The sequence below is a fragment of the Streptomyces sp. NBC_01446 genome, assembly GCF_026340095.1.
Lineage (GTDB): Bacteria > Actinomycetota > Actinomycetes > Streptomycetales > Streptomycetaceae > Streptomyces > Streptomyces aureus.
Genome location: NZ_JAPEPO010000002.1, coordinates 228829 through 286499, shown reverse-complemented (window position 1 = coordinate 286499; position 57671 = coordinate 228829). Strand labels below are relative to the sequence as shown.

The 57671-nt window shown below is 67.1% G+C and carries 43 protein-coding genes and 13 pseudogenes (1 of these 56 running past the window's edge); 30 read left to right on the top strand and 26 right to left on the bottom strand.

What is annotated here, in order from left to right; genetic code table 11:
- Positions 1-5 precede the first annotated feature (5 nt).
- Positions 6-1448, top strand: coding sequence for a PLP-dependent aminotransferase family protein (locus OG456_RS38745; RefSeq protein ID WP_266569789.1), 1443 nt, complete (start codon positions 6-8; stop codon positions 1446-1448).
- On the opposite strand, the gene OG456_RS38740 is transcribed toward OG456_RS38745, so the two are convergent.
- The 3 genes from OG456_RS38740 to OG456_RS38730 all read right to left on the bottom strand — a co-directional run bounded on the left by OG456_RS38740 (position 1379) and on the right by OG456_RS38730 (position 2304).
- Entirely contained in the window at positions 1379-1648 is a 270-nt protein-coding gene (locus OG456_RS38740) for a helix-turn-helix domain-containing protein (protein WP_266569788.1), read from the bottom strand. The genes OG456_RS38745 and OG456_RS38740 overlap by 70 nt on opposite strands.
- A 187-nt stretch (positions 1649-1835) precedes the next feature.
- Positions 1836-2033, bottom strand: coding sequence for a hypothetical protein (locus tag OG456_RS38735; protein ID WP_266569787.1), 198 nt, complete (start codon positions 2031-2033; stop codon positions 1836-1838).
- Positions 2034-2121: 88 nt separating this feature from the next.
- A complete protein-coding gene (locus OG456_RS38730) occupies positions 2122-2304 on the bottom strand; it encodes a hypothetical protein (RefSeq protein WP_266569786.1) in 183 nt (60 codons plus the stop codon).
- A gap of 244 nt (positions 2305-2548) precedes the next feature.
- Between OG456_RS38730 and OG456_RS38725 the strand changes: the two genes are divergently transcribed.
- Positions 2549-3934: a PLP-dependent aminotransferase family protein gene (locus OG456_RS38725; protein ID WP_266570728.1), complete on the top strand. Its 1386-nt coding sequence runs from the start codon at positions 2549-2551 to the stop codon at positions 3932-3934.
- Between the two features lie 160 nt (positions 3935-4094).
- Here the strand turns inward: OG456_RS38725 and OG456_RS38720 are convergent, their stop codons facing one another.
- From OG456_RS38720 to OG456_RS38710, 3 genes and pseudogenes are all read right to left on the bottom strand, one after another.
- Positions 4095-5309, bottom strand: coding sequence for an ISAs1 family transposase (locus OG456_RS38720; RefSeq protein ID WP_266569761.1), 1215 nt, complete (start codon positions 5307-5309; stop codon positions 4095-4097).
- Positions 5310-5431: 122 nt separating this feature from the next.
- Positions 5432-5554, bottom strand: a pseudogene (locus tag OG456_RS38715) (IS21 family transposase); the annotation flags it as partial.
- Positions 5555-6021: 467 nt separating this feature from the next.
- Entirely contained in the window at positions 6022-7263 is a 1242-nt protein-coding gene (locus OG456_RS38710; RefSeq protein WP_266569785.1) for a DNA-3-methyladenine glycosylase, read from the bottom strand.
- 460 nt (positions 7264-7723) lie between these two features.
- Between OG456_RS38710 and OG456_RS38705 the strand changes: the two genes are divergently transcribed.
- On the top strand, positions 7724-8071 hold the full coding sequence (locus OG456_RS38705; protein ID WP_266569784.1) for a GNAT family N-acetyltransferase: 348 nt from the start codon (positions 7724-7726) through the stop codon (positions 8069-8071).
- A 128-nt stretch (positions 8072-8199) separates the two neighbouring features.
- On the top strand, positions 8200-10074 hold the full coding sequence (locus OG456_RS38700) for a Na+/H+ antiporter NhaA (protein WP_266569783.1): 1875 nt from the start codon (positions 8200-8202) through the stop codon (positions 10072-10074).
- 9 nt (positions 10075-10083) lie between these two features.
- Here the strand turns inward: OG456_RS38700 and OG456_RS38695 are convergent, their stop codons facing one another.
- Positions 10084-10740: a TetR/AcrR family transcriptional regulator gene (locus OG456_RS38695; RefSeq protein WP_266569782.1), complete on the bottom strand. Its 657-nt coding sequence runs from the start codon at positions 10738-10740 to the stop codon at positions 10084-10086.
- Between the two features lie 627 nt (positions 10741-11367).
- Positions 11368-11688, bottom strand: coding sequence for a hypothetical protein (locus OG456_RS38690; protein ID WP_266569781.1), 321 nt, complete (start codon positions 11686-11688; stop codon positions 11368-11370).
- 461 nt (positions 11689-12149) lie between these two features.
- On the opposite strand from OG456_RS38690, the gene OG456_RS38685 reads away from it, so the two are divergent.
- The 11 genes and pseudogenes from OG456_RS38685 to OG456_RS38645 all read left to right on the top strand — a co-directional run.
- Positions 12150-12719, top strand: coding sequence for a GNAT family N-acetyltransferase (locus tag OG456_RS38685; RefSeq protein ID WP_266569780.1), 570 nt, complete (start codon positions 12150-12152; stop codon positions 12717-12719).
- Between the two features lie 137 nt (positions 12720-12856).
- Complete coding sequence (locus OG456_RS38680; RefSeq protein WP_266569779.1) at positions 12857-13504, top strand: glutamate-cysteine ligase family protein; 648 nt, start codon at positions 12857-12859, stop codon at positions 13502-13504.
- A gap of 197 nt (positions 13505-13701) precedes the next feature.
- Positions 13702-13899 (top strand): annotated as a pseudogene (locus OG456_RS38675) (transketolase); the annotation flags it as partial.
- 221 nt (positions 13900-14120) lie between these two features.
- Positions 14121-14462 carry a GNAT family N-acetyltransferase gene (locus tag OG456_RS38670; RefSeq protein WP_266569778.1) on the top strand — a complete coding sequence of 114 codons (342 nt, stop codon included), beginning with the start codon at positions 14121-14123 and terminating at the stop codon, positions 14460-14462.
- An 801-nt stretch (positions 14463-15263) separates the two neighbouring features.
- Complete coding sequence (locus OG456_RS38665) at positions 15264-16067, top strand: TetR/AcrR family transcriptional regulator (RefSeq protein WP_266569777.1); 804 nt, start codon at positions 15264-15266, stop codon at positions 16065-16067.
- 520 nt (positions 16068-16587) lie between these two features.
- A complete protein-coding gene (gene lpdA / locus OG456_RS38660; protein WP_266569776.1) occupies positions 16588-17997 on the top strand; it encodes a dihydrolipoyl dehydrogenase in 1410 nt (469 codons plus the stop codon).
- Between the two features lie 538 nt (positions 17998-18535).
- Entirely contained in the window at positions 18536-19066 is a 531-nt protein-coding gene (locus OG456_RS50905; protein ID WP_353963596.1) for a TraR/DksA C4-type zinc finger protein, read from the top strand.
- A gap of 5 nt (positions 19067-19071) precedes the next feature.
- Positions 19072-21417 carry an FUSC family protein gene (locus OG456_RS38655; RefSeq protein ID WP_266570727.1) on the top strand — a complete coding sequence of 782 codons (2346 nt, stop codon included), beginning with the start codon at positions 19072-19074 and terminating at the stop codon, positions 21415-21417.
- A 42-nt stretch (positions 21418-21459) separates the two neighbouring features.
- Positions 21460-21747 (top strand): annotated as a pseudogene (locus OG456_RS50900) (transposase); the annotation flags it as partial.
- A 16-nt stretch (positions 21748-21763) separates the two neighbouring features.
- Positions 21764-21922 (top strand): hypothetical protein, encoded by a 159-nt coding sequence (locus OG456_RS38650; RefSeq protein WP_266569775.1) that lies wholly within the window; start codon positions 21764-21766, stop codon positions 21920-21922.
- 134 nt (positions 21923-22056) lie between these two features.
- A pseudogene (locus OG456_RS38645) lies at positions 22057-22428 on the top strand (ISAzo13 family transposase); the annotation flags it as partial.
- 279 nt (positions 22429-22707) lie between these two features.
- Here the strand turns inward: OG456_RS38645 and OG456_RS38640 are convergent.
- The gene (locus tag OG456_RS38640) at positions 22708-24678 is read right to left on the bottom strand and encodes a SpoIIE family protein phosphatase (protein ID WP_266569774.1); all 1971 of its coding nucleotides are present in this window, start codon (positions 24676-24678) and stop codon (positions 22708-22710) included.
- Between the two features lie 104 nt (positions 24679-24782).
- On the opposite strand from OG456_RS38640, the pseudogene OG456_RS38635 reads away from it, so the two are divergent.
- From OG456_RS38635 to OG456_RS38615, 5 genes and pseudogenes are all read left to right on the top strand, one after another.
- Positions 24783-25180 (top strand): annotated as a pseudogene (locus OG456_RS38635) (transposase); the annotation flags it as partial.
- A 540-nt stretch (positions 25181-25720) separates the two neighbouring features.
- The gene (locus tag OG456_RS38630) at positions 25721-25918 is read left to right on the top strand and encodes a YlcI/YnfO family protein (protein WP_266569773.1); all 198 of its coding nucleotides are present in this window, start codon (positions 25721-25723) and stop codon (positions 25916-25918) included.
- The gene (locus OG456_RS38625; RefSeq protein ID WP_266569772.1) at positions 25915-26223 is read left to right on the top strand and encodes a hypothetical protein; all 309 of its coding nucleotides are present in this window, start codon (positions 25915-25917) and stop codon (positions 26221-26223) included. Before OG456_RS38630 ends, OG456_RS38625 begins: the two co-directional genes overlap by 4 nt.
- A 346-nt stretch (positions 26224-26569) precedes the next feature.
- The gene (gene tnpB, locus OG456_RS38620) at positions 26570-28042 is read left to right on the top strand and encodes an IS607 family element RNA-guided endonuclease TnpB (protein WP_266569771.1); all 1473 of its coding nucleotides are present in this window, start codon (positions 26570-26572) and stop codon (positions 28040-28042) included.
- 840 nt (positions 28043-28882) lie between these two features.
- On the top strand, positions 28883-29236 hold the full coding sequence (locus tag OG456_RS38615) for a hypothetical protein (RefSeq protein ID WP_266569770.1): 354 nt from the start codon (positions 28883-28885) through the stop codon (positions 29234-29236).
- A gap of 272 nt (positions 29237-29508) precedes the next feature.
- Here the strand turns inward: OG456_RS38615 and OG456_RS50600 are convergent.
- Positions 29509-29946, bottom strand: a pseudogene (locus OG456_RS50600) (alpha/beta fold hydrolase); the annotation flags it as partial.
- Between OG456_RS50600 and OG456_RS38605 the strand changes: the two are divergent.
- A protein-coding gene (locus tag OG456_RS38605; protein WP_266557049.1) for an IS3 family transposase occupies positions 29863-31049 on the top strand; the annotation gives its coding sequence in 2 pieces (ribosomal slippage) (positions 29863-30130 and positions 30130-31049; 1188 coding nt in all). The pseudogene OG456_RS50600 and the gene OG456_RS38605 overlap by 84 nt on opposite strands.
- A gap of 36 nt (positions 31050-31085) precedes the next feature.
- Here OG456_RS38605 and OG456_RS38600 read toward each other — a convergent pair.
- From OG456_RS38600 to dnaE, 3 genes and pseudogenes are all read right to left on the bottom strand, one after another.
- Positions 31086-31460: pseudogene (locus tag OG456_RS38600) on the bottom strand (alpha/beta fold hydrolase); the annotation flags it as partial.
- Between the two features lie 306 nt (positions 31461-31766).
- On the bottom strand, positions 31767-32303 hold the full coding sequence (locus OG456_RS38595) for a DUF6300 family protein (protein WP_266569769.1): 537 nt from the start codon (positions 32301-32303) through the stop codon (positions 31767-31769).
- Complete coding sequence (dnaE, locus tag OG456_RS38590; RefSeq protein WP_266569768.1) at positions 32300-35896, bottom strand: DNA polymerase III subunit alpha; 3597 nt, start codon at positions 35894-35896, stop codon at positions 32300-32302. The genes OG456_RS38595 and dnaE overlap by 4 nt, the downstream gene beginning before the upstream one ends.
- Positions 35897-36552: 656 nt before the next feature.
- Here dnaE and OG456_RS38585 point away from each other — a divergent pair.
- Positions 36553-36681 (top strand): annotated as a pseudogene (locus tag OG456_RS38585) (hypothetical protein); the annotation flags it as partial.
- A 336-nt stretch (positions 36682-37017) separates the two neighbouring features.
- Here OG456_RS38585 and OG456_RS38580 read toward each other — a convergent pair.
- The 3 genes and pseudogenes from OG456_RS38580 to OG456_RS50595 all read right to left on the bottom strand — a co-directional run.
- Positions 37018-37509, bottom strand: coding sequence for a hypothetical protein (locus OG456_RS38580; RefSeq protein WP_266569767.1), 492 nt, complete (start codon positions 37507-37509; stop codon positions 37018-37020).
- A gap of 16 nt (positions 37510-37525) precedes the next feature.
- Positions 37526-38173 carry an HAD-IA family hydrolase gene (locus tag OG456_RS38575; RefSeq protein WP_266569766.1) on the bottom strand — a complete coding sequence of 216 codons (648 nt, stop codon included), beginning with the start codon at positions 38171-38173 and terminating at the stop codon, positions 37526-37528.
- 185 nt (positions 38174-38358) lie between these two features.
- Positions 38359-38568: pseudogene (locus tag OG456_RS50595) on the bottom strand (transposase); the annotation flags it as partial.
- Between the two features lie 195 nt (positions 38569-38763).
- Between OG456_RS50595 and OG456_RS38570 the strand changes: the two are divergent.
- Positions 38764-40299 (top strand): CYTH and CHAD domain-containing protein, encoded by a 1536-nt coding sequence (locus OG456_RS38570; protein ID WP_266569765.1) that lies wholly within the window; start codon positions 38764-38766, stop codon positions 40297-40299.
- Positions 40300-40385: 86 nt separating this feature from the next.
- Here OG456_RS38570 and OG456_RS38565 read toward each other — a convergent pair whose 3' ends face one another.
- From OG456_RS38565 to OG456_RS38550, 4 genes and pseudogenes are all read right to left on the bottom strand, one after another.
- Positions 40386-40652, bottom strand: a complete 267-nt coding sequence (locus OG456_RS38565) for a hypothetical protein (protein WP_266570798.1) — start codon at positions 40650-40652, stop codon at positions 40386-40388.
- Positions 40653-40752: 100 nt separating this feature from the next.
- Positions 40753-41025 (bottom strand): annotated as a pseudogene (locus OG456_RS38560) (SDR family NAD(P)-dependent oxidoreductase); the annotation flags it as partial.
- Positions 41026-41197: 172 nt separating this feature from the next.
- Complete coding sequence (locus OG456_RS38555) at positions 41198-41848, bottom strand: nitroreductase family protein (RefSeq protein WP_266569764.1); 651 nt, start codon at positions 41846-41848, stop codon at positions 41198-41200.
- Between the two features lie 71 nt (positions 41849-41919).
- Positions 41920-42453, bottom strand: coding sequence for a carboxymuconolactone decarboxylase family protein (locus OG456_RS38550; protein ID WP_266569763.1), 534 nt, complete (start codon positions 42451-42453; stop codon positions 41920-41922).
- A gap of 135 nt (positions 42454-42588) precedes the next feature.
- On the opposite strand from OG456_RS38550, the gene OG456_RS38545 reads away from it, so the two are divergent.
- Together OG456_RS38545 and OG456_RS38540 are read left to right on the top strand one after the other, a co-directional pair.
- Positions 42589-43227, top strand: a complete 639-nt coding sequence (locus tag OG456_RS38545; protein WP_266569762.1) for a TetR/AcrR family transcriptional regulator — start codon at positions 42589-42591, stop codon at positions 43225-43227.
- Positions 43228-43560: 333 nt separating this feature from the next.
- A pseudogene (locus OG456_RS38540) lies at positions 43561-44396 on the top strand (IS1380 family transposase); the annotation flags it as partial.
- Between the two features lie 24 nt (positions 44397-44420).
- On the opposite strand, the gene OG456_RS38535 reads toward OG456_RS38540, so the two are convergent.
- Positions 44421-45635 (bottom strand): ISAs1 family transposase, encoded by a 1215-nt coding sequence (locus OG456_RS38535; protein ID WP_266569761.1) that lies wholly within the window; start codon positions 45633-45635, stop codon positions 44421-44423.
- Positions 45636-45763: 128 nt separating this feature from the next.
- Between OG456_RS38535 and OG456_RS38530 the strand changes: the two are divergent.
- Positions 45764-46291: pseudogene (locus OG456_RS38530) on the top strand (transposase); the annotation flags it as partial.
- 368 nt (positions 46292-46659) lie between these two features.
- On the opposite strand, the gene OG456_RS38525 reads toward OG456_RS38530, so the two are convergent.
- A complete protein-coding gene (locus OG456_RS38525; RefSeq protein WP_266569760.1) occupies positions 46660-47916 on the bottom strand; it encodes an MFS transporter in 1257 nt (418 codons plus the stop codon).
- A gap of 431 nt (positions 47917-48347) precedes the next feature.
- Here OG456_RS38525 and OG456_RS38520 point away from each other — a divergent pair, with 431 nt between their 5' ends.
- Both OG456_RS38520 and OG456_RS38515 read left to right on the top strand, forming a co-directional pair.
- The gene (locus OG456_RS38520; RefSeq protein WP_266569759.1) at positions 48348-48656 is read left to right on the top strand and encodes a transposase; all 309 of its coding nucleotides are present in this window, start codon (positions 48348-48350) and stop codon (positions 48654-48656) included.
- A 703-nt stretch (positions 48657-49359) separates the two neighbouring features.
- Positions 49360-51783 carry a SpoIIE family protein phosphatase gene (locus OG456_RS38515; protein ID WP_323136429.1) on the top strand — a complete coding sequence of 808 codons (2424 nt, stop codon included), beginning with the start codon at positions 49360-49362 and terminating at the stop codon, positions 51781-51783.
- A 1-nt stretch (position 51784) separates the two neighbouring features.
- Here OG456_RS38515 and OG456_RS38510 read toward each other — a convergent pair whose 3' ends face one another.
- The 3 genes and pseudogenes from OG456_RS38510 to OG456_RS38500 all read right to left on the bottom strand — a co-directional run bounded on the left by OG456_RS38510 (position 51785) and on the right by OG456_RS38500 (position 53162).
- Complete coding sequence (locus OG456_RS38510) at positions 51785-51988, bottom strand: hypothetical protein (RefSeq protein WP_266569757.1); 204 nt, start codon at positions 51986-51988, stop codon at positions 51785-51787.
- A pseudogene (locus OG456_RS38505) lies at positions 51989-52171 on the bottom strand (hypothetical protein); the annotation flags it as partial.
- Between the two features lie 116 nt (positions 52172-52287).
- Positions 52288-53162, bottom strand: a protein-coding gene (locus OG456_RS38500; protein ID WP_266569756.1) for an IS5 family transposase whose coding sequence is annotated in 2 segments (ribosomal slippage) — positions 52288-52772 and positions 52772-53162 — 876 coding nt in all. Because the reading frame shifts where the segments join, the coding sequence is not laid out codon by codon here.
- A 117-nt stretch (positions 53163-53279) separates the two neighbouring features.
- On the opposite strand from OG456_RS38500, the gene OG456_RS38495 reads away from it, so the two are divergent.
- A complete protein-coding gene (locus OG456_RS38495; RefSeq protein ID WP_266557237.1) occupies positions 53280-54860 on the top strand; it encodes an IS1182 family transposase in 1581 nt (526 codons plus the stop codon).
- 163 nt (positions 54861-55023) lie between these two features.
- Here the strand turns inward: OG456_RS38495 and OG456_RS38490 are convergent, their stop codons facing one another.
- The gene (locus tag OG456_RS38490; RefSeq protein WP_266569755.1) at positions 55024-56454 is read right to left on the bottom strand and encodes an endo-1,4-beta-xylanase; all 1431 of its coding nucleotides are present in this window, start codon (positions 56452-56454) and stop codon (positions 55024-55026) included.
- A 1083-nt stretch (positions 56455-57537) separates the two neighbouring features.
- Between OG456_RS38490 and OG456_RS38485 the strand changes: the two genes are divergently transcribed.
- Positions 57538-57671: the beginning of a non-reducing end alpha-L-arabinofuranosidase family hydrolase gene (locus tag OG456_RS38485; RefSeq protein WP_266569754.1), read on the top strand. 1291 nt of this gene lie beyond the right edge of the window; only the first 134 of its 1425 coding nucleotides appear in the window; the start codon lies at positions 57538-57540; its stop codon lies beyond the right edge, outside the window.

The following is a 57671-nucleotide window of genomic DNA, read 5'->3' as shown; positions in this document are numbered from 1 at the left end:
TTTACGTGAGAGATTCCCGGACCAATTCCGCGCCCGATCCTCCCCCCACGTTCGGTGCCGACCTCCATCTGGAGCTGCGCGGGCCCGGGCTGCGCGCAGGGCTCACGGACGCCTTGCGGGAGGCCGTGCGCACCGGGCGTCTGGTGCCCGGCTGCCGGCTGCCGGCCTCCCGCTCACTTGCCGCGGATCTCGGCGTCTCCCGCAACACCGTGGTCGAGTCCTACGCCGAGCTGATCGCCGAAGGCTGGCTAACCGCCCGGCAGGGCTCCGGGACCCGGGTGGCCACCCGGGTCGAGCCGCACAGGGCCGCGCCCGACGCTCCCCGCACGAGGCCGGACGAGCACCTTCCCGGGTACGGCCTGCTGACGGGTGTACCGGACCTCGCGAACTTTCCGCGCACGCAGTGGCTCACCGCGGCCCGCCGGGCTCTGACCGCCGGGCCGCACAGCGCCTTGGGCTACGGAGACGCCCGCGGTCGCATGGAGCTGCGTACAGCACTCGCGGACTACCTGACGCGGGCCCGCGGGGTATATGCCGGGCCGGAGCGGATCGTCATCTGTTCCGGTTTCCACCACGGCCTGGCGCTGATGGCCCAGGCGCTCAGGGTGCGGCGGGTGGGGGCGGTGGCCGTCGAGGCCTACGGTTTCGATCTGCATCGCGACCTGCTGACGAACGCCGGTCTGCACACCCAGCCCCTCTACGTCGACGAACATGGCGCACGCATCGACGACCTGGCGCGACTGCGCGGAGTGGGCGCGGTGCTGCTGACCCCGGCGCACCAGTTCCCGACGGGGGTCGCGCTCAGCCCGGAGCGGCGCGCGGCGGCCGTCGACTGGGCACGTGCCACCGGCGGCCTGATCCTGGAGGACGACTACGACGGGGAGTTCCGGTACGACCGCCAGCCGGTGGGTGCCCTGCAGGGCCTCGATCCGCAGAGGGTGGTGTACTTCGGTTCCGCAAGTAAGTCCCTGGCGCCGGGGGTACGGCTCGGATGGATGGTGCTCCCGGAGGAACTCATCCCGGAGATCGTGACGGCCAAAGGGCACGGCGACTACATGACGAGCGCCCTGGAGCAGCTGACGCTCGCGGAATTCATCGCCTCGGGCGCGTACGACCGTCATGTGCGCTCGATGCGGCTGCGCTACCGGCGCCGCCGCGAGCAGCTGGTCGCGGTCCTGCGCCAGAGGGCTCCCGGCATTCGTGTGGCCGGCATAGCGGCAGGACTGCAGACGGTCCTCGACCTCCCTCGTGGAACTGAGAGTTCGGTGGTCCAGGCCGCGGCCCGGCAAGGTCTGGCGATCAGGGGGTTGACGCAGTTCCGCTACGAAGTGGCGGACTGTGGGTGGCAGTTGCCCGAACGGGACGGCCTGGTGGTCAACTACGCGGCGCCCTCGGACAGCGCGTGGGCGGGCGCACTGGACGCACTGTGCAGGGTGATGCCTAGTTGAACCTTGGAGACCAGGGCCTGCCGACCACCCGTGGCCAACGCCCGCCGCCAGCGGTTCGCCGACATACGGGTCACCCTGAACTGCCGGGCCACCTCCCGGTCACTGGCGCCCGCCTCGATCAGATCAGCGGCCGCCAACCGGACCTGCTCACGCCGAACCCGCTCCTGAGCCGTCAGCCCTCCGCCATCGGGATACCTCATCCCTCCGGCATAGCGCAGACCACGACATCCGTCACGACCCCACATAACCCACACCCTTAAAGATCTCCTAGCGCCGTTCGCGCGGTCCGACCACGCGGGAACTCGCCCTGCCGACACGGAGACTGCTCCTTACGCGGTGCAGGCCGGGAGCAGCCTGGCCGCTCCCGGACGTTGCAGCGGTGCTCTTTCAAGGGAGCAACTTTTCTACACCGGCAGCGCCCTCTTCGTCGAGAAGGCGGCGTGCCTGTTCAAGCCTTTCCGGTGTGATGTCGTGACCAGATGCCAGTACTACATCTTCCGGGTCGGGCAACTGTTCCGTGCCGGTGTGGAGGACCGCATCTGGAGTTGGCTCTCCCCACTCATCGTCGCCAGGGCCTTCAGACATCACGTCTCCTTCGTTCGAACAGATGTGACGGGCATTGCTCCGCGCCATGCTCAGCGCGAGAGATCGGCCGTTCAAGTGCTGGCAACCTTCACTGATCGCTCGGGCTCTCGTGCTGGTTCGCAGCCCAGGCAAACGCCTCTGCCAGGTCCTTCAAGGATGCTGCGACCGCTCCATGATCCTTGTGCCCTTCCTGCTGTCGTGCTTGAGACGCGATGGCCTCGAAAAGCGCCACTTGAGCATTCTCTTGCGCCGTAGAGTTGGCATTGCTCACGATGTCCTCCGAATTCCTGTCCGGGCACAAAGTTCAGGCCCAGCCTCACGCTAGCTTTCGTTGAAACTGATGCACCTGGCAAGCGCGGGTTAGCGCAGGGCCGATCAGCACGTTGCTTCTCCGCAAATAGTATTGCAGCTTTGATCTACAGCTCATCTATAGGGGATCGACACCCTTCGTGGAGAGTTGGGCCGCTCCGCAGCGGCGCTTACACCCGCCGCCGTTCGCCAGTACTGTTCACACCATGTCGGAATTCTGGGCTGCTTCGGGTATCACCCCTGATTTGATACGAGCTGGCCGAGGTGTACGCCGTAAGCTGGCCGAAGCCGTGCGCGAAGCTGTCCGCACCGGCCACCTGGCCCCAGGGACACGGCTGCCCTCCTCCCGTCAGCTCGCCACCGACCTCGGCCTTGCCCGCAACACCGTGGCCGACGCCTATGCCGACCTCGTCGCCGAGGGATGGCTTACCGCCCGCAGAGGCTCAGGCACACTCGTGGCAGACAGGATGATCACTCGACCGATCTTGGCGCGCTCGGCCGCCGATCCATCCGGGGACTTTTGCCACGACCTGATCCCAGGTAGCCCCGACCTAGCCGCTTTTCCTCGTGCAGCCTGGCTGAGGGCCACACGCCGCGCCCTGGCCGCGGCCCCCGACGACGCGCTCGGCTATGGCGACCCACGCGGTCGGCCGGAACTACGGGCCGCACTCGCAGACCATCTCGCTCGAGCCCGGGGCGTGCACGTAAGTCCGGAGCACATACTGATCTGCGCCGGCGTCTCCCACGGCCTGCAGATCCTGAGCGGAGTCCTGGCCGGGCGGGGGGCGAGGAACGTCGCCGTCGAGTCCTACGGCCTAGACAGGTACTGGGGCCTGCTGGCGGCTGCTGGGCTGAAGACCCTCCCGCTTCCCTTGGACACCCACGGGACCGACCCGGTGCCGCCCGTCGGCACCGATGCGGTCCTACTCACACCGGCTCACCAGTTCCCCGTGGGCACGGCATTGCAGCGCGATCGCCGGACGGCCGTCGTGGAATGGGCCAGACGGACCGGCGGGCTGGTCCTGGAGGATGACTACGACGGTGAGTTCCGGTTCGACCGCCAGTCTGTCGGGGCGCTCCAAGGACTCGACCCCGACTGCGTGGTCTACCTGGGTACCGCCAGCCAGACCCTTGCTCCTGGCCTGCGGCTGGCCTGGATGGCGCTGCCTCCCACGCTCGCTGAGGAAGCCGTGGCGGCCAAGGGGCAGATCGACTCGTGCGAGGTAGTCAGCCAGCTGACGATGGCGGAATTCATCACCTCCGGCGCCTACGACCATCACGTACGTGCTGCCCGTCGGCGCTACCGCGATCGACGAGACGCTCTCGTCACAGCCCTGCTCCAGCACGCCCCAAAGGTGCGCGTCATCGGGACAGCGGCTGGCCTTCACACCGTGCTCGGTTTGCCGCCCGGGACCGAGCAGCGGGTCCTTCAGTCGGCAGCCCGGCAGGGCCTCAAAGTGGCTGGCCTGTCCCGATACCGCCATGACCGGTCCCTGAGCGCCATGGCCGATGCCCTCGTCGTTGGATACGGGGTGCCCTCCGACGCTGCGTGGCCTCAGGCACTCTCCGCACTCGTGCGGATCCTTTCCTGACGCGCCCCTGAGTAGCCGGGCACCCGGACCGACCTTTTGTGGGTACGGCGTCACCTCACGCCTGCCCGGGCTGCACCGTCAAGAAGGCAGGCGCGGATTCATGACGTGCATATTCAGCGGCACTGCTCCTGTTCTCGCCCGGTTCATAGACAGGGCTTGATCAAGTTCCGTGGGTGTCCTGGTTGTTGATGATGCCCAGGATCGGGAGTGCCCGTCGTGGTTCGTCGCGGATCGCCCGGGTGGTTTTGGCGATGTTCTCGGCGCCGAGGGTCTTCAGCACGCCGATGGCCAGGTTGCGGAAGGTGGCCATGGCTCGGGGTGCGGCCCCGGTGTGGACGGTGGAGGCGTCCTCGGCGAAGGTGACGTCTCTGATGTGGTGGCTGGAGTTTTCCACTCCCCAGTGCCCGCGAATCGCGGCGGCGAGGTCCGCGGGGCTGGTCTGGTGGGCTTCGAGGCTGGTCACGGCGTAGACGCTCTCGCGACTCTCGCGGCTGCCGGTCGGCCGGCGCCGGCGGTGGACGCGGATGGCGAGCTTCGCGTGCGGAAAGGCGATGCCACCGAGTTCGTCCGCGATGCCGCAGGTCTTGATCGAACGGGACTCGCGCCGGCCGTGCCCGACCTCGGAGTGGGTGTGCTGGACGGCGATGTCACGCCACGGCAGCGTGGCGAGCTGGCTGTGGGCGGTGGGCTGGTTGGTCTTGATCACGGCGATGTAGTGGGCCTTCTTCGTCTCGACCAGCCAGGTGATTTTCGCCTTGACCGAGTGCAGCGCATCGAAGGTGACGAGAGTGCCGGCCAGGTCCAGCGGTGCCAGCAGCGGCTTAAAGTGCGTGGTTTCGTTGGTCTTCGCGCCGACCTCGGCCTGCGCGAGTGTCACGACGGTGGTGTGGCTGACCGCCGACAGCAGGTGACGGCGGGTCACGTCCAAACGCGCTGAGCCCTTGAGCGTCTTGCCGTCCACCGCGATGGCCCGCCGGTGCGCGGTGGACACGACGGTGCGGTGCCGGTCGGTGAGGTAGGCGCCCACCGCGGCGTCCAGGGCATCGCCGTCGACGGCGATCAGCACCCGCCCGATCGTCGCCGGCGACGGTGTACGCCGCCACCGCAGTGGATGGCGGCGTACACCGAGGGCGGCCAGCAGCCCACCCGAGGCCCGGGCGCCCCATTCGGCGAGCTCGTCGATGCTCCTGGCGCCCGAGACGACCGCACAGGCACACACCATCAAGATCGCCGTCAGCGAGTACCACCGGCCCCGCCGCGAGCGCGGGTCGGGGATGGAGTCGAAGTAGGGGCGCAGATCAGCGACCTGGCCGGGTTCCAGCGGACCCAGCTTCACAAGTACGGCAGGGATCGGGGAGGATGCAACAGCAGGCACGGGACCTTCTCATGATCACGAGGCGTAGACACCCTAATGATCACGAAGCCCGTGCCTGCACCGCTACCCACCCCTCACAGCAACAACCAGCACAACCACGGAACTTGAAGCCGCCCTGGTTCATAGACCGTCCGCGAGGCCGGATCCACAGGCCGATAGGCCGGCCGCAGATCCCGGATGCGGTGCTTGAGCACGGTCAGGCCCCGGTCCCGGCCGATCGTCTCGGCGATCGCCGTCGCTGGCATCTGTTGCGACAAGCGTTAGAACCGCCAAGCGTCGCTACTGGTCCACTTTTCAGCGTGCTCTTGCGAGGAACCCCGGGGATTCACCCCCGGGAAGAATCGCATCCGGTGATGGCGATGCGGAGCATCGCCGCGGCAACACGGGCGCGGAGCGCCCGCAAATCAGACCGGGCCGGAGTACCTGGTGAAACGGTTGGTTCATCTCATCGGTTTCAGCGCGGCAAGCCTGCGCGGCCGGTGCAGTTTCACGGTCAAAAAGTGCCGGTGCTGGACTCCGGGAGGGCAAGCACACGCCGTGCTTGGTGCACTCGGCACCAGCCGACCGCGCGGGCGAGGCCTAGCAGCGATTCCACAGAAGCAGTCGAGAACTCTTGAAGCACCGCTCTGCGAGGCGCTCCTGGCGATAGCAGCGCCATCGACCGCAAAGCCGTGCCGGCCGAGGTGATTCGCTGAGCTGCAGAGGGGGCCGGTCAGTGGTCCGCAGCCCACAGGTGATTCGAGACGTATGAGCGCCATGGTGCGAGGTCCTCGCGGCCCTCTGCCAGGCTGACGCCGTGCCGCTCCGCAGACTTGACGACTCCGAGATCGGTGGCCAGCAGAATGTCGCGATCGCCCATGGCGCGCATGGCGATGTACTGCTCAGTCCACGGGCCGATGCCGTACAGGGAGAGGAGGGTGGCACGCTCCGTGCTCCGGTCCGCGGCCGGGTCGAGGGTGACACGGCCTTCCGCGCAGGCTTCCGCGAGAACGTGCAGCGACTTGGCCCGCGAGGGCGGCAGCGACAGCGCGACCGGGGCGATGGCGGCGAACTGCTCCGGTGTCGGGAAGAGACGGAGGTCGCTTCCCGGCAGGACAGATCCATGCTCCGTGACGATGCGGTTCAGCCGTCTGCGCGCCGCGGCCACTGAGATCTGCTGCCCGATGATGCCCCGCACGGCGACCTCGAACCCGTCGACCGCTCCTGGGGACCGCAGCCCCGGACGTTGGGCGACCAGCGGCGCGAGTGACGCATCGGTGCTCAGCAGGGTGTCGATGGCGACCGGGTCGACGTCGAGGTCGAGCACGCGACGCGCCCGCAGGATGACGTCGTGGAGGTCTCGCTCGTCGTCTGCCTGAATCCGGCAGCCGATGCGAGTGCTCGCCATGGACAGGGTGATCAGGGCTGACCCGTGTCCGGAGGCGAAGGCGCGGGTGTAACTGCTGGCGTCGACTCTCTCGATGGCGTTGAGTTGCCGCATGCGCAGGTACGCCAGGATCTCGTCGAAGTTCAGGGGTGCGGTGTAGGGCAGGCAGACGGTGAGTTCGATGCGGTCCGGGTGGCTTCCACCCTGCGGCTTGGCGCCGCGGCGCCCTTCAGCCCGATTCAAGGCCTCGAGCATCTCGCCGACGCCACGGAACCCGGCGAGCTGAGCGATCTGCGTCGACGGCAGGGCCGTGGCATTCAAGAGCGTTTCGGCAGTGCGTGTCCGTTCCTCCAGGACAAGCTCGGCCACACCCAGTCCAGTCGCATCCCGCACTGACTGCTCGAGCTCTTCGGGGGAGCAGCCCAGGCGGCGGGCCACCGGCGGCGTGCCGTCGAAGGCGACAGCGGCAGAACGGACGGCGGCGGCCATTCTCACCCGCCGTGGACGACGCAGCCGGTCCCGAGAGCTGCTCTGGCCCGCCGACGTGCCCGGGCTGGTCTTCAGTTCCGGCACGGGGGGAGTGGCCATTGTGGCTCCTACGGGTGTGGCGGCGCGCTTGCGGCAGGGAGGGTCGACTTTGACTTAACCACAAGTGGACCTAATGGTCCACTTGATCGGAAGTGTCGATGCTTCGGGCCTGCATGCGCCAAATGGCTGCCGGGCCGGCCCGGCAGCACCTCGCACCGGGCGCGGAAGGGCGTGTGGACGGGCTCGACCGGGGTCGGGCGGGCCATAGCCGGAGCGACATGCCTGCTAGCGAGCGGTGTGGGAGGTGGTCTGGCGCGGACCTCAGGGGTCGCGTACGTCAGGCGGGGTAGTGCGTGAGCGGCTGTTACTGGACTAATTCGTCCAGTCAAACTAGGGTGACCAATGCGAACGCCTGCCTTCCGGCGATCGGTTCGGAGGCTGCACCCCGCCAGAGTGGCCGCCGAGCACCTTTTGGCCAGCTTTCCCGCAACGAGGCTCGCAGCACGCCGGAGGGTGTGAGATGTCTGACGTACTGTTTTCGGATACAGAATCGGCTGTGACGGTCAGCGACAACACGGAAGAGCGCCGCTACGAGATTTCCGTGGCGGGCCAGGCGGCCGGACATATGGGCTACCGAGTGATCGGAAATCGGCGCGTCCTCATGCACACCGTCATCTACGAAGCGTTCCGAGGGCAAGGTTTGTCCAAAGTCTTCATTCGGAACATCTTGGACTCTCTGTGCATCCACGGAAATACGGCTTCAAATTACTGCCCGGCCGTCGACAAGTTCATCCACGAGCATCCCGAATACATCAACCTGGTCGACGTGAAGCACCCAGGCATCTGGGTGGCTGACACCTCGAGCTGATCCGACGGCTACCGCATCTCATGAATCCTCCTCGCCATCGCGATCATCACGCCCACCGCAGCCGGACAGTGGAGAGGACGTCGGCCGCGCTGCCGCACGGGACGGCCCGAACAGTCCGCAGTGTCGGCATGCACACGCCGCTCCGCGATTTCCTGCGTACGGAGACCGGGAGCGCATCCGTGCTCCTCGCGGCCGCCGTCGCGGCGCTGGCCTGGGCGAACGCAGCGCGCAGCAGCTACGAAGGCTTCTGGCACACCGAGCTCGCCATGAGCTTCGGCGCTCACGGACTGTCTCTCGATCTGCGGGAATGGGTGAACAGCGGCCTGATGACGCTGTTCTTCTTCGTCGTGGGCCTCGAGGCACGCCGGGAATTCGACATGGGCGAGCTGCGCGAGCGCAGGCGAGCCACCCTCCCCGCGGTCGTCGGCCTCGCCGGCATGGCTGTCCCCGTCCTGGTCTATGTGGCCTGCAACGCCGGGCACGCGTCGGCGCATGGATGGGGCGTTGCCATGTCGACCGACACCGCGTTCGCCCTCGGCATGCTGGCGCTTATCGGGAAACGGCTGCCGGCAGGCCTGAGAATCTTCATCTTGACCATCTCCGTAGTCGACGACTTCGTCGCCCTCGCTGTCATCGCCGTGGTCTACAGCGGACACATCGAGCAGTCCTACCTGTGGCCCGCCCTCGCCTGCTTCACCGGCATGCTCGCCCTGCACCGCACCGGCGCCAAGCGTCCGGTCTTCGTTGCAGTAGCCGCAGCCGCGTGGCTCATGCTGCGCAAATCCGGCGTCGAACCCGTCATTGTGGGGCTCGCCTTGGGGCTCCTCACGTCCGCCTACCCGGCGAATCGGGACGACCTGGAGCGGGCCAGCGGGCTCTTCCAGGCCTTCCGTGAGCAGCCCACGCCCGAGCTCGCACGCGATGCGCGCATCGGCGTCGCGTCGGCTATCTCGCCGAACGCCCGGTTGCAGCGCCTGTATCACCCGTGGACCAGCTACGGGATCGTCCCACTGTTCGCCCTGGCCAACTCAGGCCTGATCATCAGCACGGACGAAGTGAGCACAGCGTTCACCTCGCCCATCACACTGGGCATCATCGCCGCCTATGTCCTGGGCAAACCGGCGGGCGTGATCGGGACGTCCTGGCTCATGTCCCGGCTCCGCGGCGGGAGCCTGCGCCTCGCTGTCGGGTGGGGCGCCCTCGCGGCGGGCGGGGCGATCACCGGGGTCGGTTTCACGGTCTCGCTCCTGATCTCGACCCTCGCCTTCTCCGGGCGGGACCTCACTCAGGCGAAGATCGGCGTTCTCAGCGCGGTCGTCCTCTCCGTCGTCACGACGTGGCTGATCGCCTGGACCCTGGACCTCCTCCCGGAACAGGCCCGCATCCGGTCTCTGCTGGGAAGCGCGGAATCCATCGTGGACCTGGTTCCCCCGGTCGACGACCGGCGCGACCATGTCCGCGGTCCCGTTGACGCTCCCGTCACCGTGGTCGAGTTCGGCGACTTCGAGTGCCCCTACTGCGGTCGGGCAGAGCCGGTGATGAGAGATCTTCTCGCCCACGCAGGCGACGTCCGCTACGTCTGGCGGCATCTCCCACTCACCGATGTGCACCCCCATGCCCAGCTCGCCGCCGAGGCCGCGCAGGCCGCCGGCGATCAGGGAGCGTTCTGGGGGATGCACGACGCCCTGCTCGCTCACCAAGGCGCCCTGGCGATCGACGACGTTATCCGGCACGCCGAGGAGATCGGTCTCGACATAGACCGCTTCCACACCGGCCTGAGCAGCCCGGCCGGCGCGGCACGCATCGCGGAGGACGTGGAGTCCGCGGACCGAAGCGGCGTATCGGGAACGCCGGCCTTCTTCATCAACGGACGGCGGCACGAGGGCGCATACGACATCGAGAGCCTGACTGCCGCCGTCAAGACGGCGCGGCTTCGAGTCAGCCTGCAGCAGACAGCCCGCAGGCGGCTCTTCACCGCCGTGCGCGGCGGTGAACCGGGCTGAGGGCCCGGTTCAGTCCACGACGTACGAACGCACGTGGTCCAGGGCCATCTGCATGGAGACGCGCATCGGTTCGACGTCCTGAGCGGTCTGGGCCAGCAGATAGCCACCCTGGAGGGCGGCCATGACGGCGGTGGCGAGCTGGTCAGGGTCTGCTTCCTCGCGCAACGTCCCGTTTTCCTGCATGCGCCGCAGGCCCGCCGAAATGAACTGCTCCCACTCCGCGAACGTCTCCGCCAACTTGCCCCTCGACGTGGGATCCTGCGCGGCTCGCGCGCTGACGAGTGAGCCGAGCGCGCACCCGTAGGCCCCGTTCTGCAGGGAGTTGAGGTGGATAATCGTGTCGGCCCATCGCTCAAGCGCACGAATGGAATTCATCCGTTCCAGCAGTTGGCGATCACGATTCAGGATTTGATCGGCTCGCAGATCGATGACGCCGTGGACGAGCTGGTCTTTGTCCGCAAAGTGACGGTAAAGCTGGGATTTGCTCGTCCCGCTTGTCGCTCGCACATCGTCGAGCGTGACCGAGTTGACGCCCCGCACATAGAAGAGTTCGGCAGCGGCCTGAACAATGCGGTTTCGGGTGACGGCACCGCGCGCAGTCAGGCGTCGCTCCTGTGAAAGGGCAGCATCTACGGACATGTGGTCGATATTACTACGGTCGATCACCGCGTTCCTGGAGGAGCTGGAGGGGGCGGCATGGACGGCCGGCGCGCTCCCGGACGCGTCAGCGGAAGGCTTCCCGCCCGTCGGTAGATCGGACCCGCGGGGCCTGTTCTCGGCTGGTGCACGTGTTTCATCTGCCATCGTGGACCATCTCCGCTTCTCGCTGGATACGACGCCGCAGCAGGTGACGCCCTACTCCAGCCCGGCTTCCCGTCACGCTGACGTCTGCATAGCTGTCCTGCCAGGATGCAACGGTCCGCTGTGGGCACGATCGAGTCCAGTCGCTGACGACGACTTTCAAGAGTCGCCCTTCTAGGACTATATGGTCCTCTTGATTTGCTGATGGCGGAAGGGGGCGGCGGCGCGGAATGAATTACGAAGATGAATTCCCACGCTTATCAGTGACGACGATCTGCGCCGCGCCCCTCCCGGCGAGCGGCAGCGCGGAGCTCGCCGCCCGTCATCCTCCGCGGCATGAACGAGGACCTCTGTCGGCGGCCTATCGGAGACTGAGCGCCTTTCGTACCCGACCCCGGCATCGAACTGCTGATCGCGGCGATGCCGGGCAGCCGAGCTTCCGGGCCGCTGGCGACACTTGATCGGGCTCGCCGGTCAGGTATCGCCAGTGCTCTACCGGCTGGACCGCAAGGAGCACCGGCACAGCCTGCCGGCGGCGGCTTCCTCCGCATGCGCACCGCTGTCGTGGCGGCCGTCAATCCACGGCAGTTCGGGCAGCACACGGCAGACCTGGTCGGGGCGTGGAGCCCGCACTATGTGCCGGAAGGCGCGTACGGGCGCATCACTGGCGCGTCGGGGATCGATGTGCCCGTACTCCTGCGGACCCGACTCGGACACCGAGGCGTGGGTCGACGAGGCTCCCTCGCTGCGCTGTTTGTCCGGCCGAGGACGGCGCCTCGACGAGCGCGGCGTGCAGTAGAAGATCTCCGGCATACCTCGATCGTGCAGCGGGCGCCGCCAGTCCAAGGTGCCGTCCGATCTTTGCCAAGCCCCTGTGAGCGGGGATGATGTCTCGCGTAGTCAAAAAAAGGACTTGACAGTCCTCTTTCTGTTTGGCACGCTGAATGCCATGCAACGGGCGGCTTCTCTCGGCACACCATGATCCTAGGCGCGAAGACCCGGGGCCCCAGGCGACGCCTGTCACGCCACGAGGAAAAGCACAGGCCACGATGCGAGATCGGAAACCGCGCGAGCACCGGACGGCACGAGCTGACGGCGTCGGTGGAGGACTTCCGACTCGAACATCGGGTCAAGCACTCATGATTCAAGCCGTTCAACCTTGCGCGCGCTCCAAGCGGTTCCCCCCACTCTGTCGTTCACGGTGAACGTCTGAGAGGCGATTGCCCCACCAGATGGCCGTACTGATTGCACGCTGAAACAGGCGGTGAACCACGATGACCCAATCGGCAGAAGTCACGATCGAGAGCAATCAGATCCTCACGCCCCGCTTGCGGCTGAGGAAATGGCACCTCGACGATGCGGCTGCCGCACTGGCGGTTTACGGTTCCGACGAAGTCACACGATGGCTGGCGCCGGCAATGAACACCGTCCCCACCGCGGCGCAGATGAAGTCGCTCCTCAGCTGCTGGAAGGCGAACTGCGACGCCCTGCAGTACCCGGCCGGCCGCTGGGCGATCGAACTCCGCGAGAGCGGAGACGTGATCGGAGGCGCCGTTTTGCTCCCGCTGCCGCCCTACGGCGAGGATCTGGAAGTCGGCTGGCAACTCGCGCCGCAGGCCTGGGGCATGGGCCTGGCGTCAGAAGCCGGCCACGCCCTCGCCCACTACGCCTTCAGCTCAGGCGCCGCCGATGAGGTTTTCGCCGTTGTGCGCCGCAAGAACGCACGGGGATGCTCCACGGCGAAACGCGTGGGGATGGAGTGGGTCGGAGAGACAGAGAAGTACTACAACCTTCGCCTCCAGGTCTACCGCCTCCGCAAGGGCGACCTCGACATCCCCACATAAACAGCCGGCACCGGCACGAGAAGACAAACGGCCGATCGGCCGTCAACACCCGTGCGCGCAAAAGGCCGCCACGGCTCCAGCCAGTTTGGATGTCGACCCTGTGACGTCCGTCCTTACCCAACAAAGGTGGTTCACGCATGTCCCTTGGGGAGGACGAAGCAGAGGCACACGTCTACGAAGCGGGCTTCAACAGAAAGCCGTCCGCACAAGTGGGCGTGGAAATGGAGTGGTTGATAGTCGATCCCCGGGATGCGCGACAGCACATACCTGCCGACTGTACGTCTCAGATTTGCGAAAGCCTGCAGGCCTCGAACGCGCTCCCGGGAGGCAGCAAGGTCACACGAGAGCCCGGCGGGCAGATCGAGCTCAGCTCCCAGCCCTGCCGCACACTCGCCGAGTGCGTGGAGGCACTGGCCGCCGATCTCGATCGACTGCGCGAAGCGACCTCCGACGCAGGTGTCGCGCTGCTGGGCCGCGGACTCGACCCTTACAGAGAGCCGCCACGACTGCTCGACCAGCCGCGCTACCGGGCCATGGAGGCGTTCTTCGACCGCGGGGGCCCCTGGGGCCGGATCATGATGCGACGTTCGGCGTCCCTGCAGTTCAACCTGGACTGCGGCGATGACACGCACGGAACCTCGGGCTACAAGTTCCGCTGGGAACTAGCCCACCGGCTGGGGCCGGTTCTGGTTGCCGCCTTCGCCAAGTATCGGCTGACCGCAACCCGCGCCGGGCATCCGCAGGCATTCCACCTGCTGCATCGACGACGGCTCGCCGCCCCGTGACCGAAAGGAACCTCTCCGTGTCCGCAGCCCAGGCCACCACGCTCGGCCCTGACAGCGACCTCTCCCGAGCCTTCGAGCTGGCCCAGCAGCTGAGTGTCGACTCCGTGCGCGCCAGCACCTCGGCAGGCTCGGGGCACCCCACGTCCAGCCTCTCCGTGGCGGACCTGATGGCCGTCCTCATGACGCGCCACCTGCGCTACGCCACCACGTTCGCCGCCTTCCTCACCCGGGCCCACGACTTCATTCGTATTGCCGCGGTTTCCGACATCACGATGGCGCTGTGCGGCACCCACAGCGGCGTGGAAATCGGCGCCGACGGCCCGTCTCAGATGGGCGTCGAAGATCTCGCCATGATGCGCGCCGTGCGTGGCTCCACCGTCCTCTATCCCAGCGATGGCGCACACCGGCGGCCCAGGCCCTCTTGCCAAGAAGCGACCTGCAGATCACTGAAGAGTCAGCGACTGGGTGAGCCGGCGCATCGACCGCCTCGGCGGCAGAGAACGGGAATGCGGTGCGCGGATATCGCGATACCTCCATGAGGACGATACAGTCCATTTACTGTCGATCGGAGTGGCCCCGTCGTCCGGACGGAGCCCGTACAGATACAGGAACAACAATGGCCGAGAAGCTGTGGGCAGACGCGAGCGACTCGATCGCCGTCTTCCGGGACGACGGAAGCCGGTACTACGAGGTTCAAGAGAACGGCGAGTACGCAGGGTTGCTCGCTTACGAGAGCAAGGGCAATCACTACAGCTTGACGCACACGTTCGTCCAAGAGGGCCGTCGCGGCCGGGGCCTGGGGACCGCGTTGATCCGAGTAGCGCTCTCCGATCTCAAAAACAAGGGTGCGACCGTCACCAACTGGTGCCCGGTCGTGGACCGCTTCGTTGAGGGCCACCCCGAGTTTCATGAAGTAGTCGACCGCGGATCCCACACCACTGACGAGGCTCGCAGCTGAGACGATCAACATCGTCCCAACCGAGGTGGCGCAAGCAGATCTGCCCGGGCAGCTCGCGCACCTGTCCGGTGCTGCGGCAAAATTTCGCCGATGTCGCCTTGGCTCCCTCCTTCCTCAGGAACCATGCACGTGGCGGTCGTGAGCAGCTCGATCTCGACTGGCCTCACGACCTGTTGAGGCACCGGGAGCTCGAAAAGGGCGTCGACTTGGGCATGGAGCAGCGGTCCAGCCGACAGGCCACTCGCGGACGAAGCGGCCGGGCGGGGGTACCTGCGCCCGGCACCCGCGAATGACAGCTCATTGCGCCGCTCCTCCGCTGGGTAGGTCCGAGTTGTTCAGACGTCTGGAAGCGCAGCGTGTCCGCCGCCGAGTCCTCCGGTGCGCCTGCCCGCTCGACGAGCACCTGGGTGCGGCATCGTCGCTGTCGGGGACTGCAAAGCGCTCATCTCATGCAGCGAAAGATTCCGACCGCCCGACCGTCGGCTGACGGTGTCTACGCACCCTCAAGTGCAGTACTCATGATGTGACGGACGGTTTGGTCCCGTAAATTTACCCGCGACCGATTTGGCATGACGTACAGACCCTACAATGGGACTATAGAGTCCATTTGTAATCGACTGGACGAGCGGCGAGAGCGGAGCTCGAGCCCAGGTGGCGTAGCAAGACAGTAAGGCCTGACGCGTCTCCGGCTCGCGGCCGAAGCCCGACGGCCAGCAGTCAGATGACCCACACGATGCGGCGGGGTGGGATGGACGAAGGTGCTACTCCCTCGATCTCGAATCCCCCAGAAGGAGGCAGAGAATGACGATCACGAGCGGACAATTAGGCGAGGGCGCCGTGGGGCTGATGCTCCGCGAGGCGTCAGCGCGAGCCGAGAGCGAAGGATCGTCGCTTGCAGTAGATGCCGGAACCAGAGGGATGCAGGCCCTCTCTCCGGAAGCCACGATGGCAGCCCCGCATAGTAAAGTCGGCCTCATGGCCGAAGATGATGTTGCTCCGTCGAAGAGGCGCCTGACGCCTCGCGGAGCTGTGACACGCGATCGCATCGTCCAAGCCGCTGCAGACCTCTTTTACGTTAAGGGCGTCAACTCGGTCACCTTGGACGACGTGCGAGCGGTGAGCGGGACCAGCAAGTCCCAGCTGTACCGCCACTTCGCAGACAAGGACGAGCTTGTGCACGGTGTAATTGAGCTGCGTGCCCAGCAAATTCTCGAGCGCGACCGGCTGCACCTGGAGCGGATGAGCTCCTTTCGGGCCCTGGAACGCTGGAGCGAGTCGATCATTCGACTCAATTCCCTCAAGGATGGTGCCTACGGGTGCGCCCTTGGTTCGCTGGTCGGAGCCCGCGCTGCTCAAGACTCTGCTGCGCGAGACCTGCTCGCCGAGAAGTTCGGCGAGTGGGAGGAACTGATCGCCGCTGGCCTGCGCCGCATGCAGGAGAACGGCGAGCTCAAGAAGGAGGCCGACGCGGCAAAGCTTGCCGTGGCCGTAATGTCCGCCCTTCAGGGAAGTTACCTGCTCGCGCAGATGACGCGTGATGTCGAACCGATGCGTATCGCCATGGACATGGCCCTCGGTCACGTGAAGACGTACACCGTGAGCTGACGTATGCCCTCGCGGGGGTGGGCAGCGGAGCGGCAGTCGCTGCCTGTCTGCGAGGCGCCTCAGCAACCAGCGGAGACCGCGCCCCGCAAGCAGTGTGCCCGGGCCGACGGCGCATCGCACCGGAAGTGCTAAATAAAGGACCGATAGGTCCTGAAACCGCACGAACCCGACCATCTTCTCCGGCTAGCGTCCTCGCGGCGCGAAAGACCCGCCGACGGGATGAGTCGAAGTTATGCCGCTCCCCGGCCACCCAGCTCCAGCCAGTGGGTTGGAGCAGGTGAAGCTGCTCTCCTGGCCGCTCTCGCGGGCTGCGCCCTCACTCTAGTGGAACGTTCGAACGGTACGCGCTCACTGTCGTGCATCACATCTACGGGACTGTTTGGTCCTCTATGATGGTCCCTGCCGGCTGACAAGACCCCCCCTCCCGCAACCAGTAGCGCCCACCGAGACGTGTGGCCGCCACCAGACGCCCGGCTCGGCACCCCGGCAGCTGCTCGGCACACCGCGAAGGAGCAACGCCATGAGCCACAGCGAAGATCTCTACGACATCGTCGTCTTCGGAGCCGGCAGCGCCGGGTACGCCGCCGCGCTACGCGGGGCGCAGCTCGGACTCACCGTCGCCCTGGTCGAGCGCTACAAGCTCGGGGGAACCTGCCTGCACAACGGCTGCATCCCCACTAAGGCCATCCTGCATGCGGCAGAACTGGCCGACCAAGCACGCCAGGCCGGCGACGTGGGAGTGCGTGCATCCTTCCAAGGCATCGATATGGACGCCCTGCACGCGTACAAAAACAAGGTCGTCTCAGGCCTCTGCAACGGGCTCACCGGCCTCGTCGCCGCACGCGGCATTACCTACGTGGAAGGAGAAGGCCGGCTGTCGTCGGCAACCTCCGTCGACGTCGGCGACCGTCGGCTCACGGGCCGTCATATCGTGCTCGCCACAGGATCTGTGCCGAGATCCCTGCCCGGACTGGAGATCGACGGCCATCGGGTGATCTCGTCGGACCACGCCCTCAACCTTGACCGCGTCCCCAAGTCGATGATCGTGCTCGGTGGTGGCGTGATCGGGGTCGAGTTCGCTTCTGCGTGGGCGTCCTTCGGGGCCAAGGTCGCGGTCGTCGAGGCCCTGCCCCGTCTCGTGCCCGCCGAGGACGAGGACATCTCCAGTCGACTGGCGGCAGAGTTCCTGAGCCGGGGGATTGGCCTCCACCTCGGAGTGTCCTTCGCTGGCAGCGAGTACACACGCGACGGCATCCGCGTCCGCCTGGCGGACGGCACCGTACTCGAAGCGGACCTGCTGTTGGTGGCCGTCGGACGAGGCCCTGTTTCCCAGGGCTTGGGCTACGAGGAGGCTGGTATCGCCATGCAGCGAGGGCACGTGCTGGTCGACGAGTACATGCGCACCAACGTGCCCACTGTCTCCGCCATCGGAGACTTGGTCCCAACCCTGCAGCTCGCGCACGTCGGCTTCGCCGAAGGAATCCTCGTCGCCGACCGCTTGGCGGGGAAGACGCCCGTGGCCATCGACTACGACGGGGTCCCGCGGGTCACGTTCTCCCGCCCCGAGATCGCGTCGGTCGGTCTGACGGAGGCCAAGGCCAATCAGGCCTACGGCACCGGGAACATCGACTCCGTCGTCTACGACCTCGCGAACAACGCCCGCAGCCGGACGCTGCAGACAGAGGGCCACGCCAAGGTCGTCCGGAGGAAGGACGGAGCGGTCGTCGGCATACACATGATCGGCGACCGGATGAGCGAGCAGATCGGGGAAGCGCAGCTCATCTACAACTGGGAGGCGCTTCCCCAGGACGTCGCAGGCTTCATCCACGCCTACCCGACCCAGGGCGAAGCGCTCGGCGAGGCAAGTCTCGCGCTGACCGGAAAGCCGTTGCACCTGCAGACCGCACAGCACGACAGCATCGCCCAGTAGACGCGATGCGCAGCGGTGAAGCCTGCCACCGGCATCTGAGCGGGGGCTGACCCCTGGAAGCCCTCCGACACCCTCAGCTGTCCCGTACGGTGCGGCTCCGCCGAACAGAGGTGTCGCACGGGCCGGGGGCGCAATCGGAACACGGGAGAGAAGAATGCACCATGCCGTACGGAAACCGGGTCACGCCCGGCGGAGATATTGTGGCCACCAGCCTGCGCGTAGCCTGGAGGGGCAACCGCGGACCCCTGCACACGGGGACGGATGTCGTGCGCCCGTGCCGCGGAAAGGGCTGGGTCATCTGCGCCCTCGAGTTCAACGACCGGTATGAGCCCCAGTGGGTGCCCGGTCGGCTGACGTGGCTGTTCTTCCGCTGCGAGGCGGTGGCGCTGGCCGCCGGGCACCGGCCCTGCTCGGAGTGCCGCCACGGCGACTACACGGCCTACCGCCAGGCCTGGGCTGCCTGCCTTGAGACCAGCAGGCCTTCTGTCCAGCTGATCAACAGCCAGCCCGGTCAAGCAGGCGGCAGAGGAGGCAGTACATGACGAGCGCCGAAGAAGACCCTCCCCCCACCCTCCATGACGGACCCGTACAAGGGCAGCATGACGAGCTCGTCGCGAGACTCATCCGTGAGGTGGAGACCCTTGCCGAAGAGATCGCGGCAAAGGAGAGGCAAGCCCTGGACCTCCGCGCGGACTGCGCCCTGGACGCGGCTGACGCCAGTGCCGCCGACGAAGCGGTCGGAAGAACGCTCGCCGAGGCCGAAAACGCGCAACGCCTGAGAGAGCAGAAGCTCGTAACGCTCGCGAACCTCCGTGAGGGCACATTCGGTGTCTGCGGCAGCTGCGGAGCAGACATCGATCCCGAACGGATGACCGCGCTGCCGCACACACGGCTGTGCGTGCGGTGCAAGCAGGCGCACGCACAGCCCACGCTCTTGCCGCCATCTGCCCGCCCCTCCGTTCCACCCCACCGGCCAGAACCCCTCAGTGCCGGCCCTCCGTTCCACCCCACCGGCCAGAACCCCTCAGCGCCGGCACTCCGTTCTCGCCCTGGGAGGCGCCCGTCGTGAAAATCATGCAGTTCCTGCAGCAACGAGACGCGGGCTTCACCGCGCTCCGCAGGTCCGCCAGAGCTGCCGTCGTCGCGCCGGGTCTTTTCGCGATCACCACAGCGATCACCGACGACGCCACCACGCCTCTCTTCGCAGCCTTCGGCTCGATCGCCATGCTGCTGTTCGTCGAGTTCAGCGGCCCCATGCGGGAGCGGCTCATCGCACAGACCGCTTTGATCGCGGCCGGCGCGACACTGATCTCCCTCGGCACACTCACATCGCAAGAGACATGGCTCGCCACACTGGCAACAGCCCTCGTCAGCTTCCTCCTGCTGTTCTTCGGCGCGGTCAGCTCCACGCTCGCCACCGCCACCACAGCTCTGCTCATCAGCTTCATCCTGGCCGCAACCCTGCCCGGCCCCGTCCAGGCAATACCAGACAGGCTCGCTGGCTGGGCCATGGCCGGCGCCGCGTCCCTTGCGGCCATTCGGTTCCTGTGGCCCACACCCACGAGAGAGCCGTTGAGGAACGCCACCGCACAAGCCTGCAACGCCATGGCGGCGCGGCTCAGGATCGAGGTCGACTGCATGCTCGGCGGCTTCGAACCAGCGAACAAGGCGGCACTCGAGACGATCGTCCCCTCGGCCCAGACAACGGTTAAAACACTACAGACCTCGTTCTACGCGACGCCCTACCGGCCAACAGGACTGACAACGTCCACCCGCATCCTCATCCGCCTCGTCGACGAGGTCCTCTGGCTGGAGACAATCCTCGACCGAGTACCGCTCCCAGAGAAGACAGGACCCGCCGACGCAGAGGTCTGCGATCTCAAAGAAGCCGCCGCCGACCTGCTTGAGACCAGTGCCGAACTCCTGGCAGCGACCGACCACCGGGCACTCGACGAGCTGGACGCGGCCGCGAAACGCCTCGCCCAGACGCGCTCCGCGATGGAGCACGCGACCGTGTCGGCGCGACTGACGGACACCGACAGCACCGCCACAGACCCGGCCTGCGGAGACGCTGAACGCAGGGCCGCCGCGAGCCAGTTCGTCAGCTCGCTCGAACCAAGCTTCCGCGCCCAGGAGATGAGCTTCGCAGTCTCCGCCATCGCGGCCAACATCGGGCTTGTCGTCCAGGCCCGTCAACGCACCCTGTGGCAGCGGCTTACCGGCCAGCACCCCGAACGTGTGCGCTCCACCCTGGCCTCAGCCCAGGAGCGCGCCAAGTCACACGCCGAGCGCCACTCCGTGTGGCTCCACAACAGCGTGCGAGGAGCGATCTCCCTCGGGCTGGCCGTGCTCGTAGCCGATCTAGCCGGAGTGCAACACAGCTTCTGGGTCGCCTTCGGCACTATGGCCGTCCTGCGTTCCAGCGCCCTCCTGACAGGGCAGAGCTCCCTGCGCGCGATCGCGGGCACCACCGCCGGCCTCGTCATTGGCGGCACGCTGGTCTACTTCGTCGGCACGAACACCGCGGTCCTGTGGGCCGTGCTCCCCGCCGCCGTACTGTTCACAGGACTCGCACCGGCGACGATCTCGTTCGCCGCCGGGCAAGCAGGCTTCACGATCTCAATCCTCATCCTGTTCAACATCCTTGAGCCCACTGGATGGACGGTCGGCCTGGTGCGCATCGAGGACGTCACCATCGGCTGCGCAGTGAGCGTGCTGATAGGACTCCTGTTCTGGCCCCGGGGCGCGGGATCAGCCCTCGGCCTGGCCACAGCGGAGGCCTTCGCCGAAAGCATCCGATATCTGCGCAGCGCGATCGGATACGGCGTGACACGCTGCGACAGGCTCATCCCCACGACCCCTGTGCCAGAAGACGAGCGCTCCCGTGCGGCCGCGGCTGCCCGCCGACTGGATGACGCCTTCCGCGGATTCCTCGCCGAACGCGGCACGAAACATGTGCCGCTGTCCGATGCCACCGCACTGATCACAGCCGTCGCCGTGCTGCGCCTGACCGCAGACGCGGTGCTCGACCTGTGGAGTCGGGACCGGGGAACACCCGCCGGCGACAGGACCGCGGCGCGCACAGAGATCGATCAGGCCGGAACCGCACTTGCCGCCTGGTACGAGAAGACAGCGAACGCCCTGTCCGGATTTGGGGAAGTGCCTAACCATGCCGACCAGGATCCAGCAGCCGGAGCGCGGCTCATCCATGCCGTGGAGCGAGACCTCAACGACGGCGAAGGCCGATGGTCCTCCACCGCCATCCGCGTCGTATGGACCGCCGACCACATCGAAGCCGCCCGCAGGCTCGAGTCGGACGTGCTGAAGCCAGCCCAGGCCGTGGCAAGACTGCAACGTGACCACAATGCGCGTATGAGCCCCTTCCGTCGAACACAACCGCCTCATACTCCCCGATGCTGAGCCACGATCCTCGCGAAGACATCATCCGGTCGACGTCGCCGGATGACTCAGAGCTGCCCACCAAAGGCTGGCTCGGTGCCGTCCTGGCGGTCGCGGGCAGGCTCACCCACGTCGCCGACCGCACCGTACGTCAAGCCCGCGCGGCGGCCGCCGCACCAGAACCGCCGTCGGCCGTGTCGAGCCCGACATCGCGCCGCTCGCCCACGGCGGTCGACGCAGTGGGGGAGGAAGTACTCGCCTGAGTTCCGGGCAGATGCCGTCGCGCTGTATCACTCGAGCCCGGGTGGGACGTACGCGTCGGTGGCCAAGGACCTGGGCGTCAACCACGAGACGCTCCGCACAGTGGGTGCGGGATGCCGAGCAGGGTGCCCGGCCCGGGGCGGTGGAGGCCACCGCGATGGAGAAGGAGTACCGGCAGCTGCGGGCGCGGATGAAGGAACTCGAGCTCGAGTGGGAGATCCTGCGGAGGGCCGCGAAGTACTTTGCGGCGGAGACCAGTTGGTGAGGACCCGTAATTTAACTACTGCCGGATTCGGGCCGATACCTCGGTGCTGCCATGCAGTTGGGCTGTTTTGAAGGCTCCCCTCCCTGGAGGGAGGAGATTCTCCACCCTCCAGGGCTCCGGATGAAGTCCTGGCAGTGCTGGATGCGAAGTTCGCGACGGTGCTCCCGCATCTGGACGAGCGGCAGCGCCGTCTGTATCTGGCTTCCGAGGCGGGGGCTCTGGGGCATGGCGGGATCGCGGCCGTGGCCAGGCTGGCGGAGGTCTCGGAGTCGACGGTCGCACGAGGGCGTGAGGAACTCGCGGTCGGAGCAGAGGCGTTGGGTCGGGTGCGCAGACCGGGCGGCGGGCGCAAGTGCGCTGCCGAACGCGACCCTGGTCTGGTGGCGGCTCCCGAGTTGTTGATCGAGCCGCGTGAGGTGGGTGATCCGGTGTCCCCGCTGCGCTGGACCACTGCCTCGCTGCGGGACTTGTCCCGGGAGCTGACCGATGCCGGTCATCCAGTGTCGAAAAGGCGCCGAGCGGGCCGGAGCGTGCATCACGGGAGCGCGCGGTGGACGAGGCGGAAGCGATCCTGTGCGATGGCTTGAGCCCGAGTTGCCTCGCGGCGTCCCTCACGGTGAGCGCACTGGGGCGCGCGCTGCTCGGCCTCGAACAGTTCGCGGGAGGCGACCGATGAGCCCGAAGCGCGCTGCCACAGCCGAGCACATCGAGATCCCCGGCATCTGCTTCATCCAGCAGCCGGAGAGCACGCTGCGCTGCACCCTGTCGGCCGGCCACTCCGGGCGTCATCCTGTGCGTCGGATGACCAGTACAGCCACATCATCAATGTGGTCCACCGCGATCGCTGCGTCGAGGATTCGGTCAGCGGTCGCCTCTGCGTTCAGCCCGGCGTGGAGGGCTTTGCCAGCCAGTGATCCGGCCAACTCCAGCCCGGCATCCAACGTCAAGCCGGGCGCTTCCACCACGCCGTCGGTGACCATGACCAGCGCGCTGTCCTCGTCCAGGGTGAAGGTCACCTCGGCGTAATCGGCCTCGGGCACGACTCCCAGAACCGGCCCTCCCGGCAGCTCGCGGACGTCGTGACTGCCGTCCTTGTGCGCACACAGCAGCGGCACGTGGCCGGCGCTGGTGCCAGTGACCTTTCCGTCGGGGGTATCGAGATGCAGCATGGTGCAGCTGGCGAAGCGTTCGACGCCCATCGTGACGAGCAACTCGTTGGCGCGCTTCAGAATGGTTCCCGGATCTGGTTCGTGGGCGGCGATCGCGCGCACGGACGAGCGCACTTGTCCCATAAGAGCGGCAGCGTCCACGTCGTGCCCTTGAGCGTCACCGATCTCCAGGGCGACCGCGCCGTCGGGCATGACGAAGGCGTCGTACCAGTCTCCGCCGATGTCGAGCCCGTCCTGGCTCGGTCGGTAGCGAGCGGCGACCTCCAGGCCTGGAAGGTGCTCCGGTAGCGTGGGGAGCATGGTCTGCTGAAGCGCCGTAGCCAGCTCGATACGTGCCTTTTGCAATCTGATGCGTTTCAGTGCCTGGCCGGCTAGATCAGTCAGAGTGGTCATGAGGGCACGCTCGTGCGGGGACGAGTGGTGCTCGCTGTCGTAGGTCACCCCCCAGGCCCCGAGCGGTTGATCGCCGAGCGGGCTGAGGGGGCTTGTTGAGACAGCAAAGTTGGCGCCGATCTGGTCGATCCACGGCAATGTGACACTGTGCGACCAGCGGCGGATGTATTCATTCTGGTTGGGAATGAACTGTGGCTTGCCGGTGCGGATCGCATATGTGAGCGGGTTCGGAGCGTCCAGAGACAGGTCTTGCAGAGCTTTGGCCACCGGCAGCGGGATCCCGGCATCGGAGAAGGCGCGCAGGCGGCCTTCGTCGACGAGCACCAGCGCGGCGCCGGTGCCACCGAAGGTCGCAGCGAGCCGGGTCAGGACGACCTGCTGCAGTTCTTGCTCCGTGGCTGCGGTGATCAGGGCGGAGGAGAAGTCGGCGACCTCGTCGGCGCGCTGTCGCTCAGCACTCAGCGCGACCAGCGCTCTCCGTCGGCGCGCTTGCCGCTGAGTGTCGTCCCGGACCACCGCGAAGGTCCGCTCTGGGCCGCCGTATCCCAGGTTGATCCGACGGGCCTGGCAGGTCAGATGGTGCCAGTCGTCGTTCTCAGTGAGGTACCGCAACCCGATCCAGGGGGACTGGACGGCGGCCGTACGCACGAGCCGCCGCAGGGCCTCCCGGTCATCCGGGTGGGTTCGCCGCACTACGCTGGACAAGGACGCCGAGGCCTCCGGGAACAGCAACGCCAGGGCGGGTGCGCCGCCCATCCACTCCACCTGGTGGTCATGGGGTGCGCACATGCACAGACCGAGATTGGCGGCCTTGGCCGCCAATCGGAACGTAATCAGCAGACCGCTCAGGTCGTTCTCAGCGTGCAACGAGTGCACCCAGACGAGCTGCTCGCCACCTGTGGGATCATTCACTGCCCGCGCCTCGATCAAGCAGATAACGGATGCTTGGCCCGGCCCGGGGAACTCCAGCACCCTCATCACGACCGTCCTCGTCGTGGCGGCGTGGGCCAAGAGACTCTCGGCTGACAGCCGCTGGCTCGCGGGCAACAGATTACCGAAGTCACGACCCACGCATTGCTCCGCTGACCTGCCCAGCGTCCTGGCCATCGCGGCATTGAGGCTGTGGATGGCACCGTCCATGGTCAGAAGAGCCGACGGAGCAGTGCTTCGAAGGAGTTCGTCCGAGGCGTCCATCTGCCGCTCCCTGACAGTCGGCGAGCGATGCTTATGTCCCTATTCATCCTATTCCGGCTCCCCGGGGTTCGTGTTGCCCAATCAAGGCACCCGACTGTGCTCCGCTCCCACAGGCGCTGTCCGTCGCAATCTCGGGGGCGAACGTGCACGACAGCCAGGCCCTGATCCCCCTCGTGCAAGAGATGCCGCCGATCCGCTCCCGCCGCGGACGCCGACGACGCAAGCCCGCAAAGCACCACGCCGACAACGGCTACGACCACCCCCCACCTGCAACGATGGTTACACCAGCGCGGCACCCAGCACCGCATCGCGCGGAAAAGAGTCGAGTTCACAGCGACTGGGCCGCCACCGCTGGACCGTCGAACGCACCACGGCCTGGCTCGCCGGCAGCCGCCGCCTCCACCGACGCTACGAGCGCAAAGCCCAGCACTTCCTCGCCTTCACAAGCATCGCCTGCACCCTCATCTGCTACCGCCGACTCATCAAACGAGATGACTTCTAAGTGGGAGAGGAATGCCGTTGCCAACAGCCGCGGCGATCCGAACGGCCAACTTCGGTACTCCGGGCACCAGTTCCTCGGTTAGGCCGCGACTCGGTGTCACGGACGCCGAGGCCGGTTCCTCGGGCTAGGCCGAACGCCGGTGTGGCGTCATCGACAGCAAGCTCAGCCGCTGGTGGGATAGGCGAGCAGGCCGTCGTCGCCGAGCACGAGGCCCGTTGAATCATTGACGTACATCGGCGCAGCGCCGGGGTCAGGCAAGTCCTTTCCGGACCGCGAGTCCAGAGCGGCAGGGCTGACGGCGGTCGAAGGCGTGTGCGCGGACCTGACGGGGTGCCGCCGCAGACGTCCAGGCGTCGCTGTGTGAGGCGATCGGCGAAGCCCTCGATCACGGTCTTGCCGCCCGCCGCTACCGGGGCAGTGCCCCTTTACGGCACCGGTCTGTGACCGCCGCTGCCTGACTGTCACGGGCGTAGGCGCCAGGGCCGGGCAAATCGCTGCCATTACGTGACGCCACCGCTTTGTGGTGTCTAGTCTGGTGTCATGTCGATTACCCCGATGACGCTGCGCGTGCCCGACGAGCTCGCACCCGCGATCAGGCAGGCGGCGAAGGCGGCCGGTCTGAGCACCAATGCCTACATCGTCCGCGCCGCCCGCCGCGCCGCGACCCTCGACGCCGGTCACCAGCTCGCCGCGCTCGGCCTCGGCCAGGACCTGGCGGGCGAGGGCGACAGTCTGTGACAGGGGAGATCAAGCGCGGGGATGTCTGGTCCCTGCCCGATGACCGTCACGTCCTGGTGGTGTCCCTGACCGGCCTCGACGAGGCGTACGGAGCCGTCCTCACGATCGTGCTGCACCCCGCCGGCCGCTACCCCGACACCGCCATGTCCGTCGTCATTGCCGACCCGATCCCCTGCACCGCAGTCGCCGTGAACCTCCAACAACTGCGCGCCGTCCGCTTCGCCGAGGCGACCCACCGCGGCACCGTCGACCCCGCCACCATGGCCCGCGTCGACCAGGCCCTACGCGCCGTCCTCGACCTCTGACCAGCAGCCGTGCTGTCTGGCGGCGAGTCGTACGTGACGACGTCGCATGGTCTGGTGGTTGAGGTGCTGGCAGGTACAACCCGTCATGCCGTGGTGATCGTGACGCGGGTGCGGTAGCCGCATGTCGGGACCCGCGGGCGGGCTCGGTGGGCGCCGCCTGTCGTCCGGGTCGCAGGGGGCTAACAACTGCTGCGGGATGCATAGTCGGATCTCAACGAACGTCTTCTTTTCTCTGACGCTTGGGGTGCTCGTCCCGCCAGGCATCCAGGGCTTTTGCCTCATCCGTTGATCTGTTCCATGATGCGTGGTGCATAGTCAATGACTGTCTAGTGAGGGGGTGTTCAGGGTGAAGAAGTTCCAGGCGCAGCCGGGCTTTGTGGTGCAGGCGTTCCGTTTCGCCCTGGACCCGAATGTGACTGAGGAATCCGCGCTGCGGTCGCACTGCGGGGCTGCTCGGGGCGCGTACAACTGGGCTGTCGGCTGGGTGACGGCCTCGTGGTGGCAGCGGAATTCGGAAGCCTCGTACGGGGTCGCCGAGGAGGAGCTGACGCCGTGGCGGCCGTGGTCGCTGCCCGCGCTGCGTAAGGAGTTCAACCAGGTCAAGCGCACCGATCCGCGCTATGCCGACTGGTGGCACGAGAACTCCAAGGAGGCGTACAGCACCGGCCTGGCCAACGCGGCTGCCGCGTTCGACAACTACGCGAAGTCGAAGAACGGCCGCCGCAAGGGCGCCCGCATGGGTACGCCACGTTTCAAGTCCAAGCGCAAGGCCCGTCTTGCGTGCCGGTTCACCACCGGTAGCATCCGCGTGGCCGACGAGGGGCACGTGACGCTGCCGGTGCTCGGAACCATCCGCACCCATGAGTCCACCGTCAAGCTTGTGGCCCGCGTGCAGGCCGGAATGGCACGCATCCTGTCCGCGACGGTGCGGCATGAGCGGGGCCGCTGGTTCGTGTCCTTCCAGACCGAGGTCAAGCTGGAGATCACCCCCGTGGCCCGTCCTGGTGTCGCAGTCGGTATCGACCTCGGGGTGAAGGTGCTCGCGGTGATGGCCGACAGTGCCGGACAGATCGGTTACGTCGACAACCCCAAGCACTACGAGGGCGAACAAAAGCGGCTGCGGCGTCTGTCCCGTCGTGTGTCGCGCCGCCAGGGGCCGGCCGTGCACGACCCCGCCACCGGCAAGACCATCCGCCGGGAACCATCGAAACGATGGGTCAAGGCGAACGCCGAACGCAACCGCGTGCACCACCGCGTGGCGAACCTCCGCGAAGACGCCCTGCACAAGCTCACCACCGCCGTGCGTGCCGAGTACGGCACCGTCGTGGTCGAAGACCTCAACGTCGCCGGCATGCTCCGCAACCGCCGTCTGGCACGGAAGATCGCCGATGCCGGATTCGCAGAGATCCGCCGTCAGCTCACCTACAAAGGCCAGCGCAACGCCTGCCCCACGGTCGTCGCCTCGCGCTGGTACCCGTCCTCGAAAACCTGCTCGTCGTGCAAGACGGTGAAAGCCAAACTGCCCCTGCACGTCCGAGTGTTCTCCTGCGACGCGTGCGGCCTGGTCATCGACCGGGACGAGAACGCTGCCCGTAACCTCGCCGACCTCGCATCGGCCGGCACAACCGGTACCGGAGTGGCCGGAGACCGGGGCACGCCCAGCGTGCCGAAACCGCGTGGAGCCGACCAGAAGACCCGCGCCAGCCGGGCCAGCCGCAAAGCTGACCCGGTGCGGGCAGGTGGCGCAAACCCGCCCCACAGGCGGAAGGAACCGCGAGACCTTCAACAGGACACCACCGCCCAGCTCGGGCTGTGGTGACACCGTTAAGGACCATCTGTGCGCAAACGCACGGATTGCTGAGATCTGACTATGACCTCAGCAACGGCAAGGCTTCGCAGGCGTGGAAGCCCGTGATCAGCTACCAGGCCATGCTGATGGTCGGCTCGCTGGCCAGCCTGAAGGAGGCGTGATGCTGCGCTGGACTCCAGTCGTCTCCAGGGCGGTTATCGAGATCCTCGGAGAGGACCTGATCATTCCTGCCTTCGGCTGGGTCACCGGCGGCGTGCCTCTGTTGCCGCAGTCGAGTTGACAGCAATATCTCCCGCGTCTTGGAGGGCAGTCCATTGCCATCATGAGCCGGCTACCTGGTCCGTCGGGCGCTGTCGCGGAGATCCAGGCGTCAGCTGACTCCGTGGACAGTTCTGATCAAACACATGACGCTGGTCCGTAACTTGGCAGGATGCGTACCTGACGGCATTCAACGACCCGGGTGCGGGACGGAGTAGCGGCTCAATAGCGGAAATTCGTGATTGGGGGCGTGTCTGGGATACCTATGACCCGGCGGTCCTCGGGACGCGGAACATGCCCCATACGGACCGGCTCAGGAACCGTTCCCCCAGATCTCGCGTGTCCTCCTTTGTGCCGACTGTTGCTGAGGGGGACTGGATGCGAGTTCGGACGCTGGTGAGTGTGGCGGTATCGACTTGCGTGGCGCTGGCCGCGTGCGCGTGTGGTCCGGAGAAGTCGGAAGAAGACACGTCCACGGCCGCGAAGCCTTCGCAGTCGTCCGAATCGGCGCGGCCCGAAGAACCGTCGGCCACGCCGTCCGCGTCTCCTCGGACCGAGAAGCCGTCGGCCGAGCCGACCGGGGACCAGCCCGTGCCCAGGACGAAGGAGGGCGCGATCCAGCGGTACGAGCAGTACCTCCATGCTGTGGGCCGTGAGGACATCGACACGGTCTGCGAAGTGGCCGGGCCCGCCGCGAAGCAGGCAGAGGACCAGGGGTTCGGCCCGTGCACGTCGACGTTCATCGTCACGTTCCAGATGATCTCGCCTGCGCAGAAGAAGGCCCTGCGAACCGCGACGGTCGACCCGCAGCGCGTCGCTGTGCTGGCTCCCGACAAGGTCGAGATCCCGACCGAAGCGATCAGGGCCTCCGTCACTTTCTCCGAGAGCGAGCTCGGCAGCAGCACCCTGGAGTACCTCAAGAGCAATTGGTACATCACCGACTGAACCCGATGCGCCGTCGGCAGAGCCGCATGGCGGACGGCTGGCTGATCCCGAGTCCCGCGGGAAGCGTGGCGGCAGCGGCGAGGAGACGTCGGTCACGGCTGCCAGGTGTGGGCGGGCAGTTGGTCGGCGAGGGTGGTGAAGTAGCGCTGGACCGCGCGGTCGCCGCCCGTCAGGTGAAACTCGCCGTCCGCTACGAAGCGACTGTGCTCATCGCTGCGATCAACGAGTGGTTGTGACTCCGTCGTCTCGACTGCGCGGGGTGTCGGTGGCGAGAGTAGTTCCCCTAGGAGTTCTACGAGGAGATCGGGCTGCCCGACGAACGGGGAGTGGCCCGTCTGCCACTCGCGCACATCGGTGCAGCGGGAGGCCATCTTCCGTTGCAGGCGCGGGTCGATGGCCCGGTCCTGTGCACAGACGACGTAGGTGGCGGGAGTGTGCTTCCAGCTGTGGTGCTCTGGGACTCCTCGCCCGCAGCCGGGGGCTTGTGCACGCAGCAGGCCAACTGCCCAGGCGGCTAGGCGTTCGGGGCAGTCGCCGTAGAGGGGGTCGATATGAGCTGAACCGGATTTTGTAGCGGCCCTGAAGCCAGGCATGATCGCCTCGGCAGATGGGAGAACACAGGTCCGATGCCTGCACCACGGAAGTACCCCGACGAGCTGCGTGAGCGAGCCGTCCGCGAAGTCCAGACCTCGGGCCGTCCGGTCGCTCATGTCGCGAAGGACCTGGGCATCCACAAGGAGGCCCTGCGCGGCTGGGTCCGCCAGGCCGAGGCGGACAAGGGTGACCGGCCTGATCTGCTGACCACCGCCGAACGGACCGAGCTGACCCAACTCCGCAAAGAAATAGCCGAGTTGCGTCGGGCAAACGAGATCCTGAAGGCCGCCTCGGTGTTTTTCGCGAAGGAGCTCGACCAGCCCCGCACGAGGCTGACGCGGTGATCAACCACCTCCGCGACGACTTCGGGGTCGAGCCCGTATGCCGGGAACTGGACCTCTCGGTCTCGGCATTCAATGCCCGCCGTCGGCGCCCGAAGTCCGCCCGGCGCCTGCGCGACGAACAGCTCATCGAGCACATCCGGCGCATCCATGACACGTCCGGCGAGACCTACGGAGCCCGGCGCATCCACCGCCAGCTGCGGCGCGAGGGCATCACCACGGCCCGCTGCACCATCGAGCGCCTCATGCGCGAAGACGGCCTGGAAGGCGTGATCCGCGGGCAGCGGCGCCGCACCACGATCCCCGAGCCGACCGCGCCCAGGCCGCCCGATCTGGTCAACCGGCGCTTCACCGCGAGCCGGCCGAACCAGCTGTGGGTCGCCGACCTCACCTATATCCGCACCTGGTCGGGCTGGGTATACGTCGCCTTCGTCCTGGACGTGTACTCGCGGATGATCGTCGGATGGCAGCTCGCCACCCACATGCGGACCGATCTCCCGCTGGACGCACTGGAGATGGCCTTGTGGCGGCGGGGAATCAAGAAGGGCTCGGGTCTGATTCATCACAGCGACCGCGGGTCGCAATACGTATCAATTCGGTACGGTGAGCGGCTGGTTGAGGCCGGCGCGACCGCATCTGTCGGCTCCGTCGCGGACAGCTATGACAACGCGATGGCCGAAGCCCTCAACGGTTCCTTCAAGGCCGAGCTCATCGAGCATCAAGGCCCCTGGCGGGACGCTGACCAGGTCGAACGTGCCGTCGTCCAATGGGTCGGCTGGTACAACACCGAGCGCCTGCACTCCGCCCTCGACTACCTCCCACCCGAGGAATTCGAGGCCCGGCACTACCGATCGCAGGCAGCTCCAAACGCCGCCTGAAACCAGAGAAACCGGCCGCTACGAAACTCGGGGCAGCTCAATAGCCCGGTCGGGGTGCAGACTGGTCGAGTCATCCGGCTCAGAGCTGATCGCGTCCTGGAGCTGCGAGGATGCCCCACCCAGCCCGGCCGCGCTCTCGTCGACATCCAGCACGAAGGCCGCCAGATAGGCCAGGTGCCCCGCGCCACGCACCCCGGTGATCACCGACCCACCGTAGGAGTGACCGAGCACAATCGCAGGCTCCGGCAGTGCATCGATAGCGGCCTGGACGACGGCAGTGTCAGCAGCCAACGAGCCCCGGTGGAGCTCGGGAACGACGACCTCGGTTCCCGTGCTCCGCAAGCGTTCCGCCACCATGTCGAAGTGCTCAGGGCGGTGATACAGGCCGTGAACGAGCACCACAGCGGCCAACTTGCCCACCTCCTCAGATCGCCAGGGCAGTGAGCCCAGCTCCGCAAGGTGACCCGCCATCACCAATACCTTGATTCGCTTTCGAGACACGGCCCAAACGTGTTGCAGAAGGCTGGGTTCGGGCAGGTCGCGGGGCCGGTTTTGGGGCTGGCTTGCTCACGCGGCCATGGCGCGCTTGTGCATGGCCGGCGGCCCGGTCAGGGGTGCGGGCTGCGTGTCCCCCTCACGCGTTCCGCGGCCCGGCTGCTTGATTGCAGACCGGGCCCCTCTCGTGTTCTGTGCCCCTGCCGATGTCGGGGGCGGCGGCTACAGGTCGCCTCGCTGCCACTGTTCGAGCTGCCCGTTGAGCAGTTCCTCGTCGGCCGTACGGTGGCGGACCGACTCCAGCCAGGCCGCGGTGAGCCCGCCGAACGTCTCCAGGTTGTCCGGGGAGAGTCCCTTATCGGAAGCGAGGAGCGCCAACAGGTCAGCTGCCGCCGGTTCGAGCTGCTTGTTGAGCGGCTCCTCGTCGGCCGTATGGTGGCGGTCCGTCTTCAGCGAGGCCGCGGTGAGCCCGCTGAACGTCTCCAGGTTGTCCGGCGAGGTTTCCTTGTCGACGGCGAAGAGCGCCAACAGGTCGGCCGCCGCTGGGTTGTCCGGGTCGCAGCCGGTGCTCACACAGAGCGCTGCTTCCCTGAGCCCTCGGACATCCTGGCCGCGTCTGTTTGTCCACGCGTTCGCGAACTGAGCGACGAGTACCGTCGTCTCCTCGCACTTCGGACACGGCGGGGTGACCTCAATCTTGAGGAGGATCTCTTCGTCGTCCTGGATCCCGGACTGCTGCTCCTCGGTCACGTCGGTCACGCCACGCCCTGCCATGCATCGGCGCCGAAACTGCCCTTAATGTCCGAGGCGACTGACGTCGCGTCTACCTTCGACCCGAGCTGGTACACGGTGGTTTTGCTGGGGCCCCGGACCGCCAGGCGCACCGGGCTTTCCCCGGGGTGCGCGCCGAGGATGCGGCCCAGCACTTTCACCGACTGCCCGGTGATGCGGTGGTAGGGGAGTGCGAGCTGTACGGGGGCTGCCCCTGAGCGCTCGGCCGACGATACGTCCAGCACCTGCAACTCCTGTCCGAAGATGGAGACGGTTCCGTCGCGGTCGTTGATGCGGCCTTGCACGGACACCACGGCGTCTTCCACCAGGGCGCCGGCCACGAGCTGGTAGGTGGCGGGGAAGAAGAGGACTTCCATCGTGCCGTCGCGGTCGGCGAGGTTGACGATGGCCCAGGCGTTGCCCTGCTTGGTCATTTTCGGCTGGACGCTGGTGATCAGGCCGGACAGGCGGGTGGTGCCCTCGGTGCGGCCTGAGGCGAGCAGGTCGACGATCGTGGAGTCGCGGTTTGTGGAGAGGATGTGGTCGGCGCCGTCGAGCGGGTGCGCGGACACGTACATGCCCAGCATCTCCCGCTCGGTGGCCAGGAGTTGTTTGCGCGGCCACTCCTCCTCGCCGATCTCCACCTGCATCATCGCGATGCTGTCGTCGCTGGCCTCGGCGCCGAGCCCTGCGAAGAGGTCGTCCTGCCCGTAGGCGGCGGCCTTCTTCAGCGGGACGACGGCGTCGATGGCCATTTCGTGCGCCGCTGACAGGCCCCGGCGGGTGTGCCCGAGGGAGTCGAACGCGCCGCCCTTGACCAGGGATTCGACGGCGCGCTTGTTGAGTGCGGGGAGGTCGACCTTGTCGAGGAAGTCGGCGAACGAGGTGTATTTGCCCCCGGAGCGGCGTCCCGCGACGATCGACTCGATGACGTTCTCGCCGACGTTGCGCACTGACAGCAGGCCGAAGCGGACGTCGTCGCCGACGGCGGTGAACTCGGCGATCGACTCGTTCACGTCGGGCGGCAGGACGGTGACGCCGAGCTTGCGGGCGTCGGCGAGGTAGATGCCGGCCTTGTCCTTGTCGTCGCCGACCGAGGTGAGCAGCGCGGCCATGTACTCGGCCGGGTAGTTCGCCTTGAGGTAGGCGGTCCAGTAGGAGACCAGGCCGTATCCGGCGGTGTGGGACTTGTTGAAGGCGTAGCCGGAGAACGGGAGCATGACGTCCCAGATGGCCTTGATGGCCTCTTCCGAGTAGCCGTTGGTCTCCATGCCGTCGTGGAACTTCTGCCACTCGGCGGCCAGTACTTCGGGCTTCTTCTTGCCCATCGCGCGGCGCAGCATGTCGGCGCCGCCGAGCGTGTAGCCGGCCAGGGTCCGGGCGATGGCCATGATCTGCTCTTGGAAGATGAGCAGGTGGTGGGTGGAGCCCAGGATCGGGTCGAGGATTTCCTTGAGCTCCGGGTGGATCGGGGCCGGTTCCTGCTTGCCGTTCTGGCGCAGCGCGTAGTTGGTGTGCGCGTTGGCGGCCATCGGGCCGGGCCGGTACAGGGCGAGAGCAGCGGCGATGTCCTCGAATCGGGACGGCTCCATCAGCTTCAGCAGGGCGCGCATGCCGCCGCCGTCGAGCTGGAAGACGCCGAACGTGTCGCCTCGGCCCAGCAGTTCGAACGTCTTCTTGTCGTCGAGCGGGATGACCTTGACCCGGTCATCGCCGTTGCCCGGGTCGACGGTGGCCAGGTGGACGCCACGGTTGTCACGGATGTTCTTCAGCGCGTGGTCGATGACGCCCAGGTTGCGCAGGCCGAGGAAGTCCATCTTGACCAGCCCCATGTTTTCGCAACTGGGGTAGTCAAAGCCGGTGATCTTGACGCCGTCCTTGGCGCGCATGTGCAGCGGGATGCGCTCGGTCAGCTTCGTCTTGGACAGGATCACTGCGGCCGCGTGCACGCCGGTACCGCGGGTCAGGCCCTCGACGCCCTTGGCGGTGTCGATGACCTTCTTGACGTCCGGCTCGTTCTCGTACATCGCCCGGATCTCGCCCGCCTCGCCGTAGCGCGGGTGGGCGGCGTCGAAGATGCCGTCCAGCGGGATCGACTTGCCCATGATGTCGGGCGGCAGCGCCTTGGTGATCCGCTCCCCGTGCTGGAAGGGGTAGCCCAGGATCCGTGAGCTGTCCTTGATCGCGTTCTTGGCTTTGATCTTGCCGAAGGTGTTGACCATGGCGGTGTACTCGTCGCCGTACTTCTCGGTGACGTAGCGGACCATGGTGTCGCGCTGGCGGTCGTCGAAGTCGAGATCGACGTCCGGGGGGTTGATGCGCTCGGGGTTGAGGAACCGCTCGAACAGCAGGCCATGCTCCAGTGGGCACAGCTCGGTGATGCGGGTCGCGTACGCCACGATCGAGCCGGTGGCCGAGCCTCGGCCGGGGCCGACCGGGATGCCGTTGTCCCTCGCGTGGCGGCAGATGTCGGCGACCACGAGGAAGTACGAGGAGAACCCCATCGGACCGATGATGCTCATCTCGGTCTCGAAGCGCTCCATGACCTCGTCGGGAATGGGGGCGCCGTAGCGCATCTCCAGTCCCTTGAGGACGTCCTTGCGCAGCCAGGACTCCTGCGTCTCCCCTTCGGGAACGTCGGGATACTGCGGCATCTCATCGACGTTCTCGAAGACGGAGTCGTAGGACTGGACGCGCTCGGCGATCAGCAGCGTGTTGTCGCACGCCTCCGGCAGTTCCGAGAACAGCTCACGCATCTCGGATGCGGTCTTGAGGTAATAGTCGTTGCCCGAGAACCGGAACCGCTTCTCGTCGGCCTTGTTCTTGCCGACGCCGATGCACAGCAGGTTGTCGTGCGCGTCGGACTGGTCCGCGTGGACGTAGTGCGCATCGTTGGTGGCCAGGAGCGGGATCTTCAGATCCTTGGCCAGGCGTAGCAGCCCGTCCCGGACCTGCTTCTCGATCGACAGGCCGTGGTCCATCAGCTCCAGGAAGTAGCTCTCCCGGCCGAAGATTTCCTGGTAGGTGGCAGCGGTCTCGCGGGCCTCGTCGTACTGGTTCAGCCGCAGCCGCGTCTGGATCGCACCGGAAGGACATCCGGTCGTCGCGATGATGCCCTCGGCGTGCTCGCTGATCAGTTCCATGTCCATGCGCGGCTTGCCGGCCGGGAACTGGCCCGAGTAGGACGCCTCGGTGGACATGTAGAAGAGATTCTTGAGGCCCTGGACGTTCTCGGCCCACATGGTCATGTGGGTGAACCGGCCGCCTCCGGAGACGTCCTTCGAGCCTTCGCCGTCGTCCGACATGGCCCGCTGCCCGCCGGGCCCCCAGAACTCCTGCTTCCGGTTACGCCGCGAGGACGGGGCGACGTACGCCTCGATCCCGACGATCGGCTTGACGCCGTCGAAGCCCTTGCTCACCGAGTGGAACTCGTAGGCACCGAACATGTTGCCGTGGTCGCTCATGGCGACCGCGGGCATGCCCTGACGGTCGACTTCGGCGAACATCGGCTTGAGCTTCTGAGCGCCGTCGAGCATCGAGTATTCGGTGTGATTGTGCAGGTGAACAAAGCTATCGGCCACCGGGCAGACACCTCCGAAGCAGGTTGAGGGAAGCCCTCACCCTATGCCTCTGAGGAAGATCAGATTCGCGGCCCGCCGATGTCTGAGCGGGTGTGATCGAGGCCTCGGGCGGTGACCTTCGGCTATCACCGAGTGAGAAGGGGAAGATTCGCGCAGTAGCACCTGTCGCGTGTCTCGGGCGATCTTCACGCATGCTCGACAGGCCTTGGTTTCATTCCTCTCCGGCACCAAGACCTGACCGAGACCAAGCGTGCCCGCGCGCTGCTCGCCGAGGAGCACGGGGACGACGTGCCGTCCGGGCGAGGTCCGCGGTGGACCCCGTCGAGCGCGGCCGCGGCTTCCTGCTGCAGGCTTGAGACGCCCAGTGCTCGGTCTCTGACGGGAAGACAGTTTGTCTTCTGCTGGGAGGTGCCAGCGCTCGCGGGGATTCGGCCCTGGGGCTCCCGGTGAGCCGGAGGCTGGGGCGGTCACAGGTCGCGGAAGTCCTGGGTGGTGGGGCTAACAACTGCTGCGGGATGCATAGTCGGATCTCAACGAACGTCTTCTTTTCTCTGACGCTTGGGGTGCTCGTCTCGCCAGGCATCCAGGGCTTTTGCCTCATCCGTTGATCTGTTCCATGATGCGTGGTGCATAGTCAATGACTGGCTAGTGAGGGGGTGTTCAGGGTGAAGAAGTTCCAGGCGCAGCCGGGCTTTGTGGTGCAGGCGTTCCGTTTCGCCCTGGACCCGAATGCGACTGAGGAATCCGCGCTGCGGTCGCACTGCGGGGCTGCTCGGGGCGCGTACAACTGGGCTGTCGGCTGGGTGACGGCCTCGTGGTGGCAGCGGAAGGCGGAAGCCTCGTACGGGGTCGCCGAGGAGGAGCTGACGCCGTGGCGGCCGTGGTCGCTGCCCGCGCTGCGTAAGGAGTTCAACCAGGTCAAGCGCACCGATCCGCGCTATGCCCACTGGTGGCACGAGAACTCCAAGGAGGCGTACAGATCGTGCCCCGGGTGGTCAGTGGCACCCAGTACGGGTGGAGTTCTTCTGCAGCACCCGCCGCAGGAGACCACCGGCGCACGGTGCCGCGCTCGGGGCTCGCGGAGCCTGCGCCAAGCGGGGCTGCCGTGGGTTCACCGTGCGTCAGATCTGGTCCGCGAGGCGCACGTAGTCGTAGTAGAGAGGGTCCCCGTCCTCGTCCACCGGGTACTCGTAGCTGCTCTGGTTGGCGAGGACAACCTTCAGCTCCGCCAGCTCGTCGAAACCAAGGTCGTTCTCGGTGATCTCGTGGCCCCGCTCCGCGAACAGCTCGAAGAGGTCCACACTCGGGGTGCGGAAGACGTCGAGACCGTCGAGGAGCACTCGCACGTCGGCGTCCTCGTCGAGGAACCGGAACAGCTCCACGCCGCTCAACGCGCCCATGGTGAAGCCGAGCATCACGTTCAGACCGGACGCGTCGTGCTTGAGCAGGATCTGCCCCGGCTCCGGATCACTGGAGGCGACCCGCGGCAGCCCCCACGCCTGGACCGCGTCGCGCGCCTCCTGCGCCGACATGCCGAACCGCAGCGGCCCGACACCGACCAGTGGCAGCAGTTCCAGTTCCACGTTCGGTCCTTCGCTTTTCTCGATGCCCATGGTCAGCGTGCGAGGGTCACGTCCGGGTGAGGAGGGCCGGCAGCTTTCGCATGTCATCAAAGACCACTGTGTCCGGTCCGTTCTGCCACTGTGCCGGCGTGAGCCCGCCGCAGTAGCCGAACACGCGCATGCCGGCGGCGCGGGCAGCCTGCACGCCGTAGCGGCTGTCCTCGACCACGGTGCAGACCTGAGGGTCGAATCCCATGTGCCGTGCCGCGTGGAGGAACAGGTCGGGTGCCGGCTTGCCGTGGGTCACTTCCGCCGCGCTGTAGATGCGACCTTCGAAGCGCGGGTACAGCCCAGTCAGACCCGGAGTGTGGCGAAGACCGGAATGCGTACTGCTTGAGGCTACGCACGTGGGCAACTGGATCTGGTCGAGGGCCTCCACCACGCCAAGCTGGGCCGGACCGCACGTCAGCTTCTCGCCGCCGGCTCTGCTCTGCGCGTGGACGTGCCTGGACTTGGCCACGCACTCGTTCCAGAGCCACCGGCAGCGATCCCACTCGGCGTCGAGCGCGCGCCGGGCCGTGCGACTCAGGACGATGCAGCGCGGCGTCTGGCGATTCTCACCCTCGACGAAGCCCACGACCTGCTCGCCGCGGTCGATCGCGCCCTGCCGTATCGCGCGCCTCCGCCCGCCGCGGGCCAATGTGCCCGCCCCCACCGGCACATCTGTACTTCCGGCGCGGCGTGTCGCGGGCGGCCATCAGCGACCTCGGCAGCCCAGTCGTGGATCCGTCCGGCGAACTCGGCATCGTGGGCGACGTCGTACGGGCCCTCGATCGCTACGGAGCCGACGGCCCGCGCGACCGCAGCCGTCCTGATGCGCGCGTGCGGTTCGCACCGGGTCGCGGTGCCGTAGCGCGTGGTGTCGGTCCGGGTCTCGGTCTGCGGGTCGCCCCAGGTGGTGGGCCTGGCCAGGGCGAACGGGGCACCGTGCATGCGCGGGCGGCCCTGCCGTGGCCGGGAGTTGGGCGGTGCCGATCGCGGGCCATCACGCGGTCCGAGCGCAGTCTGCCGCACCTCCACGGGCAGGTCGGCGATCAGATGGGCCAGGCGGGCCAGGTCGCATCGAGGAGCGATCATCAACCTCCGGTGTCGAGGTCTGCAGGGCGGTGCCAGAACGGAGGGAAAGACTGGACGCCAGAGTTCGGGACGTACCTACTCCGCTGGTGCCGCACTCGCGGCCCCCACAATCGCGACTTTATGTCCAAGGTTGTGTTTCGTTCAGTCAATCGTGCCTACCGGTAGAGCATGGTCCAGTCGATGCAAGAGACAGAGCGAAAGTACGAGGTCCCGTCGTCCTCCGATACCTCCTGGCTGCCCCCGTTGGATCGAGTGGAGGGCGTCACCTCGGTTGTCGACCGGAGCATCGAGGAGCTCGACGCGGTCTACTACGACACCGATGATCTTCGGCTGTCCGGTTCTTCGGCCATACTGCGAAGAAGGACCGGCGGCTCCGACGCCGGATGGCACCTCAAACTGCCGTTGCCGGGCGACAGCCGGGAGGAGGTCCAGGCGGCCCTGACGGACGCCGTCCCAGACGCCCTGCGCGACCTGGCCTTGTCCCGCACCCGAGGAGCCGAACTGACCCCAGTGGTGCGCATCCGCTCGACCCGTGAGGTGCGCGATCTCGTCGACGCCGAAGGTGGCGTGCTGGCCGAACTGAGCATCGACGCGGTGCGCGCGCAGTCCCTGCGAGCACAGGGCAGGAGTGCGGCATGGCGCGAGATGGAAGTAGAGCTTGCCGAGGACGCCGATCCCGCTCTCCTGGACGCAGTGGAGAAGAGGCTGCGCGAGCACGGCATCGCACGTGCGCAGTCGTCGTCGAAGCTGGCGCGGGCCCTCGACGAGATGGCGCCCGTCCCGGCCGGCGAGCGTGACGAGGCCGCCGACCTCGCTCCGGGCTCGGCCGGCGAGCAGGTCCTCGCTTACGTACGGGAGCAGATCCGCGTCCTCACCGCCCTCGACCCGGCCGTGCGACGCGACCGGCCCGACTCGGTGCACCGGATGCGGGTCGCCTGCCGTCGCCTGCGCAGCTGTTTGCGCTCGTACCGATCCGTTCTGGACCGCGAGGTCACAGACGCGATCCGAGGGGATCTGAAGTGGCTGGCCAGCGAGCTGGGCGCAGAACGCGATCAGGAAGTGCTGATGAAGCGTCTCACCCGGGGCGTCAAAGCCCTACCTGGAGAACTCGTCCTCGGCCCCGTCTCGGCACGGCTACAGGCGTGGAACGTCGCTCGCGGCTCCGAGTCCCACCAGCGCAGTCTCGGCGCCCTGGGCTCGCGCCGCTACCTGGCCCTGCTCGGTTCCCTCGCCGCGCTCGGGCAGCAGCCACCGCTGCGTGCCAAGGCCGGTAAGGCGGCGGACAAGGTCATGGCCAAGGCGGTCCTCAAGGAGTTCGACCGCCTGGCCCAGCGCATGGCCCCCGCCCTGGACCTGCCGCCGGGTCCCGAGCGCGACGTGGCCCTTCACGAGGCCCGCAAGGCCGCCAAGAAGGTGCGTTACGCGGCTGAGGCCGCCCGTCCAACTCTCGGTAAACCGGCCAAGCGCTTGGGTAAACGTGTCAAAGCGGCCCAGAAGGTCCTAGGCGACCATCAGGACAGTGTGGTGGCCCGGGGCACCATCCGTGACCTGGCCGTGGCGGCCCAGACGACGAACGAGGCCGGCTTCACCTGGGGCGTCCTCTACGGCGGGGAGCAGGCCGTCGCACACACCAGGGAGCGGGAACTGCTGACGGTGTGGGAGCGGGCCTCCGCCCCCAAGCTGCGCAAGCGGCTCAGCCGGTAGAGGGACTTGGCGCGATCCGAGCGCGACGTGAACGCAACACCGCGCCCTTTCTTAGTGGTCGATTCCGGAAGTCCTTCGGGGGTTGATCACGCTGCCAGCGCGGCGGAGGATTCTTCGTGGTGATCGACGGTGTGCCGGTCCAGCCTGGCCAGCAGATCGTCCAGGTCGGTGGTGGTGAACCTCCACTGGAATGGCTGTGCCGTGGCGTTGTAGCGGTGTTCGAATGCTCGGAGCCGGTTTCGGACCTGGTCGGGGTCCGTGAAGTCGTTGGGTGAGACAACCTTGCGCTCCACGATGGAGAAGAAGATCCCTATCTGGTTCAGCCAGGAGGCGTGGACGGGTGTGTGGACCATGACGACGTTCGGGAACCGGGAGGCCAGGCGTTCGCTGGCCGACCTGCTGCGGTGCGACCAGTCCTGGGCTGACGGCGTTGACGCGGATGCGGCGGGGGGCGAGTTCGAGCGCTAGCGACCGCATGAGGGGCAGCAGAGCGCCCTTGGCTGCTGTCATCGCGGCCCCGAGTCCTTCGGCGGCGCCCACGGTGAAGAAGTTTCCCTTGACGTTGATGTCGAAAAGGGCGTCGAAGGCGTCTTCGTCGGTTGATTCGATCGGGCCGGGGCGGGCGATGCCCGCGTTGAGGAAGAGCAGGTCAAGAGAGCCGAGTTGCCGGCGCGCCTGGTCCATGGCCTGGTCGATGTCCGGCAGGGACTCGACGGCCAGGTGCATCTTGGTGGTCAGTCCGCCGCGCGGTTCTGGACTGTCCTGTCTGCGTGCATCTTGGCCTCTTCCAGGTCGGTAGAGGTCGACCGCCCGGCGTCCGTCGAGGAGACGTGCGGGCGCCGGACAGTCGAGTTGCACAGAACCGAGCAGGCGCGCCGATCGCGCACCCGCTCAGTTGTCACATGTGGGTGAAGATCTTCTCGGCGTCGAAGCGTGAGACCGGCTGGCGAGAGACGCGCGTCTCGTCCGGGTACCCGAGCACGACGAGCAGCGTCGTGGTGAAGTCGGTGTCGGTGAGGCCGAACGCTTCGTCGATCGTCGCGCGGTCGAACCCTTCCAGCGGGGTGGCGTCGACTCCGAGAGAAGCGGCGGCCATCATGGTCGCGCCGACCACGAGGTACGTGTTCTTCTCCAGCCAGTGGAGCACGTGGCCGCCATAGTTCTCCGACTGGATCTCCACGAAGCCGGACGCTCCAGCCTCCCATCCCTTCTGGATCTCCGGGTCCGCGAAGCGACCGTCCGCGCGCTCCTTCGCGAAGATCTCCTGCAAGTGCTCGTCGGGAATCGCCTTGCGGGTCGTGAACACGATCGCGTGCGACGCGTTCCGCACCTTCTCCGCGTTGTCCTCGAAGCGGCCGACGAGAGCGTCCGCAAGCTTGTCCTTGCCGGCCTGCGACTCCAGCACATGGAAGTGGTTCGGCTGGATGTTGATCGTCGTCGGCGAGCTGCGTAGGTAGCGCAGCAGGAGCTGGAAGGTCTCCTCCGGGATCTTCTTGTTCGGGTCGAAGTAGCGAGTGAGGTGCTTGGTGATCAGATTCTCGAGATTCATGCTTGGCTTTCGTTTCGTTGCTTTCATTGGGGCGACCTCCGTGCCAGTCGACGCAGTCGCGACGTCGCTGGTTACGCGCCCGCACCGGGGATGTCGACGACGGTGTCGTTGACGTTGTTGAGGTAGTTCGTGAGCAGCGTGACGACCACGACGGTGACGATCGCCTGGATCTCGGGGTCCGTGTACCCGGCCTCGCGGACCGCGGCGATGTCCTCGTCGCCCACCTGACCGCGGGTCTCGATCACCTGTTGGGAGAAGCGAGCGACGGCGGCACGCTTGGGATCGGTGGAGCCGCCGGTGCGGGCCAGCTCGATTTCCTCGGTGGACATGCCTCCGAGGTTCGCGGAGATGTATCCGTGCAGCGCCGAGCAGTAGTCGCAGTCGTTGGAGTGGGACGTGGCCAGCGCGATCGTGTGGCGGGTCTTCGCGTCGAGGAGCTTCGCGATGCTGCCCTGCAGGCCCATCACGATCTCAAGGACGGTCGGGTTGGCGGCGAGCGTGGTGAACATGCCCGGAGCGAAGCCGAACTGCTTGGCGATGGCGTCGAGCGTGCCCTGCGTCTTGACGTCGATGTCGGTGAGCTCGGGCGTGGTGAGACGAGACATGGTGGTGGTCCTCGGATCGATATCAGTCTGGGCTACTGGGCCCACTCGTAGTGAACGTGACACGGAATGGGTTGTCAAGCCCAATCCGTGTTCGTGTTGGGCCGCTGAGCCCAATCTGTGGGATAAAGTGGTGACATGCAGATGAACGATGGATCGCGTGACCTTCGCGGGCGCACGGGCAAGGGGCTGGCCACGCAAGGTCGCATCCTCAAGCACGCCGCGGAGTTGATCTACACGCGGGGGGTCCACGCGACGAACAACGAGCTGGTGCGAAGCGCAGCGGGGGTCAGCGGCTCGCAGCTGAGCCACTACTTCCCGAACAAGGAGAGCCTGGTGCGCGCCGTCATCGACTGGCAGGCCGAGAGCGTGCTCGGCTTCCACCGAAGCGAACGGTTCGCCGGCTTCGACACGATCGAGGCGTACCAGGAGTGGGCGGACTTTTTCGTCGTCTCCGGTCGCCCGTTCGAGAACGGCTGCAGCCTCGGATCCCTCGCGAGCGAGATCGTCAAGACCGATCTGGATGTCCGCGACGACCTCACCCGCGTCTTCGCCGAATGGCGGGACATCTTCCGAGCGGGACTCGAGCGGATGCAATATGACGGACGACTCGACGCGTCGGCGGATCCGGCGCGACTCGCACACATGCTGATCGCCGCCTACCAGGGAGGCAGCCTGCTCGCGCAGATCGCCCGCGACGTAGCGCCATTGCGTGACGCGCTGTATGCCGCGGTCGAGCATCTTCGCGCGTACACAACGTCAGACGACGTCGTGTGAAGCTGATACGAAGCCCGGGCCTCTTATTCCAGAGCATGAACGTCTCGTGACGAGATCTTTAAGGCCGTGGCGTCGGTAGAAGCTAACGAACTCGCGTGGCAGCGTTGCGGGCCTGACGACCGTCGTCGGTTGTCAGGCTGTTGATCCCGTGTGGATTACCGGCTCTTCGCCGATCCGGTGGGGATCATGGCGTGAGTCCGCCGGTCCCTAGCCTCGGGCTTTCGCCAGTGACACTGTCCGGGTCTTGATCAAATAAGCGGAGAGTGCTGCTGACCTGCAACGATGGGACTTGTCGAGGGTCCTGTCAGCTGCAAGGAAAGAAGCACTCTCCAGGTGAAGGGGCGTAGCGGGTCGTACCCGCGTGTCCGTGTCGAGGGCGGCGGCCGTGGGGTGGTCACGCAGGCCGGGTCGGTGCTGCTGGTCGAGACGGTCCGCAAGTCCGGGCTGGACACCGAGGTATCGGCGGCGCCGACGCCGTGGCGCAAGCCGCGGGCGGTGCACGATCCGGGCAAGATCCTGCTGGATGCGGCCCTGGCCGTCGCACTCGGCGGGGACTGCCTGGCCGACGTCGGCATGCTGCGGGCCGAGCCGGATGTGTTCGGCCCGGTGGCTTCCGACCCAACAGTCTCCCGTCTCCTCGACGCACTCGCCGCCTCCGGCCGAAGGCTCTCGCGGCGATCCGGGCCGCACGTTCCCAAGCGCGCGGGCGGGTCTGGGAGCTGGCCGGTACGTGCAGTCCGGCCGCCGGCGGCCAGGCGATCGTGGACATCGACGGCGTACTGGTCCTTGCTCACTCCGAGAAGCAGGACGCCACCGCGACCTGGAAGAAGACCTTCGGCCACCATCCGCTCGTCGCGTTCGTCGACCACGGCCAGGCCGGGTCCGGGGAACCGGTGACCGCCCTGCTGCGGCCCGCCAACGCGGGCTCCAACACTGCTGCCGACCACATCGAGGCCGCCCAACTCGCCCTGGCCCAACTACCCAAACACCTGCGGCGGGGACGACAGACACTGATCCGCACCGACTCCGCCGGCGGCACCCACACCTTCCTCGACTGGCTCTCCAGACGCGGCCGGTGGCTGTCGTATTCCGTCGGAATGACCATCACCGACGCCATCCACCAGGCCGTGCTGAAAATCCCGAAGAAGGCGTGGACGCCGGCCTACGACGCGGGCGGCACCGACAGGGCTTGATCAAGTTCCGTGGGTGTCCTGGTTGTTGATGATGCCCAGGATCGGGAGTGCCCGTCGTGGTTCGTCGCGGATCGCCCGGGTGGTTTTGGCGATGTTCTCGGCGCCGAGGGTCTTCAGCACGCCGATGGCCAGGTTGCGGAAGGTGGCCATGGCTCGGGGTGCGGCCCCGGTGTGGACGGTGGAGGCGTCCTCGGCGAAGGTGACGTCTCTGATGTGGTGGCTGGAGTTTTCCACTCCCCAGTGCCCGCGAATCGCGGCGGCGAGGTCCGCGGGGCTGGTCTGGTGGGCTTCGAGGCTGGTCACGGCGTAGACGCTCTCGCGACTCTCGCGGCTGCCGGTCGGCCGGCGCCGGCGGTGGACGCGGATGGCGAGCTTCGCGTGCGGAAAGGCGATGCCACCGAGTTCGTCCGCGATGCCGCAGGTCTTGATCGAACGGGACTCGCGCCGGCCGTGCCCGACCTCGGAGTGGGTGTGCTGGACGGCGATGTCACGCCACGGCAGCGTGGCGAGCTGGCTGTGGGCGGTGGGCTGGTTGGTCTTGATCACGGCGATGTAGTGGGCCTTCTTCGTCTCGACCAGCCAGGTGATTTTCGCCTTGACCGAGTGCAGCGCATCGAAGGTGACGAGAGTGCCGGCCAGGTCCAGCGGTGCCAGCAGCGGCTTAAAGTGCGTGGTTTCGTTGGTCTTCGCGCCGACCTCGGCCTGCGCGAGTGTCACGACGGTGGTGTGGCTGACCGCCGACAGCAGGTGACGGCGGGTCACGTCCAAACGCGCTGAGCCCTTGAGCGTCTTGCCGTCCACCGCGATGGCCCGCCGGTGCGCGGTGGACACGACGGTGCGGTGCCGGTCGGTGAGGTAGGCGCCCACCGCGGCGTCCAGGGCATCGCCGTCGACGGCGATCAGCACCCGCCCGATCGTCGCCGGCGACGGTGTACGCCGCCACCGCAGTGGATGGCGGCGTACACCGAGGGCGGCCAGCAGCCCACCCGAGGCCCGGGCGCCCCATTCGGCGAGCTCGTCGATGCTCCTGGCGCCCGAGACGACCGCACAGGCACACACCATCAAGATCGCCGTCAGCGAGTACCACCGGCCCCGCCGCGAGCGCGGGTCGGGGATGGAGTCGAAGTAGGGGCGCAGATCAGCGACCTGGCCGGGTTCCAGCGGACCCAGCTTCACAAGTACGGCAGGGATCGGGGAGGATGCAACAGCAGGCACGGGACCTTCTCATGATCACGAGGCGTAGACACCCTAATGATCACGAAGCCCGTGCCTGCACCGCTACCCACCCCTCACAGCAACAACCAGCACAACCACGGAACTTGAAGCCGCCCTGCGGCACCGAGCGGCCCGGCGCCTGGGTCGCGGAGATCACCGACATGCCCGAACTCTCCTCCTGGCCGAGGGGAATGCGGCTGAGCGTCCGAAAGGAACGCCCGCACCCCGGCGTCCAGTTGCGCTTCACCGACCTCGACGGGCTGCGGCTGACCTGCTTCGCGACGAACACCAAAGGCGGCCAGCTCGCCGACCTCGAACTGCGTCACCGCAGGCGGGCCCGCTGCGAGGACCGCATCCGAAACGCCCGCGACACCGGCCTGCGCAACCTGCCTGTGCACGAGACCGCACAGAACCGGATCTGGCTGGAGATCGTCTCCCTCGCACTCGACCTCCTCGCCTGGATGCCGATGCTCGCCCTGAGCGGCGACATCCGCCGCTGGGAACCCAAGAAGCTCCGCTTTCGCCTGTTCTCCGCCTCCGCGCAGCTCGTGAACACCGGACGCCGCCACTGGCTCCGCTTCGCCGCCCGATGGCCCTGGACCGACGTCATCACCCACGCGATCGACAAGCTCCACACCCTGCCGAACCCCGGCTGACCAGCAACTTCGAACGTCCCGACAACCCGCACCACCTCACCGGCGAAGTGGAACCCGGCGCCCACCCGACGCGAAAGCCGGGCCCTCAGTCTGCCCCAGCCCCGAAAAGACCCCACCACACAGACACAACGTCCCCGTCGGCAAGCTGACGGGGACTCATGAACGATCGAGGCTAGCTGGTCTAGTGCAGCAGCGCATTGATCTTGCGAGGGTCATGCGGCTTTGAGTAGGGCTCCGTCGTAGGTCCTGCGGAACGGTCGGGCCTCATCGTTTGCTACCACCGAATACGGGTCAGAGCCGTTAGTTTTACAGTCCCTATGACACGGCACATCGGCAATGCTCTGAGGCGAGGTTCGTCATGTGATTACTCACCGTTGGCTGGTCGGGTCCGTATGCGGGTTGCGTGCGGCGAGGACAGTGAACAGGGTGGCGATAACAGCAAGAGCGCCATATCCGAGCGCGATCTGCGGTATCGAGAAGGCGTTCGAGAGCTGGCCGAAGATGAGGCTGATGAAGGCGGCGCCGCTGTAGCAGAGGAGGTAGATCGCGCTGAAGATCGGCGCCCGGTCGGCCAGAGCGCTGCCGTGCAGCAGGCCGCGGGTGACGGCGCTGACGGCGATGCCTTGACTGGCGCCGGCGACGATGGTTGCGGCGATGAACAGCACCAGTGTGCCGATGACGATGGCTGTAATGATGCCGATCCATCCGATCAGGAAGATGATCATGCCGATGCGTTGGGCAGCCGCTGGTGTGAACCGGCCGCCGATGGGAGCGCCGAGAACGCTGGGGGCCATGTAGGCGGCGAACACCAGTCCGAGGATGAGCGGGCTGTGGGTGTGGAGTTGATCTTCGACCAGCGCGGGCATGAAGGACTGGTAGAAAGCCCCGGTCGCATAGGCGGTCACGAACACCGTGGCCGCGACAGGGAGCAGACGCCTGACCCGAGCCGGTACGCGTACCCGGGGTATCAGTGATCGCCAAGCGCCCGGCGTCGGCTTCGCGGTTTCCGGGCTGATGACGATGAGTGCGGCAGACAGTACGAGGAGACCGGCGCAAACCAGGTAGATGAGCTCGCGTGGCCAGGGGGCGAACTGGACCAGGGCGCCGGCGGCGATGGCGCCGAGGGTGAGGCCGAGCATGGGTCCCTGACTGGACGCGACGGAGGCCAACCATGCCGGCCTGGTGGGCGCGGCGTCGACGATGTAGGAGGTGAGGCTGCTGCTGGCCAACCCCGTACCGACGCCCATCAGGAGCCGAGCGGCCAGCAGAGTGCTGATGTCGTGCACGCTCAGCAGCACCAGACAGCCCAGCAGGAGTAGGCCGAGGCTGGCGATCGCGGTGCGCCGTCGGCCCAGATGATTGGACAGCCGTCCCAGCACCAACAGTGCGGCGATAATGCCGACGGAGTAGGTGACGAAGGCCAGCGAGGTGTCGGCGTTGGTGAACCCGTCCTCGGCCCGGTAGGTGTTGAGCAGGGGGATCGGTGCGGCCGACGCGGCAAACGAGGCCACCAGGGAGACGATCGCAGATGAGAACGCCAGCCGGAGCGTTCTGCCCTGGCGAGGCCGGTTGATCACTGGTGACACGTCTGCGTCGTCGAGAGGGGGCGCGTTCAGCCGCGACATAACGGATCGACCTCCGATAGCTGTGCGATTAGGCGCCGAGCCCAGGTCGGGCCGAGCATTCTTGTGGGTTTGGCAGCCCACTTCGCAGAGTTAACAGCGCCCGAGACTGGGCTGTCAAGCCCACTCTGCGGTATCGTGTGACGTATGGAAGCCACGCCACGAGCTCGGGTGCCTCACAAGCTCACGGACAAGGGCCAGGCGACGCGTCCCCGGATCCTGGAGCATTGCGGGTGCCGATAAATCATCCGCCCAGGTGGCGGGCCTGATCGCTGATCTTGAGTCGGTCGGGTAGCCCGGGGCTGGGACGCCTCGGGCTACCCGACCTCTTGAGTCGTGCCCGTCGACCTCCCGGTTATCCGCACGGGTCTGGTGCACGATCGGGTGTCGTCTGAACTGGCTTGCCCTGTGGGGCGGGTGGGAAGGATGTCGCTGTGCCCAAGCCTTATCCGGAAGAGTTCCGCGACGACGTCGTGCGGGTCGCGCGGAACCGCGGCCCGGGCGTGACACTCGACCAGGTGGCCGCCGACTTCGGTGTCCATGTGATGACGCTGTCGAAGTGGATGCGCCGCGCCGACATCGACGACGGGATCAAACCCGGAACGACCAGCCAGGAGAACGCGGAACTGCGGGAAGCACGGCGGCGGATCCCGCTGCTGGAGCAGGAGAACGAGGTCCTGCGGCGGGCCGCGGCCTACCTCTCCCAGGCGCATCTGCCGGGAAAAGGATCTACCCGCTCGTGAAGGAGCTGGCCGCCGACGGGGTTCCCGTCACGGTCACGTGCCGGGTCCTGAAGCTCGCCCGACAGCCCTACTACCGCTGGCTCGACCACCCGGTCACCGAAGCCGTGCTCGAAGAAGCCCATCGTGCCAACGCGTTGTATGACGCCCACCGGGAGGACCCGGAGTTCGGCTACCGCTTCCTTGCGGATGAGGCCCGCAGCTCGGGGACCGTGATGGCGGGCCGGACCGCGTGGCGGATCTGCCGGGACAACCGTTGGTGGAGCGTCTTCGGGAAGAGACGCGGCAGGGTCAAGAAGGCCGGCCCGCCGGTCCACGACGACCTCGATTGCCGCACCTTCAGCGCGGACGGCCCGAACCGCTCGATACACCGAAGACCGGTACCCCGGAGCCTGGGCCGACGCCCGAGCAGCTCCGCTCCGAGCGCTTCGCCCGCGGAGAGATCGACGAGGACGGTACGCCCCGCTCGGCCATGTCCACGTGGCTGTGCGCCGGGCGGACCCGCCCGAGGTCGCCCAGCGGGCCGGCAACAGCGTCGAGGTCCTGCTGACCGGTACGAGAAGTGCCTCTGTCACCCAGGCCCTGAGACCCCTTGGGGCGACTGTGCGGCAGCGCCGTCCAGCGTGTGCGATCACTTGACGGGAACTGTCGCCAGGACCGAGCCATCCTTGAATCAGCAGCGGACCCGAAGGCGAGATGATCGACCATGGACCCACCGGCGTGTTGCCCTGGTGACTCTTTTTCCGCCGCTGGGGCTATGGCAGTGGCCGCTCCGGACGGTGCGCTGACCTGTTGGAGCACCGGTGCGGAGCAATTGCTCGGGCACTCGGCCGCCGAAGCCGTCGGCCGGCCCGCGGCAGAGCTACTCGCATCGGCCCTCCCCGTGGCTGCTCGTGAGCGGTTCGATCGGCAGGAGGGCTGGACCGGGCAGGTGGCACTCCTCCACCGGGACGGCAACAGGGTGCAGTGCCGGTTGCGGGCGCGTCCGCTGCCCGCGGGTGGTGGGCGGGCCTGTTGGTTGCTGGAGGGCGTCCCGGTGCGGGAGGAGGCGGAGCGCAACGTGGACCCACTCATCCGCTGGTCGTTCGACCAGTCGCCGTTCTCTCTGGCGATCTACGACACCGAGGGCCGATTCCTGCGGGTCAACGAGCCCATGACCAGGCAGCTCGCCGCCTCGGAGCGCGAGCTTCGGGGGCTCCGGATCACGGAGCACATGCCCGATCCGGCCTTCCAGGCTCCCGAGCGAGCCGTCGATCGCGTGCTGGAGACCGGTGAGCCCGAGTACATCGAGAACTACGTCCAAGTTCCGGGGGAGCCGCAAGCGCACGCCTGGATCATCCACTTCAGCCCGCTCACGGACTCCCACGGGCTGGTACAGGGCGTGCAGTTGGCCGCCCTGGACTTCTCCGACCAGTACGCGGCCCGCGAGCGCCTGGCGCTGCTCAACGAGGCCAGCAGGACTATCGGCAGCAGCCTGGACGTGAGCCGCACCGCCGAGGAACTGGCCGACGTAGCCGTGCCCGCCCTCGCGGACTTCGTCTCCGTCGATCTCCTTGACGCCGTGCTGCGTGGCGACGAGCCCCCGCTGATTGCCGTCGACGGGCCTCTGGTGCTTCGGCGCGCAGCCATCCGCTCCGGTGTGAAGCCTGCCGTCGCAGTCGGTGAGCTGGCCCGCTACCCGGAGTTCTCGCCGGTGGCCCGCTGCCTGGCCACCGGTCACGGCACCGTGCACCAGATTGGGGATCCCGAGATCACCCGCTGGCTGGCCCACGACCCTGACCGGGCCGCCTGGGTGAGCCGGCACCGCGCGCGCTCGCTGATCGCGGTGCCGTTGCGCGCCCGCGGCACCAACCTCGGCGTCGTCCTCTTCACCCGTCTGGACGCCTCCGCCCCGCCATACGGACACGACGACGTGAAGATCGCCGAGGAACTGGCGGCGCGTGCCGCGGTCTGCATCGACAACGCCCGCCGTTACACGCGCGAGCACACGACGGCACTGGCTCTGCAACACAGCCTTCTGCCGCAGGGGATTCTCGAGCAGGAAGCCGTCGACGTAGCCAGCCGTTACCTGCCCGCGGACTCGGAGATCGGCGTCGGCGGTGACTGGTTCGACGTGATCCCGCTTTCCGGCGCCCGCGTCGCCCTCGTCGTCGGCGATGTGGTCGGGCACGGCATCGCCGCCTCGGCCGCCATGGGGCGCCTTCGCACCGCCGTACGCACCCTCGCCGATGTCGATCTGGCCCCGGACGAGCTTCTCGCCCACCTGGACGACCTTGTCGTCCGCCTCAGCTCCGGGCCCGGCCCCGGAACAGAGGCGAGCTTCGGAGAACTCGGAGCCACCTGCCTCTACGCCGTCTACGACCCCACCTCCCGCAAGTGCTCGCTCGCCAGTGCGGGCCACCTCTGGCCCGCACTGGTATGCCCTGACGGCCGAATGGACTTCCTCGAACTGCCCACCGGCCCGCCGCTCGGCGTGGGCGGGATGCCGTTCGAGTGCGTCCACCACGAACTTCCCGAAGGCAGTCTCCTCGCGCTGTACACCGACGGCCTGATCGAGGCACGCCATCGTGATGTCGACGCCGGCCTGCATGCTCTGCGCGGTGCCCTCGTCGACGCCGTCGCTTCGTCGTTGGAGACCACCTGCGACAAGGTGCTCAAAGCGATGCTCGACGAGCGGCCCACCGACGACGCCGCGCTGCTCATCGCCCGTACACGTGCCCTGGACAGCAGGCACGTCGCCGTCTGGGACCTTCCCGGCGATCCGGCCGCCGTCGCGAGTGCCCGCTCTCAGGCGATCGCCCAGCTCCACGCCTGGGAGCTGGATGAGCTTGCCTACGTCACCGAACTCGTGGTCAGCGAACTGGTGACCAACGCCATCCGCTACGGAGGCGCGCCGATTCAGCTCCGGCTGATCAAGGAACGGTCGCTGATCTGCGAGGTCTCCGACGGCAGCAGCACCTCACCGCACCTGCGCCGCGCCCGCATCTTCGACGAGGGCGGACGTGGCCTCATGCTGGTCGCCCAGCTCACCGAGCGCTGGGGGACGCGGTACACCGGCACCGGCAAGACCATCTGGACGGAGCAGCCCCTTCCCGCACGGGTGCCCAGGACCAGTGGGCGGCGGGCATGAATCACGCCTTCCTGTGCGGACACTCCACCGCTACGGGCAACGCCGACATCACCGCCGTACCGGCGCACGCCAGATAGTCCACCCAGCGGACGGCGACCCACGCCTTGCGCACGGCATCGGAAGGCGCGGGGGCTGCTGCCGCGGCCTCGTCGCCCCCCGCTGCCGGCGCGGAGTCGGAGGCACCTGCGCCGATGACGAAGGACATGCTGCCGGAGGTCGGATGCCCGTCCTCTTCGTCAATGACATGCCAGTCCAGAGTCAGTCGGCCGGCCTCGACTGTGACGCGGCGGCGGTACGGGCGTCGAACGCGCCGGGATCTCCCGCGCGCCGTCGGCGGTGGACGCGCCGGAAGCGTCCAGCGGCTTGCCGCACCGCTGTTGCGATTGATCAGGACGTATCAAGCATTGGTGTCCATCGCTGTTGCCTCGGCGGGCGCCGGATTCATCGCGCGAGCATGCCGAACGCGAAGGTCGCCGCCACTAGGGCGTGTATCGAATGTGCTGGTCATAGCCACTCGTTGATGGCAGCAACGAGGACGGTTGCCTCGTAGCGGACCGCGAGTTTGTCGTAGCGCGTCGCCACGGCGCGGTGCCTCTTGAGGCGATTGATCCCGCACTCGACCGCGTGCCGGGCCTTGTAGTCCTCGGCGTCGAACTTGGGCGGTCGGCCGCCGCGAGAGCCTCGCTTCTTACGGTGGGCCGCCTGGTCGGCCTTGTCCGGGATCGTGCAGCGGATTCCGCGTCGTCGCAGGTAAGCGCGGTTCTTGCGGGAGGCGTACGCCTTGTCGGCGCGGACCCGGTCGGGCCGGGTTCGCGGCCGTCCGACGCCCCGGCGGGCCACGCGGACCTTGTTCAGGACCGGCTCGAACTGCGGGGAGTCGCCGCGCTGTCCGGCCGTAATCACGATGGACATCGGCTTCTGGCCCTGCTCAACGGCCAGGTGCAGCTTGGTGGTCAGGCCGCCGCGCGAGCGGCCGAGGCCGTGGTCGTCCGGCTCGACGGCGATCCCGCCGGGCGGCTCCTTTTGCAGGTCCCCCTTTTCCGCGCCCCGGCGGCATGCTGGTGGGCCCGGCTGACGGTGGAGTCGATGTTGAGGTCCCAGGTGATGAGCTCCCTGGCGTCTGCCTCGGCCTGCAGTTCCGCGAAGATCCGCTGCCAGGTGCCGTCCCGCTGCCAGCGGCGGAACAGGTCGTATGACCTGGCCCAGGGCCCGTACCGCTCCGGCACGTCCCGCCACGGCATGCCGGTGCGGGTACGGAACCGTATGCCGTCGATCAGCTGCCGCCTGGTCCATATCGGTGGACGCCCCGGCTTCTTACCCTTGGGCAAGAACGGCTCCAGGCGGGCCCACTGTGCATCCGTCAGATCTCCACGTGCCACGAAGCAAGATCATCTCACCTCAAGATCCACTTTCGATACACGCCCTAGAAGACTCATGAAGATCTTGGGTTCTGGCCCCGCCGCGTGAGCGGCGGGGCCAGACTGTTTGTTGTGGTGATGGGGGAATGGGCCGGGGAGACGATCGGGCCGGATGTATGGGAGACCTGCCGGGATTTGATCCCGGCAGGGAGTGTGTTCGCGTTCCTGGCCGAGCATCGCAGCGCGCTGTTCGAAGCGGAGATGTTTGCGGACATGTACCCGTCGGCGAACGGGCGGCCGAGCATGCCGCCGCAGATCCTGGCCGCTTCGATCACGCTACAGGCCCTGCACGGGCTTTCGGACTTCGAGACGGTCCAGGAGCTGCGGTGCGACCTGCGGTGGAAGGCCGCCTGTGGACTGGGCCTTCATGACATGGCGTTCGATCCGTCGTTGCTGGCCTACTTCCGCCGCCGGCTGGCCCGTTCCGCCCGGCCGAACCGGGTATTCGAGGCTGTGCGTGAGGTCGTGAAGGCCACCGGTGTCCTCAAGGGCAAGCACCGCCGGGCGCTGGATTCCACTGTGCTGGACGACGCGGTGGCCACCCAGGACACCGTCACCCAGATCATCGCCGCCATCCGGGCGGTGATCCGGGAAGTCCCCGGGGCCGGCGAGGTGGCAGCCGTGCAGTGCACCGCGCACGACTACAACGACCCGGGCAAGCCGAGGATCGCCTGGAACGACGAGCAGGCCCGTGCCGACCTGGTCGACGCCCTGGTCGGTGACGCACTGCGGCTGCTGGGCCATCTGCCCGAGCAGCAGCTCGACGAGAAGGCCGCGAACGCGGTCGGCATCCTGGCCCTGGTCGCAGGTCAGGACGTGGAGCCCGCCGAGGACTCCGACGGCCGCGACGGGCGCTGGCGCATCACCCAGGGCACCGCACCAAACCGGATGGTCTCCACTGTCGACCCCGAAGCCCGGCACGTGCACAAGACCCGCACCCACCAACAGGATGGCTTCAAGGCCCACCTCGCCATGGAGCCCGAGACCGGGTTATACACCGCCGTCGCCCTGCGGCCCGGAGCCGGTCCCGAGCACCACGAGGCGATGGTCGGAATCGACCTGCTCACCGACGAGGACGAGCCCGTTGACGCCTTCGGTGACACCGCCTACTCCACCGGCGACGCCCGCCACAGCCTCGAAACTGCCGGTCACCGGCTGTTCCTCAAACCCGCACCACTGCGGCCCGCCGTCCCTGGCGGCTTCACCCTCGACGACTTCATCATCGACACCGGCGCCGCCACCGTGACCTGCCCCGCCGGACACACCGTCCCTTTATCCGCTCCCGCCGGGCAGCACCACCAGCGCAAAGCCTCGTTCAAGGACGTGTGCGCCGGATGCCCCCTTCGTGAGCGGTGCACCAAGGCCAAGGCCGGGCGGATCCTGACCATCCGTCCGCACCACGACCTGCTCGCCGCCGCTCGCCACCAGACCGCCACCGATCCCGACTGGCAGGCTGACTACCGGCGCTGGAGACCACCAGTCGAACGCGCCGTCGCCTGGCTCGTCCACCACAACAACCGCAAACTCCGCTACCGCGGCACCATCAAGAACGACGCCTGGCTCCACACCCGAGCAGCCGCCCTCAACCTCCGCCGACTGATCAACCTCGGACTCACCCGAACCAACGGAACCTGGCACCTCACCCCGGTCAATACATAGCCGGAGGGGCCGCCCGGCCTGCGGCCGGACAACCCCTCAGCAAGATCTTCATGAGTCTTCTAGGGCGGCGACCCGGGACCATCAACGATGTCTTCCTGGAGGGGCGGGGGAAGCCGCACCGTAGGCCGTCATCGATTCGCGCTTTCGTTTGTGGCAGGTCCCATCAGGTGCGGGTCCAGCGTTGGTTGCTGCCGTTCGAGCAGGAGTAGAGCTGGATCAGGGTGCCGTTGGCCGTTCCGCCTGCGACGGCGTCGAGGCAGAGGCCGGACTGGACGCCGACGATGGATCCGTCGGAGTTGAGGCGCCATTTCTGGTTGTCGGCGCCCCAGCAGCTGTAGATCTGGACTTTGGTGCCGTTGCTGGTGCCGCCGGCGTCCAGGCACTTGTTGCCGTAGACCCTGAGCTCACCGGCGGCGGTGTACGTCCACTGCTGGTTGGTGCCGTTGTTGCAGTCCCACAGTTGGAGTTGGGTGCCGTCGGTGGTGCTGCTGCTGGGCACGTCCAGGCAGCGGCCCGACCCGACGCCCTTGATCTGTCCGGAATCCGAAGGGGGCGTGGTGGAGCCGCCGTTGAGTGCGTTGAGGACGGAGGTGTACGCGGGCTTCTTGCTGCCGTCGCCGTTGAACAGCAGCGGCGTGTCCTGCGAGCGCCAGGAGTCGGTGTCGCGTACACCCCAGACGGTGATGCCGAGGCAGCGCGAGACGGCCAGGCAGTCGTTGGTCACGTTGGCGTAGGTCGAGGCCGGGGCGCCCTGGATGTCTAGTTCGGTGATGGCCACGTCGACGCCGAGGGCGGCGAAGTTCTGCAGGGTGGTGCGGAAGTTGCTGTTGTAGGGGCTGTCGCTGTTGAAGTGCGACTGGAAGCCGACGCAGTCGATCGGCACGCCGCGCTGCTTGAAGTCTTTGACCATGGCGTACATGGCCTGGGTTTTGGCCCAGGTCCAGTTCTCGACGTTGTAGTCGTTGTAGCAGAGCTTGGCGGCCGGGTCGGCGGCGCGCGCGGTGCGGAAGGCGACCTCGATCCAGTCGTTGCCGGTGCGCTGCAGGTTGGAGTCGCGCCGGGCGCCCGAACTGCCGTCGGCGAAGGCCTCGTTCACGACGTCCCACTGGGCGATCTTGCCCTTGTAGTGGCCCATCACGCCGTTGATGTGGTCGATCATCGCCTGGCGCAGGGTGCTGCCGCTGAGGCTCTGCATCCAGCCGGGCTGCTGGGAGTGCCAGGCCAGGGTGTGACCGCGGACCTGCTTGCCGTTCTGCACCGCCCAGTTGTAGACGCGGTCACCGGCGGTGAAGTTGAACTGGCCCCGCTGCGGTTCGGTGGCGTCGATCTTCATCTCGTTCTCGGGCGTCACCATGTTGAACTCACGGCCCGCGATCGACGTGTACGCCGAGTCGCCCAGCCTGCCCGAGGCGATGGCGGTGCCGAAGTAGCGGCCGCTCTGCGCCGCCGCGGCACCGAGCGTGCTCTCGGCGGCGTGTGCTTTCGGTGGGGCGACCAGCGCGCCGACCGCAACTAAGACGCCGACGATCAGCGCCAACAGCAGACCGCGGATCTTCCGGCGGACACCGGATCTGCGAAGGGCATACGAGCCCATGACTGTGCCTCCAAGGTAGAAATCACGGAAGGACTGAAGCGCAGAGGTTTGCGTCGTCCATTCCCTTGCGACAGACGGACGGACGGGCCGGAGCCCGGGCGGCACGGAATCACCGGACGCCGCGGACATGGGACGGGACGATCTTCGAGACAGGCACGGGGGCACTCCATCGCAGCTCAGCCGGGTGACCGCCACGTGGTGTCACGTACCTCTCCCACTGCGTGAAGAGCCAGGGATGCGCTGGTGCGAGCCTCACCGGAACGAAACGGAGTGGCGCAGGTGCTTTGGTGCGCGGATCTGTAGAGCAGTTGTGCGTGGATCTGCCGTGCAGCACGGATTACTCAGGCGTGTGGTTCGAAATATCGAACTGTGGCCGGTTTCCCAGACAGGAATGATTGAGGTACTGACGGTGCATCGTCAATACTGGGTTGCATAAAAGTTTCTGCTCCGTGTCCGAAACTTTCGGGCCACCGGGACGGCGCACTCCCGGCGCCGTCGTCGGCGGATGCCTTGGGGCCACAAGCCGAGGCCTGGACGAGTATGCGGACGCTTCCTCCAATCCGGCGTCAAATGAGGTCCGGCTCGGCCAATTGTCGGTGTGACGTCCGGCATCTCGCCCATGGGGTCCCGCAGTGATTCGGCGTAGATAGCGACACATGCGAGGGGTGTTGACGCCGTTCACCGGTTCCCTATCATTCAGGTTGCTCGACACTTCGACCTTTGTTCGATATATCGAAACGCGTCGAGTCGCTCCATCGCACAGCAGAGCAACTCCGGGTCGCACCGCCCGAACGCAGAGCCGCAAGGAGTCGTGCCGCATGCATATGTCATGGCCGCGCCAATATTTCTCTTTTCGACCGTGCCACCCGGGTGCTCGGCCCTCCACGCCTCCACCTCTGGCGCTCATGCCGCCCTGAAGCGCCGGGCGCCACCGGTCCTTCAGAAGGTCGCGAAGGACCGGGAAGTCACAAGCGGTCTGCCGTGGTGCTCAAGGGCCGTTGCGCACCGCACTGCACCGACAGTCCGGACAACCTCTGACGAGGCCGACCGGAACCGTCCCACTCAAGGTTGAGGAAGTCCCCCATGCACAGAGGAAGTTTCAGCCGCAGGCATCCGTCTGCGGTGCTCGCCGCCGCGGTTGTGGTCCTGGTCGCGTTGGCGGCGATGCTCGTGGCCAACCCGGCTCAGGCCGCCACCAGCGGCGCCTTGCGCGGCGT

Bases quoted from the DNA above. Each gene is read 5' to 3' on its own strand.
- OG456_RS38705 (WP_266569784.1), top strand. From the start codon at position 7,724: ATGTCTGACGTACTGTTTTCGGATACAGAATCGGCTGTGACGGTCAGC.
- OG456_RS38655 (WP_266570727.1), top strand. From the start codon at position 19,072: ATGCAGTTCCTGCAGCAACGAGACGCGGGCTTCACCGCGCTCCGCAGG.
- OG456_RS38670 (WP_266569778.1), top strand. From the start codon at position 14,121: ATGGCCGAGAAGCTGTGGGCAGACGCGAGCGACTCGATCGCCGTCTTC.
- OG456_RS50905 (WP_353963596.1), top strand. From the start codon at position 18,536: ATGACGAGCGCCGAAGAAGACCCTCCCCCCACCCTCCATGACGGACCC.
- OG456_RS38565 (WP_266570798.1), bottom strand. From the start codon at position 40,652: ATGGTCCACACACCCGTCCACGCCTCCTGGCTGAACCAGATAGGGATC.
- OG456_RS38690 (WP_266569781.1), bottom strand. From the start codon at position 11,688: ATGCCGGAGATCTTCTACTGCACGCCGCGCTCGTCGAGGCGCCGTCCT.
- OG456_RS38680 (WP_266569779.1), top strand. From the start codon at position 12,857: ATGTCCCTTGGGGAGGACGAAGCAGAGGCACACGTCTACGAAGCGGGC.
- OG456_RS38490 (WP_266569755.1), bottom strand. From the start codon at position 56,454: ATGGGCTCGTATGCCCTTCGCAGATCCGGTGTCCGCCGGAAGATCCGC.
- lpdA (WP_266569776.1), top strand. From the start codon at position 16,588: ATGAGCCACAGCGAAGATCTCTACGACATCGTCGTCTTCGGAGCCGGC.
- OG456_RS38665 (WP_266569777.1), top strand. From the start codon at position 15,264: ATGACGATCACGAGCGGACAATTAGGCGAGGGCGCCGTGGGGCTGATG.
- OG456_RS38545 (WP_266569762.1), top strand. From the start codon at position 42,589: ATGCAGATGAACGATGGATCGCGTGACCTTCGCGGGCGCACGGGCAAG.
- OG456_RS38495 (WP_266557237.1), top strand. From the start codon at position 53,280: ATGGGGGAATGGGCCGGGGAGACGATCGGGCCGGATGTATGGGAGACC.
- OG456_RS38740 (WP_266569788.1), bottom strand. From the start codon at position 1,648: ATGAGGTATCCCGATGGCGGAGGGCTGACGGCTCAGGAGCGGGTTCGG.
- OG456_RS38700 (WP_266569783.1), top strand. From the start codon at position 8,200: ATGCACACGCCGCTCCGCGATTTCCTGCGTACGGAGACCGGGAGCGCA.
- OG456_RS38525 (WP_266569760.1), bottom strand. From the start codon at position 47,916: ATGTCGCGGCTGAACGCGCCCCCTCTCGACGACGCAGACGTGTCACCA.
- OG456_RS38515 (WP_323136429.1), top strand. From the start codon at position 49,360: ATGGACCCACCGGCGTGTTGCCCTGGTGACTCTTTTTCCGCCGCTGGG.
- OG456_RS38725 (WP_266570728.1), top strand. From the start codon at position 2,549: ATGTCGGAATTCTGGGCTGCTTCGGGTATCACCCCTGATTTGATACGA.
- OG456_RS38640 (WP_266569774.1), bottom strand. From the start codon at position 24,678: ATGGACGCCTCGGACGAACTCCTTCGAAGCACTGCTCCGTCGGCTCTT.
- OG456_RS38570 (WP_266569765.1), top strand. From the start codon at position 38,764: ATGGTCCAGTCGATGCAAGAGACAGAGCGAAAGTACGAGGTCCCGTCG.
- OG456_RS38630 (WP_266569773.1), top strand. From the start codon at position 25,721: ATGTCGATTACCCCGATGACGCTGCGCGTGCCCGACGAGCTCGCACCC.
- OG456_RS38735 (WP_266569787.1), bottom strand. From the start codon at position 2,033: ATGTCTGAAGGCCCTGGCGACGATGAGTGGGGAGAGCCAACTCCAGAT.
- OG456_RS38685 (WP_266569780.1), top strand. From the start codon at position 12,150: ATGACCCAATCGGCAGAAGTCACGATCGAGAGCAATCAGATCCTCACG.
- OG456_RS38510 (WP_266569757.1), bottom strand. From the start codon at position 51,988: ATGTCCTTCGTCATCGGCGCAGGTGCCTCCGACTCCGCGCCGGCAGCG.
- OG456_RS38710 (WP_266569785.1), bottom strand. From the start codon at position 7,263: ATGGCCACTCCCCCCGTGCCGGAACTGAAGACCAGCCCGGGCACGTCG.
- OG456_RS38580 (WP_266569767.1), bottom strand. From the start codon at position 37,509: ATGGGCATCGAGAAAAGCGAAGGACCGAACGTGGAACTGGAACTGCTG.
- OG456_RS38550 (WP_266569763.1), bottom strand. From the start codon at position 42,453: ATGTCTCGTCTCACCACGCCCGAGCTCACCGACATCGACGTCAAGACG.
- OG456_RS38555 (WP_266569764.1), bottom strand. From the start codon at position 41,848: ATGAATCTCGAGAATCTGATCACCAAGCACCTCACTCGCTACTTCGAC.